Consider the following 54085-nt stretch of genomic DNA (forward strand, 5'->3'; position numbering starts at 1 on the left):
CGTCGGTGATGACACGGCCGAGAAAGTCATGCCCAAGCTGATTGAGCGCACCCGGGACCTGAAGGTGCTCAACGGCACCAACCTGGAAGCCGAGATGGGCCCGATCGTTACCCGTGCGGCGCTGGAACGCATCACCGGCTACATCGAGCAAGGCGTCAAAGAAGGGGCCAAGCTGCTGGTCGACGGACGCGGCTTTAACGGCCAGGCCGCCGGTGAAGGCTGTGGCGACGGCTTCTGGCTGGGCGGCACGTTGTTCGACGATGTCACCCCGGATATGCGCATCTACAAGGAAGAGATCTTCGGCCCGGTGCTGGCCTGTCTGCGCGTGAAGGACTTCGCCGAAGCAGTGGAGCTGATCAACGCCCATGAGTTCGGCAACGGCGTAAGCCTCTACACCCGCGACGGCCATATCGCCCGGGAGTTCGGCCGGCGCATCCAGGTGGGCATGGTCGGCATCAACGTGCCGATCCCGGTACCGATGGCCTGGCACGGCTTCGGTGGCTGGAAGAAGAGCCTGTTCGGTGACATGCATGCCTACGGCGAGGAGGGCGTGCGCTTCTACACCAAGCAGAAGAGCATTATGCAGCGCTGGCCCCAGGCCATCGCCAAGGGCGCTGAGTTCGCCATGCCGACCAGCCACTGACGCAATCGGCCAACGCCATGCAAACGGCCCCGCCCACGCAGCGGGGCCGTTTGCATTCAGCGGTTGCCGTCGAACAGCTCGGTGTTCCTGCCGGCCTGGAGGGCGATCCAGAAGCGTGCGATGCCGTTGGTGGTGGTCGGTTTGATCCCCGTCAGTTGCTCCACGAGCTTGAGTCTGTACACGAGCGTCTGGCGGTGGATGCCGAGGTCGAAGGCGGTCGCTTTCCAGTTGCCGTCGTTTTCCAGAAACGCCATGAGTGTCGGCAAGAGCGCGGCGCCCTGGGTGCGGTCGTGCTCGATCAGCGGGCCCAGGTAACGCCCTACCAACGCCCGGGCTTCGGCCAGGGATTTCGGGGCCATGATCAACCCGGTCTCGGCCTCTCCGTAGCGCAGCATCCCGGCGCCGACCTCCTGGGCCTGGGTCAACGCCAGGCGTGCTTGCCTGACGCTTTCACGAAACCCCGTTGCCGCTGCGATCGGTCCGCTGATGCCGATCACGGTGTCTGTGCCGAGGTTGCTGTGCAGCGCTTCGAACGTGGCAGGGTCATCCCGGCTGATCGCCAGCAGCAGCCCTTTGTCGCTCAGCAACAAGGGGCTCGAGGCGTGCAGGGGCGGTGCGTGGTGTATCTCATCCGCAGACCAGGGGCCGTGGGCGCCGGGCTCGATGGCCATGCTCACCAAGGTGCCGGCCAGGCCCCGTCGTTCTAGGATGGGACGTGCGAGGGTGAATTCCGTTCCGCTCTCCAGCAGGCTGCGTAGCAGGGCTGCGCCTTCTTCACGTTGCTGGTCGCGGTGGATCATCAGGCGTTCGAGTTCGACCCCCAGCAGGCCGACCAGCGAGCGCACCAGGATGGTGTCATCCAGCGTTCGCTTGCCTTGGCGAGTCATGACCAGGTTGGCCCGGGCGCGGCCCGCGATCGGTATCCGCTCGACTTGCACCTCGCCTTGCGGCGAGACGGGTTTCGTTTCGACGATGTTGACGCCGCTGACGGCATCCTCGATGGCCAGGCCCAGGCCCAACGTATTGGCCAGTATCGCAAGACGGCCGGCCATGTCGGGTTGCTTGCGTAGCGCTTCGGCGTAGGTCTGGAACAGGCGTTCGCTGGCGTTGAAGCGTTCGCGCTGGGCCTGCAGGACGCTTTCGATGACGCAGTGCGACAGCTTGACGAACTCGAGCTCGAAGCTGGCCTGCAGGATGGGAAACAGCAGACGGTCGGCCGCCTTTAGCATCTTGCGCGACAGTTGCGGTGCGTCGTGCCGGGGGGCGACGACCAGCGCGCTGGCATTGCTCTGCACCAGTTGCTCGAGCCAGGCGACCTGCTCCTGGGCGGCGGGGGGAATGCCGACTCCGGTGGTCATGACCAGGTCGCCGGGGGAGATCCAGCGCCACGGATCGGGCAGGTCGACCGCATGGGCCCAGGTGATCACCCTATTGGTACCGGCCAGGCCGGCGACTGCCTGCAATTTCAGCTGATCGATATCGATCAGGTTCTGCACCGTGAGCATGGGGCTTTCTCGTAGAGTCAATGACAGCCTGCCCCGAGCCGAGGGCAGGCGGCTTCCTGGCACGCATGGTCATCTTATTGATTGCGGAGCGTTTCCAACAGGCTTGCCCGCCAATGGACCACCCCGTCAGCAGCAATGCTTCCCTGTACCGCCCCGCTCACGGATAATCCCTACCCATTCCAACAACAGCCTGTGAGTGGGTATGAGTGATTCCTTAGTCGGCCTCGGCCAGCCTGAAATCGAAGGGGGGCGCAAGACGCGCAAGAACAACCCCGAGAAAACGCGCGAGGACATCCTCCAGGCCGCCATCAACGAGTTCGTCCAGCAAGGCCTGGCCGGCGCCCGGGTCGACGCCATCGCCGAGCGCACCGCCACCTCCAAGCGCATGATCTACTACTACTTCGGCAGCAAGGAGCAGCTCTACGTCGAGTGCCTGGTCAAGCTCTACGGCGATATCCGCAAGACCGAGCACAGCCTTGACCTCGAATCGTTGCCGGCCGTGCAGGCGATCCAGCGCCTGGTGGAGTTCACCTTCGACCACCACGACCTCAATGTCGACTTCGTGCGCATCGTCTGTACCGAGAACATCCACTACGGCGAATACGTCAAGCAGTCGCCGGTGATCCGCGAGATGAGCAGCCTGGTCCTCGAGGCTCTGGGCCGGATCCTGAACCGGGGCGTGGAGGAGGGCGTGTTCCGCCCGGGCATCGAGGTCATCGACCTGCACATGCTGATGAGTTCGTTCTGTTTCTACCGGGTGTCCAACCGCCACACCTTCAGCGAGATCTTCCAGATCGACCTGTCCGATGACCAGGTCAAGCAGCGCCACAAGCAGATGATCTGCGAAGCGGTGCTGCGCTACATCCGCGCCTGACGCCGCGCCTCACTCGCCCAGCCGCTGCTCGCGCGACGGCGGGTAGCCGAAGTACGCCGCGTAGCACTTGCTGAAGTGCGATACCGAGACGAAGCCGCAGGCCACTGCCACTTCCATCACCGAGAGGTCGGAATACTGCAGCAGGCGGCGGCTCTTGGTGATGCGCAGCTCCATGTAGTAGCGCCGTGGCGAGGTGCCGAGCTGGGCCTGGAACAGGCGGTCGATCTGGCGCCGCGAGCGGCCGCTGTAGGCCGCCAGTTGGTCGAGGCTCAGGGTTTCCTCGAGGTTGTTTTCCATCAGCTCGACGATGGTGCGCAGGTGCAGGCTCATGGACTTCTTCGCCCCCGGCCCGACCTGGCGGTAGCGGGCGCCGGAGAACGAGAGGATCTCCTCCACGCCCTCGGCCAGGGCATCGCCGTACAGGCGGCGGACCAGGCCGAGCATCAGCTCCATGGCGCCGTTCGGGCTGGCGGCGGTGAGGCGGTCACGGTCGAGGGTGAAGCTGGCCGGGGTGATGCGCGTCTGTGGGCTGCGCTCGGCGAGGCTGGCGCGCTGCTCGGGGTGGATGCTGCAGCCATAATCGGCCAGTACCCCGGCCCGGCCGAGGAACCAGGCGCCGCTCCACAGCCCGCCCAGGGCCATGCCATGGGCGGCGCAATCGGCCAGCAGGCGATCCAGCTCGGGGTACTTGAGCGGCGTGCGCAGGCCACCGCAGATCACCAGCAGGTCGAGCGCCTTCAGGGTACCCGTCGCCAGTTCGCTGGCGATCAGCTCCAGGCCCAGGTCGCTCAGCACCCGATCGCCAGCCAGCGACAGCGGGGTGAAGCCGAAACTGTCGGCGCGCAGCAGGTTGGCGGTCACCAGCACGTCCATGGCCACGGTGAAGCTGGCCATGGAAAAGTGCTCGAGCAAAACGAAGCCCACCCGGTAGGGCGCCTGGGCGCTGCCGTGGGTGGACTTGAGCCGCAGCATGTTGCTGGTGCTGGTCTTCTGGCTGAACTGGCGTGGTGTGGGCACTCTGGACTCCGCTTCCTGGCTGGCGCCGATGAGTGTGCTTGCAGGACGAGGGAAAGACAATGCATGCAGGGGCGCTGGTCGTATTCGAGGTCGTGTGCAGACAACGAACCCCGCATGGCCGGGGCAGGCGCGCCTGTCATCCCGTCGTCGTCCCGGCTATGCTTGCAGGGGCAGATGCTGAACGGGGAGGGCCTCATGTCTACGCTGGAACGGGCTATCGCCGTGGCCGCCAGGGCCCATGAAGGGCAATGCGACAAGGGCGGGGCGGCCTATATCCTCCACCCGTTGCGGGTGATGATGCGGGTGGCCACGCCTGAGCAACGGATCGTGGCGGTACTGCACGATGTGCTGGAAGACACGCCGCTGACCCTGTCGGACCTGGCCCGCGAAGGCTTCACCCTGAAGATTCTCGCCGCACTGCTGGCGCTGAGCAGGCGCGAGGACGAAAGCTACGAGGCATTCGTCGTGCGCCTGGGCCATGACCCGTTGGCGCGCCAGGTCAAGCTGGCGGACTTGGCCGACAACAGCGACCTGTCACGCATTCCTTGCCCGGGCCCGGCGGACCTGGCCCGGCTCAGCCGCTACCAGCAGGCCAGCGCCTACCTGCAGGCATTGGCCTGAGCCTCAGCCGCAGGCCTTGAGGTTCACCGGCCCCACGAAGTCGTTGCCGTGGCCCATCACGCACGCCACTTGCTGGTTGCGTTGCAGCTCCCAGACCTGCGGCGGGTAGGTCTTGTTCCAGGCGTCGAACAGCTGGCGGTCCTGGCGGGACAGGCGCAGGTCGTACCGCTTGCTCATGTAGAAGTAGGTGCGGGCGATCATCCCTCGAATGGAAGGGCGCGGCATGACCTTCCGTGCCTTGAAGTCGACTTGGGTCAGGCAGCGGCCGTACTGGCCTTGCTGCGTGGGCAGCCAGCCGAAGCTGTAGTTGCTGCGGTCGCCGTTGACCTCGCCGATGCTCGGCACCAGGTTGTGCAGGTCGGCCTCGGCGCGCTTGAACACATCGTCGTGGCGTGCGCAGTTCTTGCGCCCGCCCTGTTGCCAGCATTGGCGCTGATGGCCGATCTGCCAGGCCGGGACGATGTGTTCCCACTCGATGCGCGAGGCGCGTTGGGCGTTCTTGCGTGGGGTATAGCCACAGGAAGCCAGGTCGACCTTGTTGCCCTTGTACTTGCAGCCGCAATAGAACTCCGTGGATTGCGGTGCATACAACCGCCACGCCACCTTCTTGGCTTCCTGGAAGGTGCGCGGGGCATCGGCATGGGCGAGGGGAATGCTCAACAGCAGGCAGGCGGTGGCAAAAAGCGTAACTCTCATGCGCGGTCAGTCTTCCTTCGGCACGGTCCAGAAGATCTGCACGCCGCCGTCGTCGCGGTGGGCGAGGGTGACGTTGTCGTTCTCGGCGATCTCCTCGAGCAGGGTCTCCCAGTCATCGGGCGACTCGTGTTCCAGGCGGAAGATCAGGGCGGCGCGGCTGCGCTGGGCGATGGGGCTGTTGATGATCTTCTGGATGCGCAGACCCAGTTGCTCATAACTGCCAGGCGTTGCGGAGGAGGTGCTGGCCACGGGGCTTTTCCTTGTTTTGCTGTATGTGCATACAGTATTTGACTGTAGGCAATTTCGCAACAGCGTGTAAGGTGAAAAGCGTATATGACCGTGCTAGAGGGATTAGTTCGGGATTGGCTATGTGATGTGAGGGGCGACCTGTCCGGCGCCCCCGGCACTTTGGAGCGGCCTCGTGTCGCGAGAGGGGCGCAAAGCGCCCCCTGGATCCTGAGCATCACAAAACGGGTGCAGGCAGCACACCCGTCCAGCGATCAATACTCCCAGAAGATCCGCTGCAGCTCCTTGCTGTCCTGGGTCTTGGTCATCGCCACCATGGCCAGGATCCGTGCCTTCTGCGGATTCAGGTCATGGGCCACGACCCAGTCGTTCTTGTCGTCAGGCTGCTCGGCATTGCGCAGCACGAAGCCGCCGGCATTCACATGCGAGGAGCGAATGATCTGCACGCCGTCCTTGCGCAGCGCCTGCAGCGCCGGCACTACCCGCGACGATACCGAGCCATTGCCGGTGCCAGCGTGGATGAGCGCCTTGGCGCCATTCTGCGCCAGCGCCTTGTAGGCGGTGTCGGTCACGTTGCCATAGCCGTAGGCGATGTCCACCGCTGGCAGGCTGCTGATCTGCTTGATGTCGAATTCCGAGTTGACGGTGTGGCGCTTGGCCGGCAGGCGGAACCAGTACGACTTGCCTTCCACCACCATGCCCAACGGGCCCCATGCGCTCTTGAACGCCTCGGTCTTGATGTTGATCGCCTTGCTCACGTCGCGGCCCGACTGGATCTCATCGTTCATGGTCACCAGCACGCCCTTGCCGCGGGACTCCTTGCTGCTGGCCACGGCGACGGCGTTGTACAGGTTGAGCATGCCGTCGGCGGACATGGCGGTGCCCGGGCGCATGGATCCGACCACCACGATCGGCTTGTCGGTCTTCTCCACCAGGTTGAGGAAGTAGGCGGTCTCTTCCAGGGTGTCGGTGCCGTGGGTGATGACGATGCCATCGACGTCCTTGCTGTCGGCCAGTTCGGCGACGCGTTTGCCCAGCTTCAGCAAGTCTTCGTTGCTGATGCTTTCGGAGGCGATCTGCATCACCTGCTCGCCGCGCACGTTGGCCAGGTCGGCCAGCTCCGGCACACCGGCGATGAGCTTGTCGACGCCGAGCTTGGCGGCCTGGTAGGTGGCGCTGTTGGCGGCGCTGGCGCCTGCGCCGGCGATGGTGCCGCCGGTGGCGAGGATCACCACGTTGGCCAGTTTCTGCTGTTGCTCGGCTTCCTTGGCGGACGCGGCTGTCGGCAGGATCAGCAGCAGGGCGAGGGCGCCGGGAGCGAAGGTCTTCAGTGCAGCTTGCATGTTTTTGTTCTCTCTCTTCCTGATGAGGTGTTGGCTGTGTCGCACAGCTGCCCAGGCAGGTTTCGTACCAGGCGCCGGCGGTAAGGTGAACAGCGAGGGGCCGTCGCTACGTTCAGGGCGCGACGAGCCCGTGCCAACGGGAAATGCGCCATGCTTTGCAGACGCAGGCAGGTGGTTCGGTGGCCTGCTGTGGCGACCCTTTGTGTTCGGTGTTCCGAACAAGCGTAGGAAAAGATGTTCGGTTTTTCGGATAAATTCCGGATAATCCGGACACGTGTCACAGGGGAGGGTGGCGCGCGGGATTTGACAAAGCCAGGTCCTGTTTTCATAGTAGGGCAACGCAAACGTTTGCATCCGATAAAAACCACAAGATTCGGAGTCAATTCAATGAACTTGCCGTTCCCGGGGCGCCTGCTGGCCCTCGCCGTCTTCTCCACGTTGTCCCTGGCCTTGCCACTCTCCGCCGCCCACGCCGAAGACAAACCCAAGGTCGCCCTGGTGATGAAGTCCCTGGCCAACGAGTTCTTCCTGACCATGGAGGATGGCGCCAAGGCCTACCAGAAAGACCACGCCAACGACTTCGACCTGGTGGCCAACGGCATCAAGGACGAATCCGACACCAGCAACCAGATCCGCATCGTCGAGCAGATGATCGTCTCCGGCGTCAATGCCCTGGTCATCGCCCCGGCTGACTCCAAGGCCCTGGTGCCGGTGGTGAAGAAGGCCATGGACGCCGGTATCACCGTGGTCAACATCGACAACCGCCTCGACCCCGAGGTGCTGCAGAGCAAGGGCATCAGCGTCCCCTTCGTCGGCCCCGACAACCGCAAGGGCGCCCGCCTGGTCGGTGACTACCTGGCCAGCAAGCTCAAGGCTGGCGACCAGGTCGGCATCATCGAAGGCGTGCCGACCACCACCAATGCCCAGCAGCGTACCGCCGGCTTCAAGGACGCCATGGAGGCCGCGCAGATGCAGGTGGTCGCGGTGCAGTCGGGCAACTGGGAGATCGACAAGGGCAACGCCGTGGCCGCCGCCATGCTCAACGAATACCCCGAACTCAAGGCGCTGCTGGCCGGCAACGACAGCATGGCCCTGGGCGCCGTGTCGGCAGTGCGCGCCGCTGGCAGGACCGGCCAGGTGCAGGTGGTCGGCTATGACAATATCCGCGCCATCAAGCCCATGCTCAAGGACGGCCGCGTGCTCGCCACTCTTGAGCAGCACGGCGCCGACCAGGCGGTGTTCGGCATCCAGGCGGCGCTGAAGATGCTCAAGGGCGAGAAGCCCGATGTGGATGCCGACAACGTCATCCAGACCCCGGTCGAGCTGGTCACCCAGCCTTGAGGCATGGCAGGAGGGATGCGCATGTCTGCCTCGGCCAATGAAGTCGTGCTCGGCGTGGATGGCCTGGGCAAGACCTACGCCCAGCCGGTGCTGGGCGATGTCACGCTGCAACTGCGCGCGGGCGAGGTGCTGGCCCTGACCGGCGAGAATGGCGCCGGCAAGAGCACGTTGTCGAAGCTCATCGGCGGCCTCGAGCCGCCCAGCGCCGGGCAGATGACCTACCTGGGCCAGCCCTACGCACCCGGCAGCCGCCGCGCGGCCGAACGCCTCGGCGTGCGTATGGTCATGCAGGAGCTCAACCTGCTGGCGACCCTGACCGTTGCCGAGAACCTGTTTCTCCACAAGCTGCCCAGCCGTGCCGGCTGGATCAGCCGCAAGCGCTTGCGCCAGCAGGCCAGTGCGGCCATGGCCCAGGTCGGGCTGGACGCCATCGACCCGGAGACCCCGGTCGGCGCGTTGGGTATCGGCCACCAACAGATGGTGGAGATCGCCCGCAACCTGATCGGCGACTGCCGCGTGCTGATCCTCGACGAACCCACGGCCATGCTCACCGCCCGCGAGGTGGAGCTGCTGTTCACCCAGATCGAGCGCCTGCGCCAGCGCGGGGTGGCCATCGTCTACATCTCCCATCGCCTGGAGGAACTGCAGCGGGTGGCCCAGCGCGTCGCGGTGCTGCGCGACGGCAAGCTGGTGTGCCTCGAGCCGATCCAGCGCTACAGCAGCGTCGAGCTGGTCAACCTGATGGTCGGGCGCGAACTGGGCGAGCACATCGACCTCGGTCGCCGCCAGATCGGCCCACCTTTGCTCAGGGTCGACAGGCTCAGCCGTGGCGACAAGGTACGCGAGGTGTCGTTCGAGGTGCGGGCAGGGGAGATCTTCGGGGTCTCAGGGCTGATCGGCGCTGGCCGGACCGAGCTGCTGCGCCTGATCTACGGCGCCGACCGCGCCGACAGCGGCAGCATCGCCCTCGGCCAGCCGCTCCGGCCGTTGGCCATCGATTCGCCCAAGGCCGCCGTGGCGGCCGGCATCGCCCTGGTCACCGAGGATCGCAAGGGCGAAGGCCTGCTGCTGTCCCAGTCGGTCAGCGCCAACCTCGCCCTGGGCAACCTGGGCGCAGTGTCCCGTGGCGGTATCCTCGATGCCGGCGCCGAGCGCGCCCTGGCCGATCGGCAGATCGCCGCCATGCGCATCCGCAGCGCAGGCCCGGCCCAGGCCGTGGGCGAGCTGTCCGGGGGCAACCAGCAGAAGGTGGTGATCGGCCGCTGGCTGGAGCGCGACTGCCAGGTGCTGCTGTTCGACGAGCCGACCCGAGGCATCGATGTCGGCGCCAAGTTCGACATCTATGGCCTGCTGGCCGGGCTGGCGCGCCAGGGCAAGGCGCTGGTGGTGGTGTCCAGCGATTTGCGCGAGCTGATGCTGATCTGCGACCGCATTGCCGTGCTCAGCGCCGGCCGCCTCATCGATACCTTCGCGCGTGACGACTGGAGCCAGGACCAGCTCCTCGCCGCCGCCTTCGCCGGCTACCAGAAACGTGATGCGCTGCTGCACGATGCAGCGCCCAGGATGGACGCATGAAGACCACACCTCTCGAGACCTCGGTCAGCGCATCGGTGCGCCGCGCCGGCAGCTACTTCGGCCTGGGCACCTACCTGGGCCTGGCCGGGGCTTTGCTGGCGATGATCGTGCTGTTCGCGTTCCTGAGCAGCCATTTCCTGTCGTACGCCACCTTCAGCACCCTGGCCAATCAGATTCCCGACCTGATGGTGCTGGCGGTGGGCATGACCTTTGTGCTGATCATCGGCGGCATCGACCTGTCGGTGGGCTCGGTGCTGGCGCTGGCCGCCTCGACGGTCAGCCTGGCGATCCTCGGCTGGGGGTGGAACGTGTTGCCCGCGGCGCTGCTGGGCATGGCCGTGGCGGCCCTGGCCGGCAGCATCACCGGTGGCATCACCGTAGCCTGGCGCATCCCCTCGTTCATCGTCTCCCTCGGCGTGCTGGAGATGGCCCGGGGCCTGGCCTACCAGTTCACCGACTCGCGCACCGCCTACATCGGCGATGCCTTCGCCTGGTTCTCCAACCCCATCGCCTTTGGCATTTCGCCGGCCTTCATCATCGCCTTGCTGGTGATCGTCCTGGCCCAGCTGGTGCTGACCCGTACCGTGTTCGGTCGCTACCTGATCGGCATCGGCACCAACGAGGAGGCCGTGCGCCTGGCTGGCATCGATCCGCGCCCCTACAAGGTCCTGGTGTTCGCCCTGATGGGGCTGCTCGCCGGGCTGGCCGCGCTGTTCCAGATCTCCCGCCTGGAAGCGGCCGACCCCAATGCCGGCGCGGGCCTGGAGCTGCAGGTGATCGCCGCCGTGGTGATCGGTGGCACCAGCCTGATGGGTGGGCGCGGCTCGGTCATCAGTACCTTCTTCGGCGTGCTGATCATCTCGGTGCTGGCCGCCGGGCTTGCGCAGATCGGCGCCTCGGAACCGACCAAACGCATCATCACCGGGGCGGTCATCGTCATCGCTGTGGTGCTCGACACCTACCGTACCCGGCGCGCAGGCCGGCGGAACTGAAACCATGGCAACCATCAAAGACGTCGCGGCACTGGCCGGTATTTCCTACACCACCGTGTCCCATGTACTGAACAAGACCCGCCCGGTCAGCGAGCAGGTGCGCCTGAAGGTCGAGGCGGCCATCGCCGAACTCGACTACGTGCCCAGCGCCGTGGCCCGTTCGCTCAAGGCGCGCAGCACCGCGACCATCGGCTTGCTGGTGCCCAACAGCGTCAACCCGTATTTCGCCGAGCTGGCCCGTGGCATCGAGGACGGCTGCGAGCGCAATGGCTATTGCGTGATCCTCTGCAACTCCGATGACAACCCGCAGAAGCAGCGCAGCTACCTGCGCGTGCTCCTGGAAAAGCGCATCGACGGCCTGATCGTCGCCTCGGCGGGCCAGGCCCCCGACCTGCTGGAGAGCCTGGCCAGCGTGCGTACGCCGATGGTCATCGTCGACCGCGCCCTGGAAGGCGTCGATGCCGACCTGGTGCGCATCGACCATGAGCAGGGCGGCTACCTGGCCACGCGCCACCTGCTGGAGCTGGGCCACCGCGACATCGCCTGCATCGGCGGCCCGGTCGATACCGGCGCCAGCCAACTGCGCCTGGCCGGCTTTCGTCGTGCCATGGCCGAGGCGGGGCTGGCGGTGGCCGAGGGCCGCGAGCTGCATTGCGACTTCACCAGCCCGGGCGGCCATGCCGCCGCGGCCCGCTTGCTGGATGGCGCGCGGCCCACGGCGATCTTCGCGGGCAACGACATGATCGGTTTCGGCGTGCTGCGCGCCGCCGCCGAGCGCAATATCAGCGTGCCAGGCGAGCTGTCGGTGATCGGCTTCGACGACATCGAGCTCAGCCGCTATGTCTACCCGCCGCTGACCACAGTCGGTCAGTCGATCCGCGAACTGGGCGAGAGCGCTGCGCAATTGCTGCTGGCACGCATCGCCACACCCCGGCACGGTGCGGCGCAGCAGCGGATCGTCGCGCCTCGCATCGTGCTGCGTGAATCCACCGGGCGGCGCCCGGACCTGTTCAATGACTATCGCTGAGGAGCGCCCATGCATGCCAAGGTAGTGGTGGTCGGCAGCCTCAACATGGACCTGGTGGCGCGTACCCAGCGCCTGCCCCGGGCCGGCGAGACCCTGGCCGGCGACAGCTTTTTCACCGTACCCGGCGGCAAAGGCGCCAACCAGGCGGTGGCGGCGGCGCGCCTGGGCGCCAGCGTGGCGATGGTCGGCAACGTCGGCGACGACGCCTATGGCCAGCAGTTGCGCCAGGCCCTGGAGCGCGAGGGCATCGATTGCCAGGCGGTCGGCGTGTGCGCCGGCGTTTCCAGCGGTGTGGCGCTGATCATGGTGGATGCCGCGAGCCAGAACTCCATCGTCATCATCCCCGGCGGCAACGGTTTGCTGACGCCTGCGACGGTGCAGCGCTTCGACCGGTTGCTACAGCAGGCCGAGGTGATCATCTGCCAGTTGGAGGTGCCAGCCGCCACGGTGGCCTGGACGCTTGCCCGCGGGCGCGAACTGGGCAAGACGGTGATCCTCAACCCCGCGCCGGCCAGCGGCCCCTTGCCGGCGGACTGGTTCGCCCACATCGACTACCTCACCCCCAACGAAAGCGAAGCCGAGGCCCTGGCCGGCGTGCCCGTCACCGACATCGACAGCGCCCGGCGTGCCGGCGAGCGGCTGCTGCAGCTGGGAGCGCGCAAGGTGATCGTGACGCTGGGGCCCCTGGGGGCGATGTTCGTCGATGGGGCAGGCAGCCGGCACTACCCGGCGACGGTGGTCAAGGCGCTGGATACCACGGCGGCCGGCGACACCTTCATCGGTGGCTTTGCCGCGGGCTTGGTGCGGGGGATGGAGGAGGGCGAAGCGATCGCCTTCGGTCAGCGCGCCGCCGCGCTGTCGGTGACCCGCGCCGGTGCCCAGCCTTCGATCCCCTACCTGGCGGAAGTGGCGCCATGCGGAAGACAATAGCCTCCTGTCCCGGACCCTTGCCGCGCTCGGGCATGGCGAGGGGGTCTGCTAACTAACTGGAGTCATGCTCATGTCCACCTCGACCCTCTCGGCTCCCCAGTCTGCCCCGTGCGACCTGATCATCGATACCGACCCCGGCGCCGACGACCTGGTGGCGTTGCTGCTGGCCATGGCCTGCCCGGCAGAGCTGAACATCCGCGCGATCACCACCGTGGCCGGCAACGTGAGCCTCGGCAAGACCTCGCGCAACGCCTGCCTGGCTCGGGAGTGGGCTGGCCGCGAAGACATCCCGGTCTACGCCGGGGCAGGGCGCCCGCTGGTGCGCAAGCCGGTGCATGCCGCCGAGGTGCATGGCGAGGAGGGGCTGGAGGGTGTGGCTGTCCATGTGCCCAGGCAAGGCCTGGCTTCGGGCAGCGCCGTGCAGTACCTGGTCGACACCCTGGCTGACGCCGAGCCGCACAGCATCACCCTCGCCATGCTCGGCCCGCAGACCAACCTGGCCCTGGCGCTGGTCCAGCAGCCGGGCATTGCCAGGGGCATCAAGGAAGTGGTGGTCATGGGCGGCGCCCACTTCAATGGCGGCAATATCACCCCGGTGGCCGAGTTCAACCTGTATGCCGACCCTCACGCCGCCGAAGTGGTGCTGGCCAGCGGCGTCAGGCTCGCCTACGTGCCTCTGGACCTGACCCACAAGATCATCACCAGCGACGAGCGCTTCAGGCAGTTGGCCGCGATCGGCAACCAGGCCAGCAAGCGTGTGGTGGGTATCCTCGATGCCTACGTCAAGCACGACATGGACTTGTACGGCATGCCCGGCGGCCCGGTGCACGACGCCTGCGTCATCGCCTACCTGCTCGCGCCCGGTTTGTTCAGCGGTCGGCGGGCCCACATGACGGTCGACAGCCGTGAAGGCCCGACCTTCGGTCAGACCATCGTCGACTGGTATGGCGTGCTCAAGCGTCCGGCCAATGTGCTGTGGCTGAACGACGGCGATGCCCAGGGCTTCTTCGACCTGCTCAGTGCGCGTCTGGCCCGATTGCAATAGCCGCCTGCGACGTGTAGCGCTCGAGCACCTGCTCGATGAAGCTGCGTGCCGCCTCGCTGCCGCGTTCGCGTACCAGCAGGTCGACGGCGATCAGCAGCAGTTCCTCCGGCGTGCCAGGGCTGTAGGCGCTCTGGCCCTCGGCCCATTTGACTTTGATGTCGGCATCGATGCTGTGGCTACTCATGGGAGGCTCTCGTACTGGCCCGGGCTGTGGGTCGAACACCTGACCCTGGCGTTCGAAAGGAGGCGTGATGCGCTCCGCTTCTTGCAGTAAATCATGCCTTTGCGCGGATGGCACGGCGACGTGAGCATAAGCGGTGTGGCGTGCGGTGCAAAATCCGGTCACGATTACCCTTCGTCATGAGCGGCAGGTTCAGGCAGACTTGTCTGGTTTTGCAACAAACTGTGAGTGACGCTGTCGCATCAGGCAGTGTCCCGTGATCGATTAGGAGGATTCATGTTCCGTACCCGTGCTTACCTGGCGACCTTGCTGGCGGCTGCAGTCCTGGCAGGTTGCAGCACTGGCGGTTCTTCGGGCGCTGGCGGCAGCGCCCCGGCCCCTTCGGCCGGCAACGATGGTCGCTGCGAGGCCAGCGGCGCCGATTTCGCCATCGGCAAGCAGGGCACCGCGGAGTTGCTCGAGCAGGCGCGCAAGGCCAGTGGCTCGCAGTTGGCGCGGATCCTCAAGCCCCATGACGTGATCACCCTGGAGTATCGCTCCGAGCGCTTGAACCTGAATGTCGACGACCGCGGTGTGGTCACGCGCGTCAACTGCGGCTGAGTGTCGGTTGGGGTAGGGCGGCAAGCAGCCCCAATTCCACCCACAAAAAACCCGCCATGAAGGCGGGTTCTTTGTATCGGTCGCCGAATTACTCCGGACGAACCTGCGCAGCCTGCATGCCCTTCTGACCGCGCTCGGCAACGAAGGAAACGGACTGGCCTTCTTTCAGGCTCTTGAAGCCGTCGGTTTCGATGGCCTTGAAGTGTACGAACAGGTCGTCGCCGCCGCCTTGTGGGGTGATGAAGCCGTAGCCTTTTTCATCATTGAACCATTTGACGGTGCCGGTTTGGCGATTGGACATGGGGTGAATCTCCAGAAACATGGTTTTTTTTTCGAGGTGCAATGTTGCCGAGGCTACGGAGCACCGGCACATCATAGTCTAATTCTGCGTATCTAGCGCCTGTTACCTTCGCCGGATACTGATCCAGGGCAAACAAAATGTGAATCGCCCGGTAAAAACCGTCAGCTTTTCGGCGCGCAGGCCTGTCGCACGACCGTCTGTGCCCGCTGCATCAGCTTGGCGTCAACGCCGTCCTTGCTGTCCAGTTCCTCGATCTCGGCTTTGGTGAAGTTCTTTTCGATGGCGTCGGCGCCACATTTGCAATGCTTGTCCGCCGTCTTGGCGTCGACGCCCTGTCCGGTGGCCACCTGGACGCATTGGTCCATGTAGGCGCCTTTCTTGCCGGCAGGCCACTGCGCATGCGCCGCCAGGGGCAGCAGCAGGGCACCAGCGGCGGTCAGGGCCAGAAGAGACTGAAGTCGCATAACCAGACACTCCTTGGGTTGGGTCTCATCAAGAGTAGGATGCTTCAGAGACTCTGATGGGAAATTTTCCGTACAAGTTCACCCGAACGGCTCAATTTCCAAATATTTCTGCCTGGCGTACAGCCCGCGTGCTAGGATGCCCGGCTTGCAGCTCATCACTAACAGCTCGCAGCTTATTTTCCAGTCACTCTGGTTCGTCCCTGGCAGGCCGAAAAGGTCTCTGCCACTGTGAGGCAGGCTTTCCCGCGGGAAAGGCAGGGCGGATCTTGTACTGGCTCATCCCAACCCATGTGACCTTTGGTAGGGGTCACCACTAGGAGAGGAGGCGCCATGCCCGTAATTACTCTTCCCGATGGCAGTCAACGTACGTTCGACAAGGCCGTCACCGTTGCCGAAGTCGCCGCATCCATCGGCGCGGGCCTCGCCAAGGCCACCCTGGCCGGCAAGGTCAACGGCAAACTGGTCGACGCCTGCGACCTGATCGAGAATGACGCCACCCTGCAGATCATCACGCCCAAGGATGAAGAGGGACTGGAGATCATCCGCCACTCGTGCGCCCACCTGATCGGTCACGCGGTGAAGCAACTGTACCCGACCGCCAGGATGGTGATCGGCCCGGTGATCGACGAAGGCTTCTACTACGACATCGCCTACGAGCGTCCTTTCACCCCCGACGACCTGGCCGCCATCGAGCAGCGCATGCAGCAGCTGATCGACAAGGACTACGACGTCATCAAGAAGATGACCCCGCGCGCCGAAGTCATCGACGTGTTCAAGAGCCGTGGCGAGGACTACAAGCTGCGCCTGGTCGAGGACATGCCCGACGAGCAGGCCATGGGCCTGTACTACCACGAAGAATACGTCGACATGTGCCGTGGCCCGCATGTGCCGAATACCCGCTTCTTGAAGGCCTTCAAGCTGACCAAGCTGTCCGGCGCCTACTGGCGTGGCGACGCCAAGAACGAGCAGCTGCAGCGCGTGTACGGCACCGCCTGGGCCGACAAGAAGCAACTGGCGGCGTACATCCAGCGCATCGAAGAGGCCGAGAAGCGCGACCATCGCAAGATCGGCAAGCGCCTGGGCCTGTTCCACCTGCAGGAAGAAGCGCCGGGCATGGTGTTCTGGCACCCGGCCGGCTGGACGGTCTACCAGGTCCTCGAGCAGTACATGCGCAAGGTCCAGCGTGACAACGGCTACCTGGAGATCAAGACGCCGCAGGTGGTCGATCGCTCCCTGTGGGAAAAGTCCGGGCACTGGGCGAACTATGCCGAAAACATGTTCACCACCGAGTCGGAAAACCGCGACTACGCCATCAAGCCGATGAACTGCCCCTGCCACGTGCAGGTGTTCAACCAGGGCCTGAAGAGCTACCGCGAACTGCCGCTGCGCCTGGCCGAGTTCGGTGCCTGCCACCGCAACGAGCCGTCCGGCGCGCTGCACGGCATCATGCGTGTGCGCGGCTTCACCCAGGACGATGCGCACATCTTCTGCACCGAAGAGCAGATGCAGTCCGAGTCGGCCGCGTTCATCAAGCTGACCCTGGACGTCTACCGTGACTTCGGCTTCCAGGACATCCAGCTCAAGCTGTCCACCCGTCCGGAAAAGCGCGTCGGCTCCGACGAGCTGTGGGACCGTGCCGAAGGGGCGCTGGCCGCGGCCCTGGACGCCGCCGGCCTGCCGTACGACCTGCAGCCGGGCGAGGGCGCCTTCTATGGCCCGAAGATCGAGTTCTCGCTCAAGGACTGCCTGGGCCGCGTGTGGCAGTGCGGAACCCTGCAGCTGGACTTCAACCTGCCGATCCGCCTTGGCGCCGAGTACGTCTCCGAAGACAACGGCCGCAAGCACCCGGTGATGCTGCACCGTGCCATCCTTGGTTCGTTCGAGCGTTTCGTCGGGATCCTGATCGAGCACTACGAAGGGGCGTTCCCGGCCTGGCTGGCGCCGACCCAGGCGGTGATCATGAACATCACCGACAAGCAGGCCGATTTCGCCCTCGAGGTGGAAAAATCCCTGAACGGTAGCGGTTTCCGTGCCAAGTCCGACTTGAGAAATGAGAAGATCGGCTTTAAAATCCGCGAGCATACTTTGCTCAAGGTCCCGTACCTTTTGGTTATAGGGGATCGCGAAGTCGAAACGCAGACCGTCGCCGTACGCACCCGTGAAGGCCAGGACCTCGGCTCCATGCCGGTATCCCAATTCACCCAACTGCTCGCTGACGCAGTTGCCCAGCGCGGTCGCCTAGAATCGGAGTAATGACTATTAAGCGTGAAATGAGAAACGATAAACGAACTGCACCGAAGGCCCCGATCAACGAGAATATCTCGGCACGCGAGGTTCGGTTAATTGGAGCCAACGGCGATCAGGTTGGCATCGTCTCGATTGATGAAGCGCTGCGTATCGCTGAAGAAGCGAGACTGGATCTGGTGGAGATCTCTGCCGACGCGCAACCGCCTGTCTGCAAGGTCATGGACTACGGCAAGCACCTCTTCGAGAAGAAGAAGCAGGCCAACGAAGCCAAGAAGAACCAGAAGCAGATCCAGATCAAGGAAATCAAGTTTCGTCCAGGGACGGAAGAAGGGGATTACCAGGTAAAACTACGCAACCTGGTACGTTTCCTTAGCGATGGGGACAAGGCCAAGATCTCTCTGAGATTCCGCGGCCGTGAGATGGCCCACCAGGAGCTGGGGATGGAACTGCTGAAGCGGGTCGAAGCCGACCTCGCCGAATACGGTACCGTCGAACAGCATCCGAAGATGGAAGGACGCCAGCTTATGATGGTCATCGCCCCCAAAAAGAAGAAATAACCTCCTGGGCACGGCAGGCCTAATGGTTATGTGTAATTTATCGAATGCGGAGTTCCAAACATGCCAAAGATGAAAACCAAGAGCGGTGCTGCGAAGCGTTTCCTGAAAACCGCTTCCGGCTTCAAGCACAAGCACGCTTTCAAGAGCCACATCCTGACCAAAATGTCGACCAAGCGTAAGCGTCAACTGCGCGGTGCCAGCCTGCTGCACCCGTCCGACGTGGCAAAAGTCGAGCGCATGCTGCGCGTACGTTAATTCTGGTCAACGATAGAGGAAGTTACTCATGGCTCGTGTAAAGCGCGGCGTCATCGCTCGTAAGCGTCACAAGAAAATTCTGAAACTGGCTAAAGGCTACTACGGTGCGCGTTCGCGCGTATTCCGCGTCGCCAAGCAGGCGGTCATCAAGGCTGGTCAATATGCCTACCGTGACCGTCGCCAGAAGAAGCGTCAGTTCCGCGCCCTGTGGATCGCTCGTATCAACGCCGGTGCCCGCACCAACGGCCTGTCCTACAGCCGTCTGATCGCTGGCCTGAAAAAAGCGTCGATCGAAATCGACCGCAAGGTTCTGGCCGACCTGGCAGTGAACGAAAAAGCGGCGTTTGCTGCGATTGTCGAGAAAGCTAAAGCCGTCCTGGCTTAAGTACCCACGACAATCACCTGGCGGCGCTTGCGGCGCCAGGTGTTGAACGTCATCGATAGGGGAAGAGCCTGCAAGGTTCTTCCCCTATTTTCGTATCTGGAGTCTGTACATGGAAAACCTGGATGCGCTGGTCTCCCAAGCCCTGGAGGCCGTGGAGCGCGCTGAAGACATCAATGCCCTGGAACAGATCCGGGTTCAATTCCTCGGCAAGAAAGGCGAGCTGACCCAGGTGATGAAGACCCTGGGCAACCTGCCAGCCGAAGAGCGCCCCAAGGTCGGTGCGCTGATCAACGACGCCAAGGAGCGCGTCACCGAAGTGCTCAACGCACGCAAGGCCGCTTTCGAAGAGGCCGAGCTCAGCGCTCGCCTGGCGGCAGAATGCATTGATGTGACCCTGCCAGGCCGTGGCCAGACCTCCGGTGGCCTGCACCCGATCACCCGTACCCTCGAGCGCATCGAACAGTTCTTCACCCATATCGGCTACGGCATTGCCGAAGGCCCCGAGGTCGAAGACGACTACCACAACTTCGAAGCCCTCAACATCCCCGGCCACCACCCGGCCCGGGCGATGCACGACACCTTCTACTTCAATGCCAACATGCTGCTGCGTACCCACACCTCGCCGGTGCAGGTGCGGACCATGGAGTCGACCCAGCCGCCGATCCGCATTGTCTGCCCAGGCCGCGTGTATCGCTGCGACTCGGATATCACCCACTCGCCGATGTTCCACCAGGTCGAAGGCCTGCTGGTCGACCGTGGCATCAACTTCGCCGACCTCAAGGGCACCATCGAGGAGTTCCTCCGGGTGTTCTTCGAGAAGGAGCTGGCGGTGCGCTTCCGTCCGTCGTTCTTCCCCTTCACCGAGCCGTCCGCCGAGGTCGACATCCAGTGCGTGATGTGCTCTGGCAACGGCTGCCGGGTGTGCAAGCAGACCGGCTGGCTCGAGGTGATGGGCTGCGGCATGGTCCACCCGAACGTGCTGCGCATGTCTGGCATCGACCCGGAAGAGTACCAGGGCTTCGCCTTCGGCATGGGCGCCGAGCGCCTGGCCATGCTGCGCTATGGCGTCAACGATTTGCGTCTGTTCTTCGACAACGACCTGCGGTTCCTCGCGCAATTCCGCTAGGTCCGTACTTGACGCAACTTTCAGGAGAACAGCATGAAATTCAGTGAACAGTGGCTGCGCGGTTGGGTAAACCCGCAAGTCTCCCGTGACGAACTGGTCGCTCGCCTGTCCATGGCCGGCCTCGAAGTCGACAGCGTCACCCCCGCTGCCGGCCAGTTCAGCGGCATCGTGGTGGGCGAAGTACTCGCCACCGAACAGCACCCGGACGCCGACAAGCTGCGTGTGTGCCAGGTCAGCAACGGCCAGGAGACCTTCCAGGTCGTCTGCGGCGCCCCCAACGTGCGCCCGGGCCTGAAGATCCCCTTCGCCATGATCGGCGCCGAGCTGCCGGGCGACTTCAAGATCAAGAAGGCCAAGCTGCGTGGCGTCGAGTCCTTCGGCATGCTCTGCTCGGCTGCCGAGCTGCAGATCAGCGAAGAGAACGACGGCCTGCTGGAGCTGGCCGCCGACGCCCCGGTAGGTGAAGACATCCGTACCTACCTGAGCCTGGACGACGCCAGCATCGAGGTCGACCTGACCCCGAACCGCGGCGACTGCCTGTCGCTGGCGGGCCTGGCCCGTGAAGTCGGCGCCCTGTACGCCGCCCCGGTCACCCGCCCGCAGGTGCCGGCCGTTGCCCCGGCCCACGACGAAGTGCGCCCGGTCGACGTCCTGGCCCCGGCGGCCTGCCCACGCTACCTGGGCCGCGTGATCCGCAACGTCGATCTGTCCAGGCCGACCCCGCTGTGGATGGTCGAGCGCCTGCGCCGCGCCGATGTACGCAGCATCGACGCCGCCGTCGACATCACCAACTACGTGATGCTCGAACTCGGCCAGCCGATGCACGCCTTCGATCTCGCCGAAATCAACGGCGGCATCCGCGTGCGCATGGCCGAGGAGGGCGAGAAGCTCGTCCTGCTGGACGGCCAGGAAGTCGCCCTGCGTAGCGACACCCTGGTCATCGCCGACCACACCCGCGCCCTGGCCATCGCCGGCGTCATGGGCGGCGAGCACAGCGGTGTGTCCACCGAGAAGACCCGCGACCTGTTCCTCGAGAGCGCCTTCTTCGAGCCGATCTCCGTCGCCGGCAAGGCCCGCTCCTACGGCCTGCACACCGATGCCTCGCACCGCTACGAGCGTGGCGTCGATTCGCAACTGGCCCGCGAAGCCATGGAACGCGCTACTGCGCTGGTCCTGGAGATCGTCGGCGGCGAAGCCGGCCCGATCGTCGAGGCCGTCAGCGAGCAGCACCTGCCCAAGGTCGCGCCGATCACCCTGCGCGCCGAACGTATCACCCAGATGCTCGGCATGGAGATGGACGCCGCGCAAGTCGAGCAACTGCTCAACGCCCTGGGCCTGAAGACCAGCGCCAGCGGGGCAGGGCAGTGGACCGTCGAGGTTCCGAGCCATCGCTTCGATATCAGCCTGGAAGTCGACCTGATCGAGGAGCTGGCCCGCCTGTACGGCTACAACCACTTGCCAGTGCGCTACCCGCAGGCACGCCTCGCGCCCCAGTCCCGCCCGGAAGCCCGCGGCGAACTGCCGACCCTGCGCCGCCTGCTGGTCGCCCGTGGCTACCAGGAAGCCATCACCTACAGCTTCATCGACCCGAAGCTGTTCGAACTGTTCAGCCCCGGCATCGAGCCGCTGCTGCTGGCCAACCCCATTTCCAGCGACATGGCCGCCATGCGTGCGTCCCTGTGGCCGGGCCTGGTCAAGGCGCTGCAGCACAACCTCAACCGCCAGCAGGACCGTGTCCGCCTGTTCGAAAGCGGCCAGCGCTTCGTCGGCCAACTGGGCGACCTCAAGCAGCAGCCGATGATCGCCGGCGTCGCCACCGGCAGCCGCCTGCCCGAAGGCTGGGCCAACGGCCGTGACGGCATCGACTTCTTCGACGTCAAGGCCGATGTGGAAGCCCTGCTGGGCTATTCCGGCGCCCTGGACGCGTTCACCTTCGTCGCCGGCAAGCACCCGGCCCTGCATCCAGGCCAGACCGCCCGCATCGAGCGCGACGGCAAGGAAGTCGGTTACCTCGGCGCGATCCATCCGGAACTGGCCAAGACCCTCGGCCTGGACCGCCCGGTGTTCGTCTTCGAGCTGGTGCTGGGCGATGTGGTCGAAGGCCGCCTGCCGACGTTCAGCGAACTGTCCAAGTTCCCGGAAGTGAGGCGTGACCTGGCGTTGATCGCAGGTCGTGATGTAGCTTCTAGCTCGGTGCTTGACGTAATTCGTGACAATGCAGGCGAATGGCTGACAGACCTCAGGCTGTTTGATGTCTACCAGGGTAAAGGTATTGATCCTGATAGAAAAAGCCTCGCCGTTGGCTTGACCTGGCAGCATCCATCGCGCACTCTTAACGACGATGAGGTGAACGCGACCCTGCAAGATATCCTCACCTCGCTCGAACAAAGGTTGAACACCACGTTAAGGAAATAGCGTATGGGTGCTCTGACGAAAGCTGAGATGGCCGAAAGGCTGTACGAGGAGCTGGGGCTCAACAAGCGAGAGGCCAAGGAGCTGGTCGAGCTGTTTTTCGAAGAAATTCGGCACGCACTTGAAGAGAACGAGCAGGTCAAGTTGTCCGGTTTCGGCAACTTCGACCTTCGCGACAAACGCCAGCGGCCGGGCCGCAACCCCAAGACAGGGGAAGAGATCCCGATCACCGCACGCCGCGTCGTCACCTTTCGTCCAGGGCAGAAACTGAAAGCCCGGGTTGAGGCCTATGCTGGAACCAAGCCATAACGACGAGCTGCCCCCCATTCCGGGCAAGCGCTACTTCACCATCGGTGAGGTCAGTGAGCTCTGTGCGGTAAAACCGCACGTACTGCGTTATTGGGAGCAGGAGTTCCCGCAGCTCAACCCGGTCAAGCGCCGCGGCAACCGGCGGTATTACCAGCGCCAGGATGTGTTGATGATCCGCCAGATCCGCGCGTTGCTGTATGACCAGGGCTTCACCATCGGCGGGGCGCGCTTGCGGCTCTCCAGTGATGAGGCCAAGGATGACACTACCCAGTACAAACAGCTGATTCGGCAGATGATTGCCGAGTTGGAGGATGTACTGGTGGTGCTCAAGAAGTGACCTGACGCTGGCGAGTGGAAAGTTTTTTTGAAAAAAAGCTTCCATTTATCAGAAGGTTAGGGTACATTTCTCAACGTTCTCAGCGGTATCGAGAACAGTTCGGGGCGTAGCGCAGCCCGGTAGCGCACTTGCATGGGGTGCAAGGGGTCGAGTGTTCGAATCACTCCGTCCCGACCAATAATCCCAAGGACTTAGGCCATTTCCGAAAGGGGTGGCCTTTTTCCTTTGCGTGACTTTTGCGTGACTTCTCAGGTTTTTACGCCTGCCTCCTCTTCAGAATTGTCAGCACCGGCCCACGCGAGTCCGTCGCTGAAACTTTGTTTGCCGCCTCTATCAACTGTCCCAGCTCAGCGCCAGAATAGTGACTGGTCACGCTGCCGTTCTTGTGGCCAAGTAGCGACTTCCGATCTTCCTCTGTTACGCCAGCTGCTTTCAGGCGCCTGCCGAAAGTGTGCTTCAAGTCATGAACCCTGATCGAAGCGAACCCAGGGTGTGCCGGCCGCAAGTGTTGCTCCTGCCAGAGCTTTGCCGCGCGCACCCTAGCTTTCTTCCAGGCCGAGTCGTTCATCCTATGCATCGCGGTGCCGTTGTAGGGGAACACCCACTCACGACTGATTCCGCGCTGCCCGTCGATGATCGACTTGGCCACACTGTTCAGAACCACCAGGCGCTCGTCCCGGTTCTTCACGCCTGAGTTCTCGTGCCGGCCGCCGAAGTCGGCAGGTATCAAGAATACGCTGGTGTCCAGCTCGGGCACCGAGATCTCCCAGTCCCACCTCAGTTTGCAGACCTCCTGCTCGCGGCAGCCTGTGTTCACCTTGAACAGGGCCATACGGTGCAGGTGGTCCGGCAACTCCCCGAAGAGAATCGACTGCTCATCCCACGACAGCGGGTATGGCTTTCGACTGGATCTCTTCTCCTCCAGCTTGGCCAACAGCGGGATGCTGTCGAGCCAGGGCCTGCGCTCTTCATCCCGCCATTTCCGGCAAGCCAGCGACAGAACGCGAATCACCCGCTCGATTGCGATGTTCACTGTCCGGTTGCTGACCGCCTTCCTCACTTTCCCATTCGGCAAATCTTCGTCCGTCTGCCGGTCCCGAATGAACGGGGCCAGCGCCTGGTCGTCGATGTGCGTCAGCGGCAGATCGCCCAGGTATGGATCAAGTTGCTGGAGGCACAGGGCAGTCAGCTTGATTGACGGCTGATCCCTGTGCTCGAGCAGGTACCTGGTAGCCGCTTCGCGAAAGGTTCGCACTTGCCGGACGCCGTACACCTTGCGCTGGCGGATCTGCTCCAGCCGGTGGATCAGGTACTTTTCTGCTTCCGCCCGGTCACAAGTTCCAGTGCTTTCGTAAAGTCTCTCGCCGTTGATCCTCTTGTCGATGTGCCAGATGCCGTTCCTTTGGGAAAGGCCTGTGATTGTCTTTCGCGCCATCCCTTATCTCCTGATGGGCGCTCGCTGCCGGGTGATTGTCGTCCCTGAGCGCCTTCTTTCGCAATTGCCATGGCCTGGATGTAGTCGTTCACCCAGGCGTCCAGTTCTTCCCGGTCAAAGCCGATGCCGCGCTCGCCGATGGGGAACTCGCTCACGTGCGGCCTGACGGTCTTGTTGAATTCCGATCGGCACATGCCGAGGTAGTGGGGTGCATCGCCAGCGCGGATGATGCGCGGCTGAGGGCCTCGGCGAGGGCCTCAGTAGCGCCTCGATGGGTGTAAAATTAGCAATCGCTAAATTGTGCGTCAATAGCAAATGCTAAATTTCTTTCGCAGCAGTCATCGCTCGCGGCTGGCAGCGTTCAAATGAGGGGTTACATTTTTGTAATCGCTTGGCTATGCTTCGCTTGAAACTGTACGGATATACAGTAATGGGGGTAGGAAATGGCAGCAGTACTCGAAGAGCGGAATAGCTCATCTCGCGAAGAACTCACCAGCTTGGAGCGCCTGGGCCTGCGCGTATCAGCAATGATCAATTCGCCACTGGCCCAGCTAGGGAGGAGGGTGCTGATCCACCGTCTGGACACGGACTGTGATCAGGATTGGGATGCGATCATGGAGATACTGTCTGAGACCGACGGCCTAGACATGACCTTCTGTGATGACGGATCGGTGATCCTGCAATGGGAGAAGCCGGACGAAAGCGACCATGTGATCGAGCGGGGGGAGGGCAATGATGATGAGCAGTCTGTCGAGGAAGAGGCGCCGTTCTGATGGCCACAAGAATCTCGCTTGGTATAACCAGCCACGTTTATTTCGGTGATGGCACTTTGGTATAGTCCTTAAGTCACACAAGGAGCTGGGGCAATGAGGAAGGCGGTTTGTACTTTGGTTGTCGGGTTGGCGTTGTCCGGCTGTGGCAATGCTGATAGAGAGAAGGCCGCAGAGCTTCAAGGCGAGGTGAGCAAGCTGCGTTCCGAAGTGAGTGCACTCAAGGCGGAACTTGATGCCGAAAAGAACGGGGCAAAAAGACTATTGGCTCGAGCAAAGGATGCCAAAGCTGCTGGTGACAATTCCTCCGCCAAATCGGACTTGAGCGAACTGGTCGCGCGCTATCCGGAAAAACCTGAAGCAGCCACGGCAAAAACCTTGCTGGATGCTATCGCCCGTGAGGAAAGGGCCGCCGAAGAAGAGCGATTGGCAGCTGAAGCCAAGAAGGCTGAAGAGAGAAGGGTGGCAGCAGAAAAGCTGGACAAGAACCTCAAGAAAAAAACTGATGAGATACGAGGAATCACCTGGGTATCTCATAAGTCCGTTCCGTCTCTTGACACGTTCATGTCGCTATACTTCGGGCTCGAAGGCGAGAACTCTAGGGTGATGCCGCTAAGGCTGAAACTTCAGTATCACGCTGATAGCTGGCTGTTCGTTCAAAGCGTGACAATCAAAGCCGATGATCAGAAATTTGAGCTTGGAAGTCTTGATTTCGAGCGTGACAACTCCTATGGCGGTATCTGGGAGTGGTCGGATACAGTGGCCAGCGATCGGGCCATGCTTAGAAAAATTGCCGACGCTAAAAAGGTAACCATCAGATTTGACGGTCGCCAGTACTACAGCGACTTTATTCTGCCGGACTCTCAAAAGCGCGCCATCAAAGAAATGATTTTGGCATGGGAGCGCTACGGCGGTAAGGCTTGATGTCCACAAAAGAAGCCCGCGCTAGGCGGGCTCGTCGGGCGTCGTGGTGACTACATAGAATCGATCTGCGCTTTCAGCTGACTTGCTGAGCGCTCGTATAGGCGTCGGTAGGCATCGCGGTCGTCGTCAATAAGGTGGTCCAGATATTCGAGCCACGAGACGTACATGTCGGCCAGTTCTGATTTCAGCGATGGCAGGCGATCAACCTCGGCCTTGTACAAAGCCTTTCCTTTGCCCTTGGCATCATTTACGCAGGTCCTGACCACATCCAGGCGGTGATGGAAGGCCTCCGACCAACGCTTGCTGCCCTCGCCATATTTTCTTTCTACATCCCAAACCTTGGTCTGCTGCTCAATCGCGTCGATGCTGCAGATGGCCGGAAGGCCAGTCATCTTTTCGATATAGGTCGGCTCAGCGGTAGCCAGGGTTGAGCAGAGGAGGGATGTGAACAGAGTAGCTAGCAGGGGCTTGCTCATTTTGCTCTTCCTGAAAAATCGCCATCCTACCACTCTGGCCCTGAGCCATCACGCCCCAAAAAAAGCCCGCACAAAGCGGGCAAAGGAGGGAGCTTGAAATCAGTCTTCGGCTGGCACAGTCCAGGACAGCCGCACTGATCCATCGTCGCGCGGAGCAACCGTGACGTTATCGTTCTCGGCCACTTCGTCCAGGAAGCGCTCCCAGTCTTCCTGGGCTTCGCTGTATGCCTTCTCGATCACCACGGACTTGGATTTCTGCGCTGCCGGCGAATTGATGATCTTCTGGATGCGAGCGCCCATCATCTCGTAGGGCGTAGGCGGGGTAGGGGCTTTCGATTTTGACTGCTGCTTGGCCATGGTGGAATGCTCCGCTTGCTGTATGGATAAACAGTATTTTATCCAGTTGTAAATGGCAAGGCCTCAGGAGCACAAATGTGCTCCACCCAGCGCGCAGACAACAAAAAGCCTGCTCAGTGGCGGGCTCTCTGTGAAGGGTGCTGATCCTTCGGCTCGGCAGGATTGTAGGGCGAGAGGTGGCAGATTGCCATGCTCTGAGGCGCCATAAACCAATCGGCAGACAACGGAGCGACTTCCCTGTGTCGTAATTCTGACGAATGGCTCGTGAGCGAGTGACGATGCGCGCAACCTGCTTCTATAGTTGGAAAATCGCCCAGTGCACTTGGGCGGTTACGACCTTCCATCTCTAACTCAGGAGAATTGCAGCCATGTCAAATGTCAGCGTTCAGCCCATGCAGTGGAAGCCGGTGGAGGACATCTCGTCGGTTAGCCCATTCTCGCCAGAGGATGCGGAATGCTTTCGCGAGTTACGTGATGTGCTTCAGAAGTACGACGCGCTTGATCGGTTTGGTATTTCACTAATTCATCGCCATTTCGATATTTCGGAGGATGAAGAAATGATGGAGTATACGGACCATGAGAATCGTATTCTTGTGGTCAAGCCAGTAAAAAAATCGGAGATCGACTGGAATTTTACAACCATCACGAACTGGCGCCTGACGGAAGGTGCTGAGGTTGCAGTGGTAGGATGCACTTGTGCCAGAAACTCAAATGGACACCTAGGCTATCACCGCGGCACATAACAGCGTACAGAGGGCTGGCGAGCGCTATGATAGTATGGTCGGCCCTCAGTGTTTAGTTGGGATGTGATGTTTGTTTTTATAGTAGATAAGAAACCGCAGATGGTAGCTATTATGATAATGGCAAAGATCTATGCCTTGTTTGCGGGTGTTATGCTCATTGCTGACATCGCCTGCGCAGGTGAATTCGTTTCAGTTAGAGAGAATATAGCCTGTTCCAAAGACCGCGCCTACGAAAAGAGAGGCTGGTTTGTCCGGAATGAATGCGAGCAAACAATGCTACAGGTGCTGGGTGACTCTGCTGGGATGTTCTATTTCAGCCTGGTGAAGCCGTATGAGCGCCCCCTGGTTCCAAATTTTGCATTCGGTTTCACGTGGTTTTCCACGGCAGAGATAGAGCGGAGCTGCGGGAAAGGTTCGGTTGACCTTTTGCTTAATCGGCCTCAGGTCCATGGCATCAGGATCTTGGGGGAGGGGCGGTTTGAGTTAAAGGTAAAGGAGCAGGGCAGCTTGCCCAGGGCAATAAGCTTCCAGTGCGACCCTAAAGCAATAGCGTTCACGCTACGTTCTCAGTGATCTGGGTATAAGTGAAAAATCCGCCAGGACGGCATGCTGCGGTGCCCCCTCAGTCTTCCGGGATAGCATCTCCAAGTGCTCATTGATTCGATGGTACGTCTCCGGAGAGCCCCGCTGATCGATCCATATACCTACTTCCTCGATGGCGGCGCCAAGAGCGTTGATATTTTAGTTCAGTCGGTAGAGCAGCGCTGGTGTCGGATCGTCGTGAAGATCTGTCATGGGGTATCCTCTGGCTGTAGAGGAAAGCGTAGCAGGCAGCAAAAAGCCCGCTCGATGGCGGGCTCTCTGCGATGGGGGCTGATCCTTCAGCTTAGTTGGATTGTAGGACAGATAGTGGCGTATTGCCAGGAATGAAAAGCCCGCCGAGGCGGGCTGTATAAAATGTGCCAGATGTCATCCGGCGGTATCGGATATGTACATCTTGGAGATGAGGCCATTTCGGAGAAGCGCCTTAGCCTTCACGCTCAGCTTGGTAGATTTGAACCAGGCCTCCATGTAGACATTAGGCTCGATCAACGCCGCAGGATCGGTAATGTCAGCGTTAATCCTGCGAGGGGAGCCATCTTCATCGGTAGATTCCTCGGTATCGTGTCCGACCAGGTGGACTTTGCAAGTTCGCTTGATTCGGTCCATCTCGCTGATTACAACAACGTAGACTTTCTCCGGGAGGACTTGACTCTCCCCATCACACTCAAGGGAGTCTTTCAAGCTTTGATCCATGGTTTGGTGCTTCTCGCCGCCCATGTAGAGGTCAATCCGGGAGCAGGTATCACCCACTGGTGATACAGCCTTTTTGACGGACGGCCTGAGTCCGTCAGCCAGGCGATCGATGGTATCCATCATGCGCTCTGTGACTTGCTTGCTGAAACCTAGCTGCTGCTCAAGCAGGTCTTTGAGGTGCTTCATTTCTTCCTTGTTTCCGCTGCTCCGGTGGATCACGTAAGCCACTATAGCTGTAAGCGCGGCGCCCATCACTCCTTGAAAAAGGCCTGCCGATGAAGCGAAATCAAGTATCGCACTGACATTGAAGCATTTTGCTTCCGACTCTTGAGCATAGGCCTTGACATTCAGAGCCTGCATCTGTTTAGCGTACTGTCCAGTGGAAACAAAGTGGCCAACGACGGCGTAGATTCTACTGAAGCCGTCTAGGGATTCAGCGAGAGCCGCCATGTCGATCAGATGATGCTCGGCATCACGCCCCTCGTACCGAATCTCAAACGGCAGCGTGAAGTCCTGCTCAATGAATGCGTCAACCTGCATTTGAAGTCCTTGTCTTTGTATTCTTGGCTTCTACATGATGCGCGGCCTAATGCCGCCTTACCTAGACTCGCTCAATCCTTCCCGCCTTCATCTCATCCCCATACCCCGCCAGCCGATCTTCCCCGGCCTGCATTACCTGGCAGATCCTCAGCACTGCCTGGGCGTCATGCTCATTCCCGGCCTGGCTCAGCCGCTCGGCTATCCGCATCAGCTCGACCGCTGACCATTTGAGGTCGGAGGCAAGGCCCTGAAGGTCGCGGCGGAGTTCTTGGTTGGGCTTGGTTAGGGGCATGGCTACACCAGATGCGCATTCCAGACCAGCAGCACTCGGGCCTGGATGTAGGTTTCTTCCCGACGAATCATTCGATCCTTGTGCTTCGGGTTGTCGGAGATCATCTCGAAGTGATCCTCGTCTGCGATCTGCAGCCGCTTGATGTACTCGTGCCCGCCCCAGGAGAAGTAGTAGATCCCGTCGCCGACAAACTCGCGGATGCTCACGTCGACTATCAGCGGATCACGGTTCTTGATCGTGGGCGCCATCGACTGACCCCAGCCTGTCACCAGCTTCAGGTGGAAGTGCTCCTTGAACTCGACGCCCAATTCACGAAGGTGTTTGGGGCTTACTCGCACATCCTGGAGCATCTCTGGGTGGTCATGTGTGACCTGTCCGCCACCCATCGAACCGCGGACATCGTAGTGCGCGATCCACACCTCATCCCCGACCAAGCCTGGCCGGGAGAAGTCGACGCTGATCACGTTTGAACTAGCCGGCTCTTCGGCTGCGGCTAGTAGCCGCTGGCGCGTCTCCTCAGGAATCCCTTTGCCACTCTTGGCCAGCATCTGCTTTACCAGGTCGGCCGCAGATGCTGAAGCAGCAGGTTGCTCTTGCGGAACGACGGTATCTGGGTCGGTTGCTGCGGCGGGTGATACAAGTGTCCCGGAATCCAGGCCAATCTTTTCCTCAAGCCTAAGCGCAGCCTTCTCGCCCAAGTTCCTATGCCCATTGAGAATCTGGGAAAGGTATGAGGCATCGAGGCCGTACTGATCAGCGAATTCTTTCTGGCTGGCCCCAGCCATTACGGCCTTCAGAGCTGCAACCCTGAGCTTATTGATATCCATCCCGCAATCATCGCCTTCTGTTAGCAATCAGTAAATTACGGTTTGCTATTGATCGTCTCATTAGCAGTTGCTAATCTGACGGCAATAGGAGGTGCACCATGAATCTGCACGACTACATCAAGCCTCTCGAAAAGCGCGATCTGGAGAGCTTTGCAGCTCGCTGCGGAACCACCGTGGGGCAGCTCAAGCAGGTTGCTTACGGATACCGCCGCCCAGGCGCAGCCCTTGCCATCAGCATTGAGCGTGAAACCGCTGGACAGGTGATCTGCGAAGACATGCGCCCAGACATCGACTGGGCATATCTCCGTAACTCCAAAACAACCAAATCCGCCGCCTAACCAATCTCAACCGCAAGGAGCAGTACCCGTATGGCCTACGACAACCCGGCCCACAAACGCAGCGAAGTAGTGAAGTCCCGCTACAAGCCAGAGGACGTTCGCATGCTTCGAATGGAAGCCCGTGCAGCCGGCATGCAGTTGGCCACCTACGTACACGAGCTTTCGATGATCGCGCGCCGCCTGGGTGCTGCCCAGATGATCCGCGAAATGCACGGTATCGGTGAGCAGGATAAGACGGCTTAAAGGCCTTATGGAGGGCCTATGCCTGAAAGCACCTTCAACTTGCTGGAGAAGGGGGCTCAGCCCCCCGGTCCTCGACGGTGAAGTACATCGGCGCATCCACCTGCACCACCGTGCCGCCGGCAGGCGATCCGCCAACCACTTGCACACCCAGGGAGCCGTCGGAGCCTCGCGCCAGCGGCATGATCGCCTCCGGCCCGGCCTCGCCGGCGATGCCCAGCCTCCCGCCAGCCATGCCGAATGGCGTTGGCTGGTTCAGGATGCTGTTCGACGCAAAGGCGCCACCCTTGGCGAACATCTGCACCCCGCCGCTCCAGGCGCCGCCAAGCGCCTGCGGGAAGTAGGTGTTGGAATAGCCCGCCTGGGATGCGCCAAGGTTTGACGACACCGCTCCCGCCGACCCAGCCTCCAGGCCATTCCCACCGCCGCCGAAGTAACTGCCCACCGCGGATACCCCAAGCCCTACCAGGCCGCTGAGCAAGGAGCTCGCAGCCTGTTGGCTGGCGATCCTGGCCATGTCCGCGATAACGCTGGTGGCGAAGTCCTTAAAACTCGCCTTGCCAGTCATGGCGAAATTGGCGATGGCGTTGCTGGCCGTGTTGAAGCCGGCGGTCAACATGTCATCCGTCGCGCCCGCTACATCGGCAGCATCGGCACGGATGTTGTCCCAGGCGCGGCGTGCGCCGTTGCGATAGTCCGCCTGCGCTTGCAGCCGGGCTTCGAAGCCATCGAGCTCCATCTGGATCTCGCGTGCCTGGTAATCGGTCAGGTCGGCAAGACGTTGCTCGTAGGCCGACTGGGTGAGCTTCCGGGAGGCATCCTCCTGCTGCTGCTCCAGCTGGCGGCGCGCCTGGGCGTACTTCTCGCGAACAGCGTTGAGGCGGTCGGCCTGCTCCCGTTCGTTGTCGCCCATACCGACACCGGCGACATCTGCGTTGATTGCGTCCTGCCGCGCCTGCAGCACCACCTCCATGGCCTTGCGGTAAGCCTCGGCGCTATTGCGCCTGATTTCCGCCAGCTTCCGCTCCTCCTCGGTGCGCTTCTGGATGGTGCCGTCGGCATAGGCCGCATTCAGGTTCTTGATGCCGAGCTCCATCTCGGCGGCGGTGATCTTGCCGGCGGCCTGGGCCTTGCGCAGCCCCTTCACACCCTCGGCCAGGTCCTCCAGGCGCTTCTTCTCGGGCAGCGCGCGATCGATGATCGCATCGAGTGCCTTGATCTCATCCTTGAGCGCCTTGGTGCGGTCCTTGCTGCTGTCAGTGGCCGCCTTGTTGGCCTTCTTCTGCGCCTCGATCGCATTCGCCGCCGACAGGATCGCCTGGCGGTCGGTCTCAGTGAGGTCAGCGTTTTCAGCAATGTAGCGATTGGCGATCTTGATCGCGTCGCCGTTGTCCTGCAGGCCGGCCAACTGCTTCTGCAACGTGTCCAGGTACGTCTGCCCGGCCGTGCTCATTCCGGCCTTGGCGGCATTATTCGCGTCGGTGGCGACCGTGTTCTCCTGCGTGACACTGGTCAGAACGCGCAGGGTCTCGGCGATCAGGTTCGAACGCTGGTCGGCATCGCTGACAGCGCCGGCCTGGGTGAGCCACTGCTGCACGGTACCGGCCGGCAGTTGCAGGCGCTCGCCGACCTCTCGCAGGATCGGCGCCAAGTCGGCACCGGACGCGCGGGCCTCGTTCAACCGGTCGATCACCGATTGGTATTCGCGAAGCTGCTTCCCATACTGCCCCCCCGAATCCCGGGCGGGCGCCGTGACGGTTGCGGAACGGATGGACTGAGCCAGATCGCCATAGGCGTCCTTGACCTTGTCCGTCGCGTTGATCTGCTCCTGCTGCCACTTCACCAGCGATGCTTCCCCTGCTCTACTTAGGCCCTTTCGAGGCCCTTTCTGTGATCCACCAGCGACAGCAGTGGGGCTTTATGCCGCATCTGCCTTAGCTGGGCCTGCACCGCCAGTGATCGACCTGCTTCCAGGTACTGGCTGGCGGCGTACTCGAGGCTCCATCCAAGCTCGGCACTTAGCTGCCGAACCTCTTCCTGAAGGGATGCAGCTGGACAGCGCCGCGTTGCAGCAGAACCTGCAGCAACAGATGCAGCTGACGGCCGAGCGGGCTATTGCCGCTTCCTGGCGGCCTGGCGGGACGAGCTATCGCAACAGCAACGGGAGGGGCTGATGGCCATCGAGACCTTTATCTGGGTGCCGGACGACGAAGTCAGCACGGACAGCACGCTTCGGGTTCGCCGGTCCCAGTTCGGGGACGGCTATGCCCAGGTGAGCGGCGATGGTCTGAACGCTGAGGACGAGACCCATTCGCTGACCTTCGGTGGCCTCAAGGAGGAGCTACAGCCGATCTTGAGCTTCATCCGCGCCCATGGTGGCTATCGGTCGTTCCTGTGGACCACACCCGCTGGCGTCCTCGGTCTGTACCGCTGCTCGACATTCCGTGAGCAGTGGAGGCCCGGGGGCATCGGCGTTCTTTCAATGACCTTCGAGCGGGCGTATCACCCATGAGCCTTATCACACAGCTCCAGAAGCTGGAGCCTGGCGCTGAGATCATGCTGTTCGAGCTGGACGGCAGCGACTTCGGCGCCGATGTTCTCCGATTCCATGGGCACGCCATACCGCATACGCCGGAGGAACTGGCTGCCGCTGGCGCTGATGCCGATCAGCTGCCGGCCAAGTCCATCTGGTGGCAGGGCCACGAATACGGCGCCTGGCCCATGCAGATCGAGGGCATCGAGGCCAACTCGGACGGCACGGCGGTTCGGCCCACCATCTCGGTCGGTAACGTCAACGGGCGGATCACGGCGCTGTGCCTGGCCTTCGATGACCTGCTCGAGTTCAAGCTGACGATCCGGCACACGCTGGGCCAGTACCTCGATGCGGCGAACTTTCCAGGGGGCAACCCCGAGGCCGACCCGACCGAGGAGAGCATTGAGGTCTGGTACATCGACCAGAAGGTCTCTGAAAACGGCACCACCGTGGCCTGGGAGCTTGCCAGCCCTGGCGATGTGGGGGGCGAGTCGATTGGTCGGCAGATGACCCAGTTGTGCCACTGGGCCATGACTGGAGGCTACCGGGGGCCGAACTGTGGCTACACCGGGCCATACCGGGACAAGGATGGCAACCTGACCGACAACCCCGAGCTGGACGAGTGCGATGGGTGCCTGGGCACCGGCTGCATCCCACGCTTCGGCGAAGGCAACCCGTTGCCCTTCGGTGGGTTCCCCGCCGTCTCTCTCATCGCACGGAGCTGACCATGCGTAAACACATCCTGGCCGCCGTGCAGAAGCACGCTGCGGCCGAATACCCACGCGAGTGCTGCGGGTTGATTGTCGCCGCCGGCCGGAGCCAGCGGTACATCCCGTGTGACAACACGGCCAGCGACCTAGCGGAAGAGTTCCGGATCTCACCCGAGCAGTACGCCGCGGCCGAGGATCAGGGCGAAGTGATCGGCATCGTGCACTCGCACCCGGACGCCACCAGCCGGCCTTCGTCGCGCGACCTGGCCATGTGCGAAGCCACGGGCTTGCCCTGGCACATCCTGTCCTGGCCAGAGGGTGACCTGCGCACCATCACTCCCGCTGGTGAGACACCGCTGCTGGCGCGGCCATTCGTGCACGGCGCCTGGGACTGCTGGCAGGTCTGTGCGGACTGGTACCAGCGAGAGTGGGGCCTGGAGTTCCCAGCCTATGCCCGGGAAGATGGCTGGTGGGAACAGGCCGCAGGCCCAAGCCTGTACGAGCAGGCCTATGAGGCAGCCGGGTTCTACCAGGTCAGCCAGCCACAGCGCGGCGACATGATCGTCATGGCAGTGGGGCGCACTGCGCACCCGAACCACGCGGGCACACGACCCAGATGGTTATCACGTTACAGGGCACTGACGCCAGTCTGTACAATCGCGTGTTCACGCGAACAAGAAACTCTAGTACCTGGGGGCCGTGGAAAGAGTCGACGACTGAAGACCTGTTCGGTGCTACCGGGCTTGCACTCCGGGCGGCCGCTTCACCTCAAGTCGCCCGTGCTGCTCTGGGCCTTAAGTCTGCCGCCTTGGCCGACATCGTTGGCACGGTATCGCAATCTGGCGGCGTACCGACTGGTGCGATCATTGAGCGTGGTAGCAATACCAACGGGGAATATGTCCGTTATGCGGACGGGACACAGATTTGCGTTACCTATGGGCGAGCAGTGGGCTTCGCCAACTCCTCCAATCTCAACTACAACTGGACGTACCCCGTCGGATTCGCCGTTATCCCTGTGGTTTCGGTGAACTTGGTTTCCTCTACGTTACCAACGCAAAAAGCCGTCACCGCAGTTGCAGCCTATAGCCGCAACCTAACCAGCGCTTCCTGCTCTGCGCTCTCGCTGGCTCAGTTTGTGGCGGCCGACGCGAGCGGTGTGCTTTTGGATATTGTTGCAATCGGGAGGTGGTTCTAATGCGCATCAATCTTTCCCCTGTTCGTCTGGACGAAGAGCTCGTCGTCGACCGCGAGGGCGACGTGCTTTTCCTGAACGGTCAGGAGTTCGACTTCAGCCCGCTGCCAGACGGGGCAACACTGCCACGCGAGGCAATCGAATCCAACTGGTTCGCGGGCCCGGTGGAACGCATCGATGGTGAACTGCACCTGACCCTGGTCCTCCCGCATGGGGCCAACGCGCCGCAGGAGACCAGGTTCCCGGAACCGATCATTCTGCAGGACGACGGCCCCGTGGGGTTGCCGGTTCATGATGCTGCTCCCATTCCAGCCCCTGAGATTCCGGTGCCCGTGATCCCCGAGCAGGAGCAGGAGGCTCCCGTCGACGATGGTTCGATGGAAGACCCGATGGACGACGATCCACAGCAAGACGGCGAGGCGAACGCAGATGAGCAATATTGATTGGTCGAAGATGGTCACGGCAGAAATGAAGGCCGAGCAGGCGGCAGCCAGTCTGCTGGCGGATGTGCAGGCGGAGATCGCCAGGCTGCGCAAGGCCGCTGACGAAGCCATCGCCCCGCTCCAGGATGCCGTCGACCTTGATGAGGCCACTGAGGTCGAGGCCGACTCGCTGAAAGCCTGGAAGCGTTACCGAGTCGCCCTGAACCGCCTGCCTGACCAGCCAGGCTACCCCGCAGAGATCGACTGGCCTGCGCTGCCGGCCTGATCTGCACCGAACCCACACGACCGCCGCCTGGCGGTATTTTTTCGCCTGGAGAAACCATGGCCAGACTCACCGAAGCCCAGGCCGGAGGCGCGAACGTGCTCCGGTTTCTGGATCTGATCGCTTTCTCGGAAGGCACCTCGACCGTCAACGGCAGCGACGACGGATACAACGTTCTGTATGGGCGAGGCCTATTCACCGGCTATGCGGACCATCCGCGAAAGAAGCTTACCTTCCCCATCAACGGCAGGCCTGTCACTAGCACTGCGTCCGGGCGGTACCAACTGCTCGAACGCTACTGGGATGCATACCGGGCCAGCCTGCGCCTTCAGGGTGGGTTCACGCCAGAGAACCAGGATCGGGTTGCTCTGCAGCAGATACGCGAGCAGCGGGCGCTGGACGATATCAAAGCCGGTCGCATTGCCGACGCGATCGCCAAGTGCTCGAACATCTGGGCCAGCTTTCCTGGAAATAACTACCAACAAAACCCGCATCGCCTGGACAAGCTCTTGGCTAAGTGGAAAGAACTCGGCGGGGTGCTGGCATGAACTGGCTTGGCGCGGTGCCGGCTTGGTGCTGGTGGTTGATTGCGTTGGTGTTGGTCGCCGGCGGCCAGCAGTACCGAGTGGCTGTTGCTGACGGGGCTGCGGCTGATGCGCGAATGGAAACTGCCAAGTCAGACAAGGCCTTGGCCGACTACCGCCTGGAGGTTTCCGAGCGCGACCGCCGCGCCGCCGCCCAGGCCAGAACAGAAGAACAGCGCCGCCAAGCCGTGGCGGATGAGGAGGGGGAGGATGCACGAAAGAAACTGGAAGTGGCCCAAGGTCGCGCCGCTGCTGCTGAGTCTGCTGCTGACGGCCTGCGCGGGCAAATCGCCCGACTGCGGGATGGTCACCGAGCCACCTGCGATACCATCGCTGCCCAGCAGCGCGAGGCAGGAACCTCTGCCGTCGTGGTGCTCGGGGGATTGCTTGAGGAAGCTGACCGAATGGCGGGAGACCTCGCGACAGCGCTTGAGCGAAGCCGAATAGCCGGCCTGGCTTGTGAGGCGGTGATCGACGGTTTTGGAAAATTCTCTCCATAGCAAGGAAGCAGGGAGGCAGAAAAGCGCCCTAGCCACCTATTGGAACCCAGAAATTACAGCGGATTGGACCCATGAGCCGAGCCGCGTACGCAATAAAATGCGTCTGTGTTTACGAAAGCGCTTATGGAGTATGTATGACTCGTATGAATTGGTTTGAAAAGTCTCCCGGTGCAGCAAAAGCGCTGACCGGTTTACACCACTATGTAACCACCGGAACGAATCTACCTCCGGAGTTGATACATCTGGTCTTCCTTCGGGTATCACAGATCAATGGTTGCGCGTTCTGCATCGATCTTCACTCTCGCGACTTGATCAAAGGCCGCATGTCAGTTGACAAGGTGCTGCTAGTCGCGGTTTGGCATGAGGCGGAACACTTATTCTCTGATCTAGAGCGCGCTGCATTGAAGTGGGCAGAAGAGGTGACCAATGTGGGAGAAACCCATGTTTCGGACGAGGCCTACGCTGCCGCCTCCGCGGTCTTCAACGAGCGAGACTTGGTGGATTTGACTGCCACGATTGCTGCAATGAACGCTTTCAACAGGATGGGGGTTACGTTCAGACTCAAGCCTGCCGCGAAGGGGTAGCTGTCAACCGCCTAACCCTGCGAAGGAAGTCGCCAAGGTGGAGCTCGGTTTTCCGCCTTATCGGGGTGTGAAGTCAGGGTCAATTGTAGCCGCATCGCCTCGATCCACTGAATAGCGGGCACTGGGGCGAAGCGGCCTATAATGCACTGACTTCCACCAAAGGATTAATCCGTGAAAAGAATGCTGGAGGGGATGGCGCTCGCTGGTGAGCCCTTGCTACTGAAAGCTCTGGAAGCGGTCCGGGCCCATCGTGATGCGGAAACAGGTGGCGCGCCGCCTGAAGAGGTCGAACGTCTACGCCTATTGGCGCATTCGCTATACCAAGCGGTTCTCGATTACCAGTTAATCCAAGCAGGTCGGGCACCGGCTACTATTCAGTGATGGCCTTCTCAGGATGGAGCCCGATGAAGTGTAAGCCGCCGATGCTTTACCCTGACCATCCCATGTACACCGACGCCGTGGACGCTATGAAGCGTTATCACGAAGCCCAGGCTTCGGGTGAGCCGGCGGAAGAGGTGGAGCGTCTGCGGCTGATTGCCGAATCGCAATTCCAGGTGGTCACCGACTACCAGCTCAAAGCGTTAGGCGGCCCTGCGGGCCCGATTCACTGATCGGGCCGCATGTGTCGAACTCCTTCCTGAGCAACCACGCATAGTCCGCCGAGCGGTACTGGCGCGCTTGCGTTTCCTGATGCTGAGATACTGTATCCATATACAGTATCTGGTGCAGCATGTACTTCCTCCTCGTTCGCCGCCGCGTGAATGGCGTGGCCATCCCTTCCGATCAGCTCAGGAAGATCCAGCCCCTGCGGGCCGACATCCACATCGGTGACCACCATAGTGGGCCGCTGGGCCGGGTTTCGACCCAGGCGTGGGTGTTCAACCCGTCACCCGGGCCTGACATCATTCCCCGGCTGCACGACGCCAAGCTCAATGGCATGGCCCAGCTTGGAATCAACATCAACGGTGTAGAGGAAGTCGACGGCGTGCTGTACGCCCAGTCGTGGTGGTGCCGGGCGGTTGGCAGTTATGGCGACTGACCTGCCGCAGGCCTGGCTGGCCGAGCTGAACGACCAGGTTGCCCTGGTTGCTGATCCTGATGGGCGCGCGGCAGTGCTTGATGAGATGGCCTATGCCGCACGCCGCCGCCGAGAGGTCAATGACGGCGACCTGGTCGACATGCTGGAGATCGTCGAATCGGCCAGGTTGTGGGCGCTGGACGGCGCCGATCTGTGAGCAGCTATATAAAGGAAGGGAAACGGTCGGCAGAACGCCTTGATGGGCAGCCTGGGCTGCGTGAGAAATGCGTGACTCTCGTGAACGCTTTGGAGCACCTATGGGCAGTCGGTTGCAGCGAGCGCGCCAAAAAATGCTGTGGTATCATGCCTTTAGCTGGCTTGGCATGCATGGGGTGCAAGGGGTCGAGTGTTCGAATCACTCCGTCCCGACCAAAAATCCCTAGAAAATCCAGTCACTTAGCGGTGACTGGATTTTTTTATGCCTGGTTGTTTTAGGTTGCCTCTGAGTTTGCCCCACTTTTTCCCCTTTGCGGTGGCATTAGCCTGTCCGGCGTATCAACTTTGTAATAGGCTGCAGTGGCCTAGAACGCTTGCCGCAGCTGCCCACCATAAATACCGTAGCAGATAACCCAGCTGCGCCAGTTACACGGGAAGAGCCTGCAGTAGAGAGCAGCCAGGCTGGTAATGATCAGGTTTTCCATCGATTGTTCCATTAGGTGATTGAAACCACCTATTCTTCACATAGCAGGCCGAAAAGGGTTTCTATCTGTCCCGGTTGAGGGCTTGGGAACATAAACCGCTGGTTCTACCGCTGGCTTGCGGGCTTTAACTTATACGCATTTGGAGCCCACACATGCGCAACCTGGATTTCAGCTCCTGGGAAGGGATACTTTCGACATTGTTCGGCCTGGCGGTGATCACCGTGATTGGGGTCGGTATCCGTTTGCTTGTCATGCAGTCGATACAGCAGCGGCGCGAACGCGAAAATCGCCAAATCAACGAACGCCTGCGCACTCTCATAGCCGCCTACAAGACACTGGGCGGCTCCTTCACCGGAGACCTCGAGGTCGATCCCACCCATCTGCGTGACCTGCGGCGCAGGCAGGAAGAGGCCACAGTCAAAACAGGCGTAGCCGGTGAGGTGGACGCATTGATTTTGGCTGAGCCGGGCGATGAATGGGCATCCGGCGACCGATCCCGGCGAGTACGGGATGCTGTCGAAGCGGCACTTTCCGACATCATTCTGCTAGGGACCGAAGAGCAGGTGCGGCTGGCTGCCCAGGCTGCCTCTGAACTGGTCGCCGGCCGCCCGATACACACCGCTGAACTCGTTGTCTCGTTACGCGATTTCATTCGCGTCGTGCTCGATCTGGACCCGGTGCCCGCTCAACTCGCAATCCCCAGGCAAGGACCGGCCCGACCGTCTTCTGGTAGCAAAGGCGGGAAGAATGAAGGGAAAAAAACCGCAGGCAAAGGCGGCGGTGGTGGGGAAGGGGGCACAGCTATGGGCCTTGGAAGTGGCGTGCATGCCGAGAACACGCCAGATCCGCATCATTGATGCTTGGCCAAACGCCGAGCCATCCTGCAGCGAGCCGGGTTACCGTTAGGTGATTTGATGGCATGATGACGCTTTCTATTGCACATTCGCTGCAGGCTGATTGCAGCAATATTTACGCAAGAAATGCTCTTCGATGTCGCCACTTCCTCGATCCAGTGGCCTGGTATTCGATCTGGAGGTCGTGCCGGCCAAGGGTACGCAGCCTGCTCGTATCGTGATGGTTGGCGCCTTGCGGCCCAACTCCGGGGCAGCGTTGGAAGTTAAGGTCCCTGGCAACTTCTCCTTGGAGGAGATGGGCTGCTGGTCAACGGCTCCCAGATCACCCTGTATCTGCGGCACGGCGTAACGGGGGGGGGGCGTCCAGCCAGCGCTTGAACTGCCGAATCATTTCGGCCGCAGATCGATCTCGATCAATGTGAAGCGGCGGCTGTGTTGGTGCGGTTTGCTGAAGACAATGAGGAGCGGTATCGGGCTTTCAGTAAGTGCGAGCGCTGGGAAGTGGTTGTGCCGAGAGGTGAGCTGCGTCAGCGCTTGAAGCGTGAATCGGATTTTCCCTATTCCATGTAGTCCATTTCCGAAAAGTGCCGTGTTACTGGTATGGCCGTTGTAGTGCCCTGGAAGGCGTTCTAGTCTCGCCTTGTTCGCCGTTCTTCACCGATGAGGGCAGGCCAGGCTACGGGCAGAAGCCTGCGTAGGGTTCGCGCGGGTTGGTTTGGGAGGCCAGGTTGGTGTTGAACGGCGGGCCCTAACTGCTTCGAACGCCTCCAGTCAATGCTGGAGGCGTTTGTTTATGAGGCCCTCGACCCCGTCGATTTAGCGGGGACCTTTGGAGGCGCCGGCTTGTCGGCGATGAGCTGCGAAGCAGCCCCCGACCGATCAATAGCGGGGATCGATGCCCGCCGCCCAGGTGGCTTACAAGCGGCTGGCTGCGAGCGCCTGTTCGAGGTCGGCAATGATGTCGTCACAGTGCTCGATGCCAATCGACAACCGCACCATGTCCCGCGGCACCCCAGCCTTCTCCAGCTCTTCATCGTTGAGCTGGCGATGGGTGGTGGACGCCGGATGACAGGCCAGAGACTTGGCATCGCCGATGTTCACCAACCGTACCACCAGCTTCAGCGCGTCGATGAACCGCGCCCCTGCCTCCTGCCCACCCTTGATCCCGAACGACAGGATCGACGCTGGCCTACCCCTGGTATAACGCTGGGCCAGCTCATGCTCCGGATGATCCGGCAACCCTGCATACTTCACCCACGCCACCTGCCCGTGCCCCTGCAGATAGCGGGCGACTTTCAGTGCATTCTCCGTATGCCGCTCCATCCGCAGCGCCAGCGTCTCCAGCCCCTGCAGGATCAGGAATGCATTGAACGGCGACAACGCTGCCCCAGTATTGCGCAATGGCACCACCCGGCACCGACCGATGAATGCCGCCGGCCCGAACGCCTCGGTGTAGGTCACCCCGTGATACGAAGGATCCGGCGTATTGAGCAGCGCGAATCGCGCCTTGTTCTGCGCCCACGGAAACTTGCCCGAGTCGATCACGATGCCGCCGATGCTGGTGCCGTGCCCGCCAATGTACTTGGTCAGCGAATGCACCACGATATCCGCGCCGTGCTCGAAGGGCCTGCACAGGATGGGCGTGGCCACGGTATTGTCGACGATCAGTGGTACGCCATGCCGGTGCGCAGCGTCGGCCAGGGCCTGCAGGTCGACGATATTCCCCGCCGGGTTGCCGATGGATTCGCAGAACACCGCCTTGGTGCGCTCGTCGATCAGCGCTTCGAGCGCGGCGATGTCGTCGTGGGGCGCGAAACGGGTCTGGATGCCCATGCGCGGCAGGGTATGGGCCAGCAGGTTGTAGGTGCCACCATAGAGCTTGGCCACCGAGACGATGTTGTCGCCGGTTTCGGCCACGGTCTGGATGGCGTAGGTGATTGCCGCCATGCCCGAGGCCACGGCCAGGGCGCCGACGCCACCTTCGAGGGCGGCCATGCGCTGTTCGAGGACGTCGTTGGTGGGGTTCATGATGCGCGAGTAGATATTGCCAGCTACCTTCAGGTCGAACAGGTCGGCACCGTGCTGGGTGTCGTCGAAGGCGAACGAGGTGGTCTGGTAGATCGGGACGGCGACGGCCTTGGTCGTCGGATCGGGGCTGAAGCCCGCGTGGATGGCCAGGGTTTCCAGCTTCATGCAATCGTTCCTTGAGCGTAGGTGGAAGGGCTCGAGCATGCGGCGGGGCACAGGCGTGGGTCAAGGCTGTGACCTTGTCGACATGCGCATCGTTGAATACCAGCCCTTGCCCCCACCCCAGGAACTTGGCACGCTTTGCCAGCCATTTCGTGCCACCCACATAGCGAAAGAAGGAACCGCCAAGGTGAGTTGGGAAAAAGTCGGGAAATCCCTCGTGGGCCTGCTGATCGTCGCCGCTTCCGCCGCCGCGCTCTATGCGATGTTCAAGGACGACGACGGCCTGCAGGCGCGCCTGACCTATTCCTACCTGACCTACCCGAGCCAGTTCAGCGAGCGCATCAGCAAGACCAACGAGCTGCTCAAGTACGAGCGACTGCACGCCCAGATCAGGGAGGTCGGCAAGGGCGCGCTCAATCGTCAGCAGCTCGACAAGCTGGTCGACCTGGCCCAGGCGCCTTACCTGCAACTGTTCGCCAAGCCCTTCGAGGCGGGTCTGGTGGATCACCGTACCGGGCTGCTCATCGAGTTGCGCAACAAGGGCGATGCGCCCGTGCGCGACGTGCGGATCCGCTTGCCGGCCAAGGGGCTGGTGCAGATCCGCGACGAAAACGGCAACGACAACATCCTCCAGGAGCCGACCGGCCTTATCGATATCGCCTCGATCGGCCGGGAAGGTCACTGCAAGGTCTGGGTCTATTTCGATTCGGACTACTCGCAGATCCGCCAAGGTGGCATCAGCATCCGGCATGCCGACGGGCTGGCGGATGTGCAGGTCCACCGGGAGTTCGTTGGCTTCCCGGCCTGGGTGGGCAGGTATAGCAGGGAACTGATGCTGTTGCTGGCGTGCCTGTTCATCGGTGTGTTGGGGTTGGGCTACGTCTGCCTGGCGCAGCGTCGGGCGCTTGGCCGTTCTGGTACGCCGTTGTAGGAAACCGTGCCGCGACCGGCTCGGCAACCTTGCCTGCCGACCCGTTCCTCGAGCCGCCCCAGTGCTGACGATGCTCGTCGGCGGTAGTGCCGGTTGCGTGCTGCGCTGAGTACTGTTGGGCAGGGGCTGCCCGTCACGCGGCTGTCATCCGTGGTTGCTAAGGTGCTGGCGATTCTTCCGTCCAGCCCTGGCCTCAAGGTGACACGCACGGTGTACCCCAGCATGCCCCGCAAGCGGATCATCCTCCGCTGCGCCGATATGTCCAGCGACGCCTTCGGTGCGCTGTTCGCGAGAATGTTCGGCAACCTCTACGCCGATACGCCGCCACTGCCGGAGCACATCGTCATCGGTGGCGTCTACGGCCGTCATGAGGGCATCAGCTTCCGCCGCATGCACTACCAGGGCGATTTCTCCATCGCCTTTCCCAAGCCCCAGGACGAAATCACCTTCGTCCTGCCCACGGCGGGCAAGATCATCTTCGAGCATGCGGCCGAGTCGGTTGGCTTCGCCCGGGTGGGACTTGCCATCGACAAGGCTGCGATACGCTCCGTGCGCTTTGCCGACAACCACGCCCAGTGCGGCATGTCGATCCGGCGGGGGCTGTTTACCGAGCGGCTGGCCGTGCTGCTGGGCAAGCCGGTGTTGCAGCCGATCTGCTTCGAGCCGGTGGTGAGCCTGGATATCTCGGCGTTCCAGGGCATCCGCGCCTTGCTCGAGCTGGCCACTGGCAGCGAGTTCGAGCAATTGATCCACAGCGGCGCGCTGATGCCGCTGCGCCTGCAGGAAATGCTGGTGGACGCCGTGCTGGAGGCCTGGCCGCACAACCATACCGAGACCCTGCGTCGCCCGCTGCCGCCGATCGCGCCGCGGCACGTGAGGCTAGCCATGGATTACATGCGCGAACACCCAGGGAACGTCGTGGCGGGCGCGGAGCTCGCGGGCCTGGCCAATGTCAGCCTGCGTGCCTTGCAGCAAGGTTTCCGTCGGTTCGTCGGCATGTCGATCGTGGAATACCAGCGGCAGGTGCGCCTGGAACGGGCCTACCAGGCCCTGGTGGACGGGCAGGAGGTGTCGGTGGCGCAGGTGGCGCTGCGACATGGGTTCAGCAATGCCGGCCGGTTTTCACGGTATTTTCAGCAGGCCTACGGGGTGCGCCCGGCTGATGTGAAGTGCGGAGGGCGAGGGTAGTGAAGCACCAGGCCGCCCCGGCGGGAGCGGCCGGCGCTACCCGTCAGAACGCATAGCTGGCTTTCAGGCTTGCGCTGGCCCCATGGCTATCGCCGCCGCCGCTGGCATTCACTTCGGCGCCCAGGCTCAGGGCACCCAGGCTGGCCATCAGGCTGGCGCCAGCGGTGAACTGGTCACGATCGTCGAACGCCGCTCGCTGCTCGATATCCAGCCCCAGCAGATGGCCCTCGCTGTCCACCTGGTGGTCGCCCAGCACATGTTCGTAACCCATCGACAGGCCCGGCAGCAACTGCCATCCGCCACCCAGCGGGACAGGTGCGAAGGAGGCCCTCAGGCTGGCCACGGCGCTGCGCCGGGTTTGCTGGATGGCGTCGACTTCAAGGGCCAGTTCGCTGCCTTTTTCCGTGAAGCCCGACAGGTCCACATGGCTGATCCGCACGCCCAGGCTCGGTTCCAGCACCATCGCGCCCGTGTGCAGGCGATAACCCAGCGCCAGGCTTGCCCCGGCCAAGTTGCCATGGCTGCTGCCCTTGGCCGTGCCCAGGCCTCCGCCGAGCTCACGCTTGCTGTCGTAGTCGAGCCAGCCGGCGCTGGCGTTGGCGTCGATGAACATGCCACGCTCCAGGCCGTCCGGGGCGAAGCGGGCACCTGCCTTGAGGAACGTCAGGTCGGTGTCCGCTTCGCCGCCGGCCCCGCCGATATTGCCGTGGCTGTAGCCGAAACCGGCATGGGCGCTGAGCTGTTCGGAAAAACGCTGGGTCAGGCCGATCACCATGCCCTGGCTGTGTTCGTTGCTGCTGCGCGCGTGGGCGCTGCCGTCGGTGCCTTGGTAACCGGCCAGGGCGGCACTCCATAGGTGCGCCTGGCCAATCGCGAGGTCGGTACCGCTGGCCATGGGGGCGGTCGCCTGGTCGATCAGCGTACCCTGGCGCAGCAGGTAGCTGGCGGCGTCGGCATGCACCTGGCCGCCGACGGTGGCTTCGACGCCGCCCAGGGTGCCTGCATCGATGGCCGATTGCAGGTAGTAGTTGTAGGCGCTGTAGGTGCCCGACAGGTCGGTGTCCTGCAGCTGTTGCAGCAACCGTGCGCCAGCGGCGGCGTTGCCTTGCAGCCCCGCTTGGCCGGGCAGGCTGCCGTAGCGCACCATCTTGCCGCGCAGCACGTAGATCGTCTCCTGCGACAGGCCCAGGCCCTCCTTCAGGTAGTTGTCCATGCTGCCGTACTGCGTATTCACCTCGTCCAGGCCGGCCTGCAGGTAGCTGGCGTCCACGCCCAGCAACGGCGCATAGATCGCGGCCGTCTCCGGCGGCATCGCTGCGAGGGTGGCTGCCATGCGTTCGGCCGTGTAGTCGTTGGTGGCCAGGTAGTTGCTCATGAGGGTGGCATCGTCGACCCCGGCGATGCTTTGCAGCACCGCGGCGGTCCAGCCGGTGCGGTCCTTGCCTGCGGTGCAATGGAACAGGGCCGCACCCTCGGCGCTGGCCAGTTCGTTGAACAGCACCGCGAACTGGCCGCGCATGCCGGCGTCGCTGACGAAGGCGCGATTGGTCTCCTGCATCATGGCGGTGGCTTCGGCGGCGCTGGAGAACGCGATATGGGTGATGTCCGCGCCCGAGGTGGTGCTGCCGATGATGTCGATGTTCTGGTAGCGCGAGCCGGCCGGCAGGGTGTCGGGCGTAGCCGCGATCTCGCTGGGTGTGCGCAGGTCGTAGACGTTGCTGATGTTCAGGCCGTTCAGCGTGACCAGGTCAGACGCGGTCGGGGTCAGGGCGTTGGCGCGGTAGAACACCCCGGCGCGCATCGTGCCGTCGTGGGTGGTGCCATAGGCGGTGGTGGTGCCGGCGATGTCACGGAAATTGTCCATGCCGCTCAGGCGTGGCGTGGGCGGCGGAGATGGCGAGCGTCAGCAGGGACAGGGAGCAAAGGAAACGTTGCAGCACGGATCTAGCCTCGTTGAATACGTTGGGCTGGCTACTATCCGTGGGCTAGGTGAAACCAGATATTGCAGAAAGCCAGGGCGTGAGAATGAATGCGCGATCCGTCCGCGGCGTTCGTTTTCTGTCCATTGGCGGGGTGCGAGCAGGGGGCTGCAAAGCAGCCCCGAAAAGTCCTAATTGCCCAGCGAGTTTCAGGGCTGCATTACCCAAGGCTGCCAAGGCCGGGAATGCCTCAGTCCCAGGCCGGCGCCAGGCCGTCAGGGCTGACTTCGCGACCGTTGCGTTCGAGCGTGGCGATGCGTGCCATGTCCTCGTCGTCCAGGCGCAGGTCACGGGCGAGCAGGTTGCTGGCAAGGTTCTCGTGCTTGGTGGAGGAGGGGATCACCGCGTAGCCCAGTTGCATCGCCCAGGCCAGCGCGACCTGCGCCACGGTGGCCTTGTGCTTGGCGGCGATGCTGGCCAGCACCGGGTCCTTGAGCACCTTGCCGTAGGCCAGGGTCATGTACGAGGTGACGGTGATGCCCTGTTCCTTGAGGAAGGCCGCGAGCTTGGCGTTCTGCAGGTAGGGGCTGAGCTCGATCTGGTTGGTGGCGATCTCGCCCTTGCCCACCACGTCGATGGCCTGGCGGGTCAGCTCGATGTTGAAGTTGGAGATACCGATCTGGCGGGTCAGGCCCTGCTTCCTGGCTTCGGCCAGGGCGGTCATGAACTCGCCCAGCTCGACGCCGTTGCCAGGCGCCGGCCAGTGGATCAGGGTCAGGTCGACATGGTCGGTGCGCAGTTTCGCCAGGCTTTCGCGCAGGCTGGGGATCAGTTTGTCGGCAGCATAGTTGTCGACCCAGATCTTGGTGGTGATGAACAATTCGCTACGATCGATGCCGCTCTCGGCGATGGCCTGGCCGATATCGGCCTCGTTGCCGTAGACCTGTGCGGTGTCGATGGCGCGGTAGCCCAGCGCCAGTGCGGCCTTCACCGAATCGATGACAGCCTGGCCAGTCAGGCGGAAGGTGCCGAGGCCGAAGGACGGGATGCTCATGGGATGTGCTCCTGGATGGGGGAGTTGCAGCTTGCAGCTCGCGGCTTGCAGCTATCTCCAGTGTGGACGTTTGGCGGGATGGGATTAAGGCTTGCGGGGAGCAAGGTCTTTTGACTTGGAGTCAGGAATGGCGGGGTTTGCAGGTTGGAAACGAACCGGCCCGCCAAAGGGCGGGCCGGTGGGGGAGGCATCGATCAGCGGCGGCGGAACAGCGGCAGCGGTTCGTCGGTGGCGGCCTGGTAGGTGACCGAGAAGTCCTTCAGTCCCTGCAGGGCATCTTCCGGGTCTTTGTCGGCACGAATGGCGAAGGCATCGAAGCCGCAGCGGGCCATGTAGAACAACTGGTCGCGCAGCACGTCGCCGATGGCGCGCAGCTCGCCCTTGAACTTGTAGCGGTCACGCAGCAGGCGCGCGTTGGAGTAGTTGCGCCCGTCGGTGAAGGCCGGGAAGTTCAGGGCGATGACCTGGAAGTGCTCGACGTCGTCGCCGATCTCCTCGGCCTCTTCATCGCTGTCCAACCACACGCCCAGGCCGCCGTCGCGGGCCTTGAGGGCGTGGGCATGCTCGCGCCACAGTTGCAGCGGGACGATGTAGTCGTCGCAGTTGGTCAGCTCGTCGAGGGGCGTGTCCTTGGGCAGCAGGTGCCAGGTCTCGTCGACGATCTCGTTGTTCTTAATGATTCGCTGCATAGACGCGTTCCTTGAAAGGGTCGATGCCGATACGCTGGTAGGTGTCGATGAAGCGCTCGTCCTCGGTACGTCGTTCCACGTACACCGAGATCAGCTTCTCGATCACATCGGCCATTTCATCCTGGGCGAAGGACGGGCCGAGGATCTTGCCCAGGCTCGCATCGCGCGCGGCGTTGCCGCCCAGGGAAACCTGGTAGAACTCCTCGCCCTTCTTGTCGACGCCAAGGATACCGATGTGGCCGACGTGGTGGTGGCCGCAGGCATTCATGCAGCCGGAGATATTCAGGTCGATCTCGCCGATGTCGAACAGGTAGTCCAAGTCGTCGAAGCGACGCTGGATGGATTCGGCGATCGGGATCGACTTGGCGTTGGCCAGGGAGCAGTAGTCGCCACCCGGGCAGCAGATGATGTCGGTCAGCAGGCCGATGTTCGGCGTGGCGAAGCCCAGCTCGCGCAGTTCCAGCCACAGGGCATGCAGTTGGCGCTGCTCGACGTCGGCGAGGATGATGTTCTGCTCATGGGAGGTGCGCAGGAAGCCGAAGCTGTAGCGGTCGGCCAGGTCGGCGACGGCGTCGAGCTGCTTGTCGGTCAGGTCGCCCGGGGCAACGCCAGTGGGCTTGAGCGACAGGGTCACGGCAACGTAGCCCGGGCGCTTGTGGGCGCGGGTATTGCGCGAGCGCCAGCGGGCGAAGCCTGGGAATTCCTGGTCGAGGGCGCTGTAGTCGACGTTGTCCAGGGTCAGGTAGGCCGGGTCGACGAAGTGGCGCGAGACGCGCTCGACTTCCGCTTCGGTCAGGGTCGTGCTGCCGCCACGCAAGTGGGCCATCTCGGCCTCGACCTTCTCGGCGAAGACTTCCGGGGTCAGGGCCTTGACCAGGATCTTGATCCGCGCCTTGTACTTGTTGTCACGGCGACCGTAACGGTTGTACACGCGCAGGATGGCGTCCAGGTAGCTGATCAGGTCCTGCCAGGGCAGGAACTCGTTGATGAACGCACCGACCACGGGGGTACGGCCCAAGCCACCACCGACCAGCACGCGGAAGCCCAGCTCGCCGGCCTCGTTGTACACCGGCTCCAGGCCGATGTCGTGCACCTCGATGGCCGCGCGGTCTTCCTTCGAGCCGTTGATGGCGATCTTGAACTTGCGCGGCAGGTAGGCGAATTCCGGGTGGAAGGTGGTCCACTGGCGGACGATCTCGCACCAGGGGCGCGGGTCGATCACTTCATCGGCGGCAACACCGGCGAACTGGTCGGTGGTGGTGTTGCGCAGGCAGTTGCCGCTGGTCTGGATCGCGTGCATCTGCACGGTGGCCAGTTCGGCGAGGATCTCTGGGACGTCTTCCAGCGCCGGCCAGTTGTACTGCACGTTCTGCCGGGTACTGATGTGTGCGTAGCCCTTGTCGTAGTCGCGAGCGATCTTCGCCAGCATGCGCACCTGGGTCGAGTTCAGCTGGCCATAAGGCACGGCGACGCGCAGCATCGGGGCAAAACGTTGGATATAGAGGCCATTCTGCAGGCGCAGAGGGCGGAATTCTTCTTCGCTCAGCTCACCGGCCAGGTAGCGGCGGGTCTGATCACGGAACTGCTTGACGCGGTCCTCGATGATCCGCTGATCGTACTCGTCGTATACGTACATATAAGTCCTGTCTCAGGCTGCATGCAGCTAATCGCGCGCACGGCCGCGCACTCCGCTTCGGAGCGGGGGAACGATAGCAGTTTGTGTTTATGCGCTAAAGTGATGTTTTTGCATATGAAAAGAACCAATTGGACTAAGTGAGATTGACTGGCATTTGCCGGCGATGATGGCGCGAATGCGGTGCGGGGATGTGGCGGTATCTTTACCGACTGTGGGGCGATTTTCAGCATTACAGCGCCGAAGGTTGGGGGCGCGGGTTTTCCGTGCCCTGGTTGGTCGTCGGTCGTCGATTACCGAAAGCCCCTGCTTGAGAGAAGGGCATTGCTAGGCTTAACTGCTGGAGGTGAAGTGCATTCCCATAACCACTACAAGAGGCAATGCAATGGGAAACTCGACCAAGCTGCGCAAGACTGACAGCACTGTGGATGCCTGGGCGATCCTTTGCCTGATCGTCCTGGTAGTCGTGGCCGCTGTGTATTGGGTCAGCCATCAGTAGCTTTCATTCGCAACGACCTTGATCCAAGCCTGAGCCGCCTGCGGAAGGGATATCCGCAGGCGGGTTGCTCTGGTTCCAGCATTCACGCAAATCTCTGACTGACCGGCAGTGGGACAAGCCGCAGGCCTAGCGCGCAGTCAGGTGCAGCGCCAGTTGCACCAGGCCGATCAGCACGAGGATGAACACCAGGGTGAACAGCGTGCCCAGCACGATGAAGTGGCTGGCCTTGCCATGGGTGAAGTCGCGCGCACGGTTCTTGCCGCTTTGCACGCCGAAGGCCGCGGCGAGGACGCTGTGCAGCATCTGCCAGAAGGTGGGTGGTTTGTCCTGGTCGCGGTCGTCCATGAGTGGCTCCTGATGTCAGAGGCAATCAGGGATAGTGTAGGCAACCCGGGGATTTGGGTGGGCTGTACCGGCCTCTTCGCGGGGCAAGCCCGCGAAGAGGCCAGAATGGCTTGTAAAGAAGCTGGACCTAGCCCTCGTAGCCCAGGTTCGGCGCCAGCCAGCGTTCGCTGACGCTGATGTCCTGGCCCTTGCGCGCGCTGTAGCGCTCGATCTGGTCCTTGTCGACCTTGCCCACGGCAAAGTACTGGGCCTGCGGATGGGCGAAGTACCAGCCGCTGACCGCCGCCGCCGGGAACATGGCGAAGTGCTCGGTGAGGAATACACCACTCGGCCCTTTCTCGCCGATGGCGGTGCCATCGAGCAGGCGGAACAGGGTGGCCTTCTCGGTGTGGTCCGGGCAGGCCGGGTAGCCGGGGGCCGGGCGGATGCCGCTGTATTGCTCCTTGATCAGCGCCTCGTTGTCCAGCTGTTCGTCCTTGGCATAGCCCCAGTATTCCTTGCGCACCCGCTCGTGCAGCCATTCGGCGCAGGCCTCGGCCAGACGGTCGGCGAGGGCCTTGACCATGATCGAGCTGTAGTCGTCGCCCTTGTCCTGGTAGGCCTTGGCCACTTCCTCGGCACCGATGCCGGCGGTGGTGATGAAGCCGCCGATGTAGTCGGTGACACCGCTGTCCTTCGGCGCGACGAAGTCGGCCAGCGACAGGTTGGGCTTGCCGTCGGGCTTGATGGTCTGCTGGCGCAGATGGTGCAGGGTGGCCAGTTTCTCGCCGCCGTCGCCATAGACCTCGATGTCGTCGTGCTCCACCTGGTTGGCCGGCCAGAAGCCGAGCACCGCGCGGGCGCTGATCAGCTTCTCGTCGATCAGCTTGTCGAGCATCTCGCGGGCATCCTTGTACAGCGCCGTGGCCGCCTCGCCGACCACTTCGTCGGTGAGGATGCGCGGGAACTTGCCGGCCAGGTCCCAGGAGATGAAGAACGGCGTCCAGTCGATGTACTCGGCCAGCATTCGCAGGTCGATGTCCTCCAGCACCTTGACGCCGGTGAAGGAGGGCACCGCCGGGGTGTAGCCGGCCCAGTCGTACTGGGGCTTGGCGGCGATGGCCTGGTCGTAGCCCAGGCGCTCGGTGCGGGCGCTGCGGTTGGCGGTGCGCTCGCGCACCTGCTGGTATTCCTCGCGGGTCTTCTCGACGAAGCCGGCCTTGAGCTCCTTGGACAGCAACTGGGTGGCCACGCCCACGGCGCGGGAGGCGTCGGTGACGTAGACCACGGCGTCGTTGGAGTACTTGGGCTCGATCTTCACCGCGGTGTGTGCCTTGGAGGTGGTGGCGCCACCGATCATCAGCGGCAGTTCGAAGCCCTGGCGCTGCATCTCGCGGGCGACGTGGACCATCTCGTCCAGCGACGGGGTGATCAGGCCGGACAGGCCGATGATGTCGCACTTCTGCTCGCGGGCGGTCTGCAGGATCTTCTCTGCCGGCACCATCACGCCCAGGTCGACGATGTCGTAGCCGTTGCAACCGAGCACCACGCCGACGATGTTCTTGCCGATGTCGTGCACGTCACCCTTGACCGTGGCCATGAGTATCTTGCCCTTGGCCTCCGGGGTGTCGCCTTTCTCCGCTTCGATGAAGGGGATCAGGTGCGCCACGGCCTGCTTCATCACCCGGGCGGACTTGACCACCTGGGGCAGGAACATCTTGCCGGCGCCGAACAGGTCGCCGACCACGTTCATGCCGCTCATCAGCGGCCCTTCGATGACCTCGATGGGGCGCGCGCACTGCTGGCGGCACTCCTCGGTGTCCTCGACGATGTGCGCGGTGATGCCCTTGACCAGGGCGTGCTCCAGGCGCTTGTCGACCGGCATGGCGCGCCAGGCCTCGTCCTCGACTTCCTTGCTGGCGCCGCCGCCCTTGTATTCGTCGGCGATGGCCAGCAGGGCATCGGTGCCTTCCGGGGTACGGTTGAGCACCACGTCCTCGACCCTGTCGCGCAGGGTCGCGGGGATCTCGTCGTAGATCTCCAGCTGGCCGGCGTTGACGATACCCATGGTCAGGCCGTTGCCGATGGCATGGAACAGGAACACCGAGTGGATCGCCTCGCGCACCGGGTTGTTGCCACGGAACGAGAACGACACGTTGGACACGCCACCCGACGACAGCGCGTAGGGCAGGTGGTCGCGGATGTAGGCGCAGGCTTCGATGAAGTCCACGGCGTAGTTGTTGTGCTCTTCGATGCCGGTGGCCACGGCGAAGATGTTCGGGTCGAAGATGATGTCTTCCGGCGGGAAGCCCACTTCATTGACCAGGATGTCGTAGCTGCGCTGACAGATTTCCTTCTTGCGCGCGGCGGTGTCGGCCTGGCCGACCTCGTCGAAGGCCATCACCACCACTGCGGCGCCGTAGCGCTTGCACAGGCGGGCATGGTGCTTGAACTGCTCGACGCCTTCCTTCATGGAGATCGAGTTGACGATGCCCTTGCCCTGGATGCACTTGAGGCCCGCCTCGATCACGTCCCACTTGGAGGAGTCGATCATGATCGGCACGCGGGAGATGTCCGGCTCGCCGGCGATCAGGTTGAGGAAGCGGACCATGGCAGCCTTGGAGTCGAGCATGCCTTCGTCCATGTTGATGTCGATCACCTGGGCGCCGGCCTCGACCTGCTGCAGGGCGACCTCCAGGGCCTCGGTGTAGTTCTCCTCGCGGATCAGCCGGGCGAACTTGGCCGAACCGGTGATGTTGGTGCGCTCGCCGACGTTGACGAACAGCGACTGGCGATCGATGGTGAACGGCTCCAGGCCCGAGAGGCGGCAAGCCCTGGGGATTTCCGGGATCTCACGCGGCTTGTACTTGGCCACGGCCTCGGCGATGGCCTGGATGTGCGGCGGGGTGGTGCCGCAGCAACCGCCGATGATGTTGAGGAAGCCGCTGGCAGCGAACTCCTCGACCACCGCGGCCATTTCCGCCGGGGTTTCGTCGTATTCGCCGAAGGC

At 62.5% G+C, this 54085-nt stretch carries 59 protein-coding genes, 1 tRNA gene and 3 pseudogenes (2 of these 63 only partly in view); 41 read left to right on the forward strand and 22 right to left on the reverse strand.

The annotated features are described in order from the left end of the window. On the forward strand, positions 1–643 hold the 3' end of the coding sequence (locus ABFA30_RS13385; RefSeq protein WP_410045546.1) for a CoA-acylating methylmalonate-semialdehyde dehydrogenase. 869 nt of this gene lie to the left of the window's left edge; 643 of the gene's 1512 nt are visible here — the last part of the coding sequence; its start codon lies off the left edge, out of view; it ends in the stop codon at positions 641–643. A 56-nt stretch (positions 644–699) separates the two neighbouring features. On the opposite strand, the gene ABFA30_RS13390 is transcribed toward ABFA30_RS13385, so the two are convergent. After that, positions 700–2148, reverse strand: a complete 1449-nt coding sequence (locus ABFA30_RS13390) for a PucR family transcriptional regulator (RefSeq protein ID WP_410045547.1) — start codon at positions 2146–2148, stop codon at positions 700–702. Positions 2149–2350: 202 nt separating this feature from the next. Between ABFA30_RS13390 and ABFA30_RS13395 the strand changes: the two genes are divergently transcribed. Beyond that, on the forward strand, positions 2351–3022 hold the full coding sequence (locus ABFA30_RS13395) for a TetR/AcrR family transcriptional regulator (RefSeq protein ID WP_368815283.1): 672 nt from the start codon (positions 2351–2353) through the stop codon (positions 3020–3022). 9 nt (positions 3023–3031) lie between these two features. Here ABFA30_RS13395 and ABFA30_RS13400 read toward each other — a convergent pair whose 3' ends face one another. Beyond that, a complete protein-coding gene (locus ABFA30_RS13400) occupies positions 3032–4039 on the reverse strand; it encodes a GlxA family transcriptional regulator (protein ID WP_368815282.1) in 1008 nt (335 codons plus the stop codon). Between the two features lie 195 nt (positions 4040–4234). Between ABFA30_RS13400 and ABFA30_RS13405 the strand changes: the two genes are divergently transcribed. Further along, on the forward strand, positions 4235–4660 hold the full coding sequence (locus tag ABFA30_RS13405) for a GTP pyrophosphokinase (RefSeq protein WP_225788382.1): 426 nt from the start codon (positions 4235–4237) through the stop codon (positions 4658–4660). Between the two features lie 3 nt (positions 4661–4663). Here ABFA30_RS13405 and ABFA30_RS13410 read toward each other — a convergent pair whose 3' ends face one another. The 3 genes from ABFA30_RS13410 to ABFA30_RS13420 form a co-directional block, all read right to left on the reverse strand. Next, a complete protein-coding gene (locus ABFA30_RS13410) occupies positions 4664–5356 on the reverse strand; it encodes an endonuclease (RefSeq protein WP_225788381.1) in 693 nt (230 codons plus the stop codon). A 6-nt stretch (positions 5357–5362) separates the two neighbouring features. Further along, the gene (locus ABFA30_RS13415) at positions 5363–5605 is read right to left on the reverse strand and encodes a DUF1654 domain-containing protein (RefSeq protein ID WP_225788380.1); all 243 of its coding nucleotides are present in this window, start codon (positions 5603–5605) and stop codon (positions 5363–5365) included. Between the two features lie 251 nt (positions 5606–5856). Further along, positions 5857–6945: an asparaginase gene (locus tag ABFA30_RS13420; protein WP_225788379.1), complete on the reverse strand. Its 1089-nt coding sequence runs from the start codon at positions 6943–6945 to the stop codon at positions 5857–5859. 387 nt (positions 6946–7332) lie between these two features. On the opposite strand from ABFA30_RS13420, the gene ABFA30_RS13425 reads away from it, so the two are divergent. The 6 genes from ABFA30_RS13425 (at position 7333) to ABFA30_RS13450 (ending at position 13855) form a co-directional block, all read left to right on the forward strand. Further along, entirely contained in the window at positions 7333–8286 is a 954-nt protein-coding gene (locus ABFA30_RS13425; protein WP_410045548.1) for a sugar ABC transporter substrate-binding protein, read from the forward strand. 21 nt (positions 8287–8307) lie between these two features. After that, complete coding sequence (locus ABFA30_RS13430; RefSeq protein WP_253080476.1) at positions 8308–9861, forward strand: sugar ABC transporter ATP-binding protein; 1554 nt, start codon at positions 8308–8310, stop codon at positions 9859–9861. Then, entirely contained in the window at positions 9858–10853 is a 996-nt protein-coding gene (locus ABFA30_RS13435) for an ABC transporter permease (RefSeq protein WP_225788376.1), read from the forward strand. The genes ABFA30_RS13430 and ABFA30_RS13435 overlap by 4 nt, the downstream gene beginning before the upstream one ends. Positions 10854–10857: 4 nt before the next feature. Further along, positions 10858–11880: a LacI family DNA-binding transcriptional regulator gene (locus ABFA30_RS13440; protein WP_225788375.1), complete on the forward strand. Its 1023-nt coding sequence runs from the start codon at positions 10858–10860 to the stop codon at positions 11878–11880. Between the two features lie 9 nt (positions 11881–11889). Next, complete coding sequence (gene rbsK / locus ABFA30_RS13445) at positions 11890–12810, forward strand: ribokinase (RefSeq protein WP_225788374.1); 921 nt, start codon at positions 11890–11892, stop codon at positions 12808–12810. A gap of 70 nt (positions 12811–12880) precedes the next feature. Next, positions 12881–13855 carry a nucleoside hydrolase gene (locus ABFA30_RS13450; RefSeq protein WP_410045549.1) on the forward strand — a complete coding sequence of 325 codons (975 nt, stop codon included), beginning with the start codon at positions 12881–12883 and terminating at the stop codon, positions 13853–13855. On the opposite strand, the gene ABFA30_RS13455 is transcribed toward ABFA30_RS13450, so the two are convergent. Next, the gene (locus ABFA30_RS13455) at positions 13827–14039 is read right to left on the reverse strand and encodes a hypothetical protein (RefSeq protein WP_225788372.1); all 213 of its coding nucleotides are present in this window, start codon (positions 14037–14039) and stop codon (positions 13827–13829) included. The genes ABFA30_RS13450 and ABFA30_RS13455 overlap by 29 nt on opposite strands. A 273-nt stretch (positions 14040–14312) precedes the next feature. Between ABFA30_RS13455 and ABFA30_RS13460 the strand changes: the two genes are divergently transcribed. Then, on the forward strand, positions 14313–14636 hold the full coding sequence (locus tag ABFA30_RS13460; protein WP_225788371.1) for an I78 family peptidase inhibitor: 324 nt from the start codon (positions 14313–14315) through the stop codon (positions 14634–14636). Positions 14637–14724: 88 nt separating this feature from the next. On the opposite strand, the gene ABFA30_RS13465 is transcribed toward ABFA30_RS13460, so the two are convergent. Next, complete coding sequence (locus ABFA30_RS13465) at positions 14725–14937, reverse strand: cold-shock protein (protein WP_225788483.1); 213 nt, start codon at positions 14935–14937, stop codon at positions 14725–14727. Positions 14938–15098: 161 nt separating this feature from the next. Next, positions 15099–15401 (reverse strand): hypothetical protein, encoded by a 303-nt coding sequence (locus ABFA30_RS13470; protein ID WP_225788370.1) that lies wholly within the window; start codon positions 15399–15401, stop codon positions 15099–15101. A gap of 330 nt (positions 15402–15731) precedes the next feature. Here ABFA30_RS13470 and thrS point away from each other — a divergent pair, with 330 nt between their 5' ends. The 9 genes from thrS to ABFA30_RS13515 all read left to right on the forward strand — a co-directional run bounded on the left by thrS (position 15732) and on the right by ABFA30_RS13515 (position 23206). Further along, positions 15732–17654, forward strand: coding sequence for a threonine--tRNA ligase (gene thrS, locus ABFA30_RS13475; protein ID WP_225788369.1), 1923 nt, complete (start codon positions 15732–15734; stop codon positions 17652–17654). Then, positions 17654–18205 (forward strand): translation initiation factor IF-3, encoded by a 552-nt coding sequence (gene infC, locus ABFA30_RS13480; protein WP_225788368.1) that lies wholly within the window; start codon positions 17654–17656, stop codon positions 18203–18205. The genes thrS and infC overlap by 1 nt, the downstream gene beginning before the upstream one ends. Before the next feature lie 60 nt (positions 18206–18265). Then, entirely contained in the window at positions 18266–18460 is a 195-nt protein-coding gene (gene rpmI, locus ABFA30_RS13485) for a 50S ribosomal protein L35 (protein WP_003250667.1), read from the forward strand. A gap of 28 nt (positions 18461–18488) precedes the next feature. After that, a complete protein-coding gene (gene rplT / locus ABFA30_RS13490) occupies positions 18489–18845 on the forward strand; it encodes a 50S ribosomal protein L20 (RefSeq protein WP_003250671.1) in 357 nt (118 codons plus the stop codon). 109 nt (positions 18846–18954) lie between these two features. Next, the gene (gene pheS, locus ABFA30_RS13495; RefSeq protein WP_225788367.1) at positions 18955–19971 is read left to right on the forward strand and encodes a phenylalanine--tRNA ligase subunit alpha; all 1017 of its coding nucleotides are present in this window, start codon (positions 18955–18957) and stop codon (positions 19969–19971) included. Between the two features lie 33 nt (positions 19972–20004). Then, a complete protein-coding gene (pheT, locus tag ABFA30_RS13500; RefSeq protein WP_225788366.1) occupies positions 20005–22386 on the forward strand; it encodes a phenylalanine--tRNA ligase subunit beta in 2382 nt (793 codons plus the stop codon). A gap of 3 nt (positions 22387–22389) precedes the next feature. Further along, entirely contained in the window at positions 22390–22692 is a 303-nt protein-coding gene (gene ihfA / locus ABFA30_RS13505; RefSeq protein WP_003250679.1) for an integration host factor subunit alpha, read from the forward strand. After that, entirely contained in the window at positions 22673–23029 is a 357-nt protein-coding gene (locus tag ABFA30_RS13510) for a MerR family transcriptional regulator (protein ID WP_043213594.1), read from the forward strand. The genes ihfA and ABFA30_RS13510 overlap by 20 nt, the downstream gene beginning before the upstream one ends. A gap of 100 nt (positions 23030–23129) precedes the next feature. Then, positions 23130–23206, forward strand: a tRNA-Pro gene (locus ABFA30_RS13515). A 79-nt stretch (positions 23207–23285) separates the two neighbouring features. Here the strand turns inward: ABFA30_RS13515 and ABFA30_RS13520 are convergent. Next, positions 23286–24464, reverse strand: coding sequence for a tyrosine-type recombinase/integrase (locus tag ABFA30_RS13520; RefSeq protein ID WP_410045550.1), 1179 nt, complete (start codon positions 24462–24464; stop codon positions 23286–23288). Between the two features lie 443 nt (positions 24465–24907). Here ABFA30_RS13520 and ABFA30_RS13525 point away from each other — a divergent pair, with 443 nt between their 5' ends. Next, positions 24908–25237: a DUF1654 domain-containing protein gene (locus ABFA30_RS13525; RefSeq protein ID WP_410045551.1), complete on the forward strand. Its 330-nt coding sequence runs from the start codon at positions 24908–24910 to the stop codon at positions 25235–25237. A gap of 93 nt (positions 25238–25330) precedes the next feature. Beyond that, the gene (locus ABFA30_RS13530; RefSeq protein ID WP_410045552.1) at positions 25331–26158 is read left to right on the forward strand and encodes a hypothetical protein; all 828 of its coding nucleotides are present in this window, start codon (positions 25331–25333) and stop codon (positions 26156–26158) included. A 50-nt stretch (positions 26159–26208) separates the two neighbouring features. Here the strand turns inward: ABFA30_RS13530 and ABFA30_RS13535 are convergent, their stop codons facing one another. Continuing rightward, the gene (locus ABFA30_RS13535) at positions 26209–26634 is read right to left on the reverse strand and encodes a hypothetical protein (RefSeq protein WP_410045553.1); all 426 of its coding nucleotides are present in this window, start codon (positions 26632–26634) and stop codon (positions 26209–26211) included. A gap of 99 nt (positions 26635–26733) precedes the next feature. Beyond that, positions 26734–26991 carry a DUF1654 domain-containing protein gene (locus ABFA30_RS13540; protein WP_410045554.1) on the reverse strand — a complete coding sequence of 86 codons (258 nt, stop codon included), beginning with the start codon at positions 26989–26991 and terminating at the stop codon, positions 26734–26736. 368 nt (positions 26992–27359) lie between these two features. On the opposite strand from ABFA30_RS13540, the gene ABFA30_RS13545 reads away from it, so the two are divergent. Further along, the gene (locus ABFA30_RS13545) at positions 27360–27734 is read left to right on the forward strand and encodes a hypothetical protein (RefSeq protein WP_410045555.1); all 375 of its coding nucleotides are present in this window, start codon (positions 27360–27362) and stop codon (positions 27732–27734) included. Positions 27735–27833: 99 nt separating this feature from the next. Next, complete coding sequence (locus tag ABFA30_RS13550) at positions 27834–28307, forward strand: hypothetical protein (RefSeq protein ID WP_410045556.1); 474 nt, start codon at positions 27834–27836, stop codon at positions 28305–28307. Between the two features lie 396 nt (positions 28308–28703). On the opposite strand, the gene ABFA30_RS13555 is transcribed toward ABFA30_RS13550, so the two are convergent. The 3 genes from ABFA30_RS13555 to ABFA30_RS13565 form a co-directional block, all read right to left on the reverse strand. After that, on the reverse strand, positions 28704–29570 hold the full coding sequence (locus ABFA30_RS13555) for a hypothetical protein (protein WP_410045557.1): 867 nt from the start codon (positions 29568–29570) through the stop codon (positions 28704–28706). Between the two features lie 61 nt (positions 29571–29631). Further along, entirely contained in the window at positions 29632–29862 is a 231-nt protein-coding gene (locus ABFA30_RS13560) for a hypothetical protein (RefSeq protein ID WP_410045558.1), read from the reverse strand. Positions 29863–29864: 2 nt separating this feature from the next. Next, positions 29865–30689 (reverse strand): XRE family transcriptional regulator, encoded by an 825-nt coding sequence (locus tag ABFA30_RS13565; protein WP_253168245.1) that lies wholly within the window; start codon positions 30687–30689, stop codon positions 29865–29867. 98 nt (positions 30690–30787) lie between these two features. Here ABFA30_RS13565 and ABFA30_RS13570 point away from each other — a divergent pair, with 98 nt between their 5' ends. After that, the gene (locus ABFA30_RS13570) at positions 30788–31027 is read left to right on the forward strand and encodes a transcriptional regulator (protein ID WP_253168246.1); all 240 of its coding nucleotides are present in this window, start codon (positions 30788–30790) and stop codon (positions 31025–31027) included. A 30-nt stretch (positions 31028–31057) separates the two neighbouring features. Continuing rightward, positions 31058–31270 carry a hypothetical protein gene (locus ABFA30_RS13575; RefSeq protein ID WP_253168248.1) on the forward strand — a complete coding sequence of 71 codons (213 nt, stop codon included), beginning with the start codon at positions 31058–31060 and terminating at the stop codon, positions 31268–31270. A gap of 55 nt (positions 31271–31325) precedes the next feature. Here ABFA30_RS13575 and ABFA30_RS13580 read toward each other — a convergent pair. Beyond that, positions 31326–33122 (reverse strand): annotated as a pseudogene (locus tag ABFA30_RS13580) (phage tail tape measure protein); the annotation flags it as partial. A 318-nt stretch (positions 33123–33440) separates the two neighbouring features. Here ABFA30_RS13580 and ABFA30_RS13585 point away from each other — a divergent pair. From ABFA30_RS13585 to ABFA30_RS13650, 14 genes and pseudogenes are all read left to right on the forward strand, one after another. Beyond that, a complete protein-coding gene (locus ABFA30_RS13585; protein ID WP_253168281.1) occupies positions 33441–33779 on the forward strand; it encodes a phage tail protein in 339 nt (112 codons plus the stop codon). Continuing rightward, the gene (locus ABFA30_RS13590; protein WP_253168282.1) at positions 33776–34525 is read left to right on the forward strand and encodes a phage minor tail protein L; all 750 of its coding nucleotides are present in this window, start codon (positions 33776–33778) and stop codon (positions 34523–34525) included. Before ABFA30_RS13585 ends, ABFA30_RS13590 begins: the two co-directional genes overlap by 4 nt. Before the next feature lie 2 nt (positions 34526–34527). Beyond that, positions 34528–35115 (forward strand): annotated as a pseudogene (locus ABFA30_RS13595) (C40 family peptidase); the annotation flags it as partial. Positions 35116–35318: 203 nt separating this feature from the next. Continuing rightward, positions 35319–35705, forward strand: a complete 387-nt coding sequence (locus tag ABFA30_RS13600) for a hypothetical protein (RefSeq protein ID WP_410046073.1) — start codon at positions 35319–35321, stop codon at positions 35703–35705. Beyond that, the gene (locus tag ABFA30_RS13605) at positions 35705–36145 is read left to right on the forward strand and encodes a hypothetical protein (protein ID WP_410045559.1); all 441 of its coding nucleotides are present in this window, start codon (positions 35705–35707) and stop codon (positions 36143–36145) included. Before ABFA30_RS13600 ends, ABFA30_RS13605 begins: the two co-directional genes overlap by 1 nt. Continuing rightward, complete coding sequence (locus ABFA30_RS13610; protein ID WP_253168296.1) at positions 36132–36410, forward strand: tail fiber assembly protein; 279 nt, start codon at positions 36132–36134, stop codon at positions 36408–36410. Before ABFA30_RS13605 ends, ABFA30_RS13610 begins: the two co-directional genes overlap by 14 nt. Before the next feature lie 56 nt (positions 36411–36466). Continuing rightward, positions 36467–36955 carry a glycoside hydrolase family protein gene (locus tag ABFA30_RS13615; RefSeq protein ID WP_253168297.1) on the forward strand — a complete coding sequence of 163 codons (489 nt, stop codon included), beginning with the start codon at positions 36467–36469 and terminating at the stop codon, positions 36953–36955. Beyond that, positions 36952–37491, forward strand: a complete 540-nt coding sequence (locus ABFA30_RS13620) for a DUF2514 family protein (RefSeq protein WP_410045560.1) — start codon at positions 36952–36954, stop codon at positions 37489–37491. The genes ABFA30_RS13615 and ABFA30_RS13620 overlap by 4 nt, the downstream gene beginning before the upstream one ends. 134 nt (positions 37492–37625) lie before the next feature. After that, complete coding sequence (locus ABFA30_RS13625) at positions 37626–38075, forward strand: carboxymuconolactone decarboxylase family protein (RefSeq protein WP_217191372.1); 450 nt, start codon at positions 37626–37628, stop codon at positions 38073–38075. A 171-nt stretch (positions 38076–38246) separates the two neighbouring features. After that, positions 38247–38456: a hypothetical protein gene (locus ABFA30_RS13630; protein WP_217191373.1), complete on the forward strand. Its 210-nt coding sequence runs from the start codon at positions 38247–38249 to the stop codon at positions 38454–38456. A gap of 23 nt (positions 38457–38479) precedes the next feature. After that, entirely contained in the window at positions 38480–38686 is a 207-nt protein-coding gene (locus ABFA30_RS13635) for a hypothetical protein (RefSeq protein WP_317847508.1), read from the forward strand. A gap of 119 nt (positions 38687–38805) precedes the next feature. Then, positions 38806–39114: a hypothetical protein gene (locus tag ABFA30_RS13640; protein ID WP_410045561.1), complete on the forward strand. Its 309-nt coding sequence runs from the start codon at positions 38806–38808 to the stop codon at positions 39112–39114. Then, positions 39104–39310: a hypothetical protein gene (locus ABFA30_RS13645; RefSeq protein WP_409279717.1), complete on the forward strand. Its 207-nt coding sequence runs from the start codon at positions 39104–39106 to the stop codon at positions 39308–39310. Before ABFA30_RS13640 ends, ABFA30_RS13645 begins: the two co-directional genes overlap by 11 nt. Before the next feature lie 636 nt (positions 39311–39946). After that, the gene (locus ABFA30_RS13650; protein WP_410045562.1) at positions 39947–40651 is read left to right on the forward strand and encodes a hypothetical protein; all 705 of its coding nucleotides are present in this window, start codon (positions 39947–39949) and stop codon (positions 40649–40651) included. Between the two features lie 912 nt (positions 40652–41563). Here ABFA30_RS13650 and ABFA30_RS13655 read toward each other — a convergent pair. Then, positions 41564–42841 carry a bifunctional O-acetylhomoserine aminocarboxypropyltransferase/cysteine synthase gene (locus ABFA30_RS13655; RefSeq protein WP_410045563.1) on the reverse strand — a complete coding sequence of 426 codons (1278 nt, stop codon included), beginning with the start codon at positions 42839–42841 and terminating at the stop codon, positions 41564–41566. Between the two features lie 184 nt (positions 42842–43025). On the opposite strand from ABFA30_RS13655, the gene ABFA30_RS13660 reads away from it, so the two are divergent. Both ABFA30_RS13660 and ABFA30_RS13665 read left to right on the forward strand, forming a co-directional pair. Beyond that, positions 43026–43769: a hypothetical protein gene (locus tag ABFA30_RS13660; RefSeq protein ID WP_410045564.1), complete on the forward strand. Its 744-nt coding sequence runs from the start codon at positions 43026–43028 to the stop codon at positions 43767–43769. A 222-nt stretch (positions 43770–43991) separates the two neighbouring features. Further along, entirely contained in the window at positions 43992–44957 is a 966-nt protein-coding gene (locus ABFA30_RS13665) for a helix-turn-helix transcriptional regulator (RefSeq protein ID WP_410045565.1), read from the forward strand. A gap of 43 nt (positions 44958–45000) precedes the next feature. Here ABFA30_RS13665 and ABFA30_RS13670 read toward each other — a convergent pair. From ABFA30_RS13670 to metH, 6 genes and pseudogenes are all read right to left on the reverse strand, one after another. Then, positions 45001–46897, reverse strand: a pseudogene (locus ABFA30_RS13670) (tyrosine-protein phosphatase). A gap of 229 nt (positions 46898–47126) precedes the next feature. After that, positions 47127–47930 carry a 2,5-didehydrogluconate reductase DkgB gene (gene dkgB / locus ABFA30_RS13675; protein WP_410045566.1) on the reverse strand — a complete coding sequence of 268 codons (804 nt, stop codon included), beginning with the start codon at positions 47928–47930 and terminating at the stop codon, positions 47127–47129. Positions 47931–48124: 194 nt separating this feature from the next. Further along, positions 48125–48619: a DUF934 domain-containing protein gene (locus ABFA30_RS13680; RefSeq protein WP_225789728.1), complete on the reverse strand. Its 495-nt coding sequence runs from the start codon at positions 48617–48619 to the stop codon at positions 48125–48127. Next, entirely contained in the window at positions 48603–50255 is a 1653-nt protein-coding gene (locus ABFA30_RS13685) for a nitrite/sulfite reductase (RefSeq protein ID WP_225789727.1), read from the reverse strand. Before ABFA30_RS13685 ends, ABFA30_RS13680 begins: the two co-directional genes overlap by 17 nt. 622 nt (positions 50256–50877) lie before the next feature. Then, the gene (locus ABFA30_RS13690; protein ID WP_225789726.1) at positions 50878–51096 is read right to left on the reverse strand and encodes a DUF2970 domain-containing protein; all 219 of its coding nucleotides are present in this window, start codon (positions 51094–51096) and stop codon (positions 50878–50880) included. A gap of 127 nt (positions 51097–51223) precedes the next feature. Continuing rightward, positions 51224–54085: the 3' portion of a methionine synthase gene (gene metH / locus ABFA30_RS13695; RefSeq protein WP_253091203.1), read on the reverse strand. It continues 846 nt past the right edge of the window; 2862 of the gene's 3708 nt are visible here — the last part of the coding sequence; the start codon falls outside the window, past its right edge — the gene reads right to left on this strand; its stop codon occupies positions 51224–51226.

Source organism: Pseudomonas sp. HLMP, assembly GCF_046365545.1.
Taxonomy (GTDB): Bacteria; Pseudomonadota; Gammaproteobacteria; order Pseudomonadales; family Pseudomonadaceae; genus Aquipseudomonas; species Aquipseudomonas guariconensis_B.

Excerpts from the sequence above, each read along its gene's own strand:
- pheT (WP_225788366.1), top strand. The coding sequence starts at position 20,005 with ATGAAATTCAGTGAACAGTGGCTGCGCGGTTGGGTAAACCCGCAAGTC.
- ihfA (WP_003250679.1), top strand. The coding sequence starts at position 22,390 with ATGGGTGCTCTGACGAAAGCTGAGATGGCCGAAAGGCTGTACGAGGAG.
- ABFA30_RS13450 (WP_410045549.1), top strand. The coding sequence starts at position 12,881 with ATGTCCACCTCGACCCTCTCGGCTCCCCAGTCTGCCCCGTGCGACCTG.
- ABFA30_RS13560 (WP_410045558.1), bottom strand. The coding sequence starts at position 29,862 with ATGCCCCTAACCAAGCCCAACCAAGAACTCCGCCGCGACCTTCAGGGC.
- ABFA30_RS13530 (WP_410045552.1), top strand. The coding sequence starts at position 25,331 with ATGAGGAAGGCGGTTTGTACTTTGGTTGTCGGGTTGGCGTTGTCCGGC.
- ABFA30_RS13570 (WP_253168246.1), top strand. The coding sequence starts at position 30,788 with ATGAATCTGCACGACTACATCAAGCCTCTCGAAAAGCGCGATCTGGAG.
- ABFA30_RS13645 (WP_409279717.1), top strand. The coding sequence starts at position 39,104 with ATGGCGACTGACCTGCCGCAGGCCTGGCTGGCCGAGCTGAACGACCAG.
- ABFA30_RS13455 (WP_225788372.1), bottom strand. The coding sequence starts at position 14,039 with ATGAGTAGCCACAGCATCGATGCCGACATCAAAGTCAAATGGGCCGAG.
- ABFA30_RS13665 (WP_410045565.1), top strand. The coding sequence starts at position 43,992 with ATGCCCCGCAAGCGGATCATCCTCCGCTGCGCCGATATGTCCAGCGAC.
- dkgB (WP_410045566.1), bottom strand. The coding sequence starts at position 47,930 with ATGAGCATCCCGTCCTTCGGCCTCGGCACCTTCCGCCTGACTGGCCAG.
- infC (WP_225788368.1), top strand. The coding sequence starts at position 17,654 with ATGACTATTAAGCGTGAAATGAGAAACGATAAACGAACTGCACCGAAG.
- ABFA30_RS13435 (WP_225788376.1), top strand. The coding sequence starts at position 9,858 with ATGAAGACCACACCTCTCGAGACCTCGGTCAGCGCATCGGTGCGCCGC.
- ABFA30_RS13390 (WP_410045547.1), bottom strand. The coding sequence starts at position 2,148 with ATGCTCACGGTGCAGAACCTGATCGATATCGATCAGCTGAAATTGCAG.
- ABFA30_RS13420 (WP_225788379.1), bottom strand. The coding sequence starts at position 6,945 with ATGCAAGCTGCACTGAAGACCTTCGCTCCCGGCGCCCTCGCCCTGCTG.
- ABFA30_RS13585 (WP_253168281.1), top strand. The coding sequence starts at position 33,441 with ATGGCCATCGAGACCTTTATCTGGGTGCCGGACGACGAAGTCAGCACG.
- ABFA30_RS13680 (WP_225789728.1), bottom strand. The coding sequence starts at position 48,619 with ATGCAGCGAATCATTAAGAACAACGAGATCGTCGACGAGACCTGGCAC.
- ABFA30_RS13650 (WP_410045562.1), top strand. The coding sequence starts at position 39,947 with ATGCGCAACCTGGATTTCAGCTCCTGGGAAGGGATACTTTCGACATTG.
- ABFA30_RS13620 (WP_410045560.1), top strand. The coding sequence starts at position 36,952 with ATGAACTGGCTTGGCGCGGTGCCGGCTTGGTGCTGGTGGTTGATTGCG.
- ABFA30_RS13425 (WP_410045548.1), top strand. The coding sequence starts at position 7,333 with ATGAACTTGCCGTTCCCGGGGCGCCTGCTGGCCCTCGCCGTCTTCTCC.
- ABFA30_RS13685 (WP_225789727.1), bottom strand. The coding sequence starts at position 50,255 with ATGTACGTATACGACGAGTACGATCAGCGGATCATCGAGGACCGCGTC.
- ABFA30_RS13540 (WP_410045554.1), bottom strand. The coding sequence starts at position 26,991 with ATGGCCAAGCAGCAGTCAAAATCGAAAGCCCCTACCCCGCCTACGCCC.
- ABFA30_RS13520 (WP_410045550.1), bottom strand. The coding sequence starts at position 24,464 with ATGGCGCGAAAGACAATCACAGGCCTTTCCCAAAGGAACGGCATCTGG.
- ABFA30_RS13430 (WP_253080476.1), top strand. The coding sequence starts at position 8,308 with ATGTCTGCCTCGGCCAATGAAGTCGTGCTCGGCGTGGATGGCCTGGGC.
- ABFA30_RS13610 (WP_253168296.1), top strand. The coding sequence starts at position 36,132 with ATGAGCAATATTGATTGGTCGAAGATGGTCACGGCAGAAATGAAGGCC.
- ABFA30_RS13510 (WP_043213594.1), top strand. The coding sequence starts at position 22,673 with ATGCTGGAACCAAGCCATAACGACGAGCTGCCCCCCATTCCGGGCAAG.
- ABFA30_RS13535 (WP_410045553.1), bottom strand. The coding sequence starts at position 26,634 with ATGAGCAAGCCCCTGCTAGCTACTCTGTTCACATCCCTCCTCTGCTCA.
- rplT (WP_003250671.1), top strand. The coding sequence starts at position 18,489 with ATGGCTCGTGTAAAGCGCGGCGTCATCGCTCGTAAGCGTCACAAGAAA.
- ABFA30_RS13635 (WP_317847508.1), top strand. The coding sequence starts at position 38,480 with ATGAAGTGTAAGCCGCCGATGCTTTACCCTGACCATCCCATGTACACC.
- ABFA30_RS13440 (WP_225788375.1), top strand. The coding sequence starts at position 10,858 with ATGGCAACCATCAAAGACGTCGCGGCACTGGCCGGTATTTCCTACACC.
- ABFA30_RS13555 (WP_410045557.1), bottom strand. The coding sequence starts at position 29,570 with ATGCAGGTTGACGCATTCATTGAGCAGGACTTCACGCTGCCGTTTGAG.
- ABFA30_RS13575 (WP_253168248.1), top strand. The coding sequence starts at position 31,058 with ATGGCCTACGACAACCCGGCCCACAAACGCAGCGAAGTAGTGAAGTCC.
- ABFA30_RS13405 (WP_225788382.1), top strand. The coding sequence starts at position 4,235 with ATGTCTACGCTGGAACGGGCTATCGCCGTGGCCGCCAGGGCCCATGAA.
- ABFA30_RS13615 (WP_253168297.1), top strand. The coding sequence starts at position 36,467 with ATGGCCAGACTCACCGAAGCCCAGGCCGGAGGCGCGAACGTGCTCCGG.
- pheS (WP_225788367.1), top strand. The coding sequence starts at position 18,955 with ATGGAAAACCTGGATGCGCTGGTCTCCCAAGCCCTGGAGGCCGTGGAG.
- ABFA30_RS13465 (WP_225788483.1), bottom strand. The coding sequence starts at position 14,937 with ATGTCCAATCGCCAAACCGGCACCGTCAAATGGTTCAATGATGAAAAA.
- ABFA30_RS13545 (WP_410045555.1), top strand. The coding sequence starts at position 27,360 with ATGTCAAATGTCAGCGTTCAGCCCATGCAGTGGAAGCCGGTGGAGGAC.
- ABFA30_RS13395 (WP_368815283.1), top strand. The coding sequence starts at position 2,351 with ATGAGTGATTCCTTAGTCGGCCTCGGCCAGCCTGAAATCGAAGGGGGG.
- ABFA30_RS13605 (WP_410045559.1), top strand. The coding sequence starts at position 35,705 with ATGCGCATCAATCTTTCCCCTGTTCGTCTGGACGAAGAGCTCGTCGTC.
- ABFA30_RS13640 (WP_410045561.1), top strand. The coding sequence starts at position 38,806 with ATGTACTTCCTCCTCGTTCGCCGCCGCGTGAATGGCGTGGCCATCCCT.
- ABFA30_RS13655 (WP_410045563.1), bottom strand. The coding sequence starts at position 42,841 with ATGAAGCTGGAAACCCTGGCCATCCACGCGGGCTTCAGCCCCGATCCG.
- rpmI (WP_003250667.1), top strand. The coding sequence starts at position 18,266 with ATGCCAAAGATGAAAACCAAGAGCGGTGCTGCGAAGCGTTTCCTGAAA.
- ABFA30_RS13550 (WP_410045556.1), top strand. The coding sequence starts at position 27,834 with ATGGTAGCTATTATGATAATGGCAAAGATCTATGCCTTGTTTGCGGGT.
- ABFA30_RS13590 (WP_253168282.1), top strand. The coding sequence starts at position 33,776 with ATGAGCCTTATCACACAGCTCCAGAAGCTGGAGCCTGGCGCTGAGATC.
- ABFA30_RS13460 (WP_225788371.1), top strand. The coding sequence starts at position 14,313 with ATGTTCCGTACCCGTGCTTACCTGGCGACCTTGCTGGCGGCTGCAGTC.
- ABFA30_RS13470 (WP_225788370.1), bottom strand. The coding sequence starts at position 15,401 with ATGCGACTTCAGTCTCTTCTGGCCCTGACCGCCGCTGGTGCCCTGCTG.
- ABFA30_RS13625 (WP_217191372.1), top strand. The coding sequence starts at position 37,626 with ATGACTCGTATGAATTGGTTTGAAAAGTCTCCCGGTGCAGCAAAAGCG.
- thrS (WP_225788369.1), top strand. The coding sequence starts at position 15,732 with ATGCCCGTAATTACTCTTCCCGATGGCAGTCAACGTACGTTCGACAAG.
- ABFA30_RS13525 (WP_410045551.1), top strand. The coding sequence starts at position 24,908 with ATGGCAGCAGTACTCGAAGAGCGGAATAGCTCATCTCGCGAAGAACTC.
- ABFA30_RS13410 (WP_225788381.1), bottom strand. The coding sequence starts at position 5,356 with ATGAGAGTTACGCTTTTTGCCACCGCCTGCCTGCTGTTGAGCATTCCC.
- rbsK (WP_225788374.1), top strand. The coding sequence starts at position 11,890 with ATGCATGCCAAGGTAGTGGTGGTCGGCAGCCTCAACATGGACCTGGTG.
- ABFA30_RS13565 (WP_253168245.1), bottom strand. The coding sequence starts at position 30,689 with ATGGATATCAATAAGCTCAGGGTTGCAGCTCTGAAGGCCGTAATGGCT.
- ABFA30_RS13690 (WP_225789726.1), bottom strand. The coding sequence starts at position 51,096 with ATGGACGACCGCGACCAGGACAAACCACCCACCTTCTGGCAGATGCTG.